Raw genomic sequence first — 56,142 nt, 5'->3', positions numbered from 1 at the left:
GCGCCGCACTGATCGAGCATCTGGAGCGCCACCAGGACATCCTCGACGAGGACGGCCGGCGCCGCATGTACAGCAACCCCTTGCGGGTGCTGGACACCAAGAACCCTGCCATGCAGGAAATGGCTGATAGCGCCCCGCGCCTGTTCGATTTCCTCGGAGAGGAATCGCGCAGCCATTTCGACGGCCTGTGCCAGCGCCTGGCCGACGCGGGTATCGAATACCGCCTCAATCCGCGCCTGGTGCGCGGGCTGGATTACTACAACCTGACCGTGTTCGAGTGGGTGACCGATCGCCTGGGCGCGCAAGGCACGGTCTGCGGGGGCGGGCGCTATGACGGCCTGGTCGAGCTGCTGGGCGGCAAGCCGGCGCCGGCGGTGGGCTTCGCCATCGGCATGGAGCGCCTGCTCGACCTCTGGGAGCAAAGCGTCGAGATCGAACAGCCGGCCGAGTGCGAGGTCTACATCGTGCACCAGGGCGAGGAAGGCCAGCGGCTGGCGGCCCGGGTGGGCGAACAGCTGCGCGACGCCGGCCTGGATGTCATCGTGCACGCGGGCGCGGCCGGCTTCAAGGCGCAATTCAAGCGCGCCGACGCCAGCGGCGCGCGTATTGCGGTTATTCTTGGCGGCGACGAAGTGGCCAGCCGCACCGCCAGCATCAAGCACTTGCGCGGGCAGGTCGGCGCCGACGCGGCGCAGCAGCAGGTGCCGCTGGCGCAGTTGGCCGATGTTTTGAAATCCAAGGGTTAGCATGGCATACGATCTCGAAGAACAGGAAAAACTCGACGCAATCCGGGCCTGGTGGGCGCGTTACGGCACGCTGATCCTGACGCTGGCCACGCTGGTGGTGCTGGCATGGGGCGGCTGGTCGGGCTGGAAGGCCTACCAGAACTACCGCGCCAACCAGGCCATGGGCTATTTCGAGGCGCTCGAGGACGCCGCCCGCCTGGGCGGCGCCGATGCCGCCACGCGCATCAAGGCCGCGGCCGCCACGCTGCGCACCGACTATCCGGCCACCGGCTACGCCGGCCGCGGCGCGTTGATCGCGGCCCAGGCGCTGCAGAGCCAGCAGGACGTCGACGGCGCGCGCGAGCAGCTCGAATGGCTGGCCGCGCAGGCCAAGCAGCCGGCCCTGCAGCCGGTGGCCCGCTTGCGCCTGGCCGGCATCCTGCTGGACCAGAAGCAATACGACGCTGCGCTTGCGCAGCTGAACAACCCGCCGGCTTCCTTCGCGGCCTTGTTCGCCGACCGGCGCGGCGACGTGCTGGCCGCGCAAGGCAAGCGCGATGAAGCGCGCGCGGCGTGGCAGAGCGCGATCGACGGGCTGGGAACCAGCAACCCGTTGACGCAGGTCGTGCAACTGAAACTCGATGCCTTGAGCGGAGCCTGATCTTGATGCGTAATTCCCGCCCCGGCCGCGCATGGCGCGGCGCCGTCGTGCTGACGGGCCTGCTGGCCCTGAGCGGCTGCTCGATGTTCTCCAGCGACGACGATCGCTACAAACCGGCCGAGCTCACGCAATATGCGCCCGGCATGTCGGTGCGCACCGCCTGGACCGCCTCGGTCGGCAGCGGCTCGGGCCTGGGCTTCGCGCCCACGGTGCTGGGCGAGTCGATCTACGCCGCCACGCCCGACGGGTCGGTCGGCAAGTTCGACCTGCTCAGCGGCCGGGCCATCTGGAAGTCCTCGGCCGACGCCAAGCTGTCGGCGGGCGCCGGCAGCGACGGCCAGACCACCGCGGTGGCCACGCCCGACGGCGAGGTCATTGCCTTCGACGATACGGGCAAGATCAAATGGCGCGCCCGCGCCACCAGCGACGTCGCCATCCCGCCGGTGGTCGGCTATGGAGTGGTCGTGGTGCGCAGCGGCGATTACCGCATCCAGGCCTTCAACGCCGAGAACGGCGAGCGCATGTGGAGCATGCAGCGGCCGGGTCCGGCGCTGGCGCTGCGCAGCGCCGCGCAGATGGTGCTGGCCGAAGGCCTGGTCATCAGCGGCCTGCCGGGCGGCAAGCTGCTGGCCATCAACAGCGCCACCGGCAACGTCCAATGGGAAGGCACGGTGGCCACGCCGCGCGGCGCCAGCGACCTGGAGCGCCTGACCGACGTGGTGGGCGCGCCGCGCATCGCCGGCCGCCTGATGTGCGCGGTCGCCTACCAGGGCCGTATCGTGTGCTTCGACGTATCGGCGGGCGGACGCCCCATCTGGGCCAAGGATTTCTCCAGCGCCAGCGGCATGGTCATCGACGACCGCTTCGCCTACGCGCCCGACCAGGGCAGCGTGGTCAGCGCCTTCGCGCTGGACAGCGGCAACAATGTCTGGAAACAGGCCGAGTTGAAGAATCGCCTGCTGACCGCGCCGGCCTTGCTCGGCGAGGCCGTGGCGGTGGGCGATTTCGAAGGCTATGTCCATTTCCTGTCGCGTAGCGACGGCCGCCTGCTGGCGCGGCTGTCGGTGGGTGGGGGCGCCATCGTCTCGCCGCCGCAGACCACCTCCCAGGGCGTGCTGGTGCAAACCGGCAATGGCAGCCTGGTGATGGTTCGCGCCAACTGAACTTTTCCTATAGCAAGCCTCATACCGTGTCTTTCAAGCCTGTCGTTGCCCTGGTCGGCCGTCCCAATGTGGGCAAGTCGACCCTCTTCAACCGCCTGACGCGCTCTCGCGCGGCGCTGGTGGCCGATTTCTCCGGCCTGACCCGCGACCGCCACTACGGCGAGGGCAGGGTGGGCGACACGCCCTTCCTGGTGATCGACACGGGCGGCTTCGAACCGGTCGCCAAGGACGGCATCCTGGCCGAGATGGCGCGCCAGACGCGCCAGGCCATCGCCGAAGCCGATGTGGTGGTGTTCCTGGTCGATGCGCGGGCGGGCGTCAATGCGCACGACCACGAGATCGCGCGCCTGCTGCGCAAATCCGGCCAGCAGCGCGTGCTGCTGGCGGTCAACAAGGCCGAAGGCATGGGCGTGGGCAATGCCACCGGCGATTTCCACGAGCTGGGCCTGGGCGAGCCGCATCCGATTTCGGCCGCGCACGGCGACGGCATCGTCGACCTGATCGAGATCGCCTTGAGCGGCCTGGTCGCGCCGCCGGCCGACACCGGCGAGCAGCTCGAGCAGGATGTCGTCGACCACCGCATCAAGCTGGCCATCGTCGGCCGGCCCAACGTGGGCAAGTCCACCCTGATCAATACGCTGCTGGGCGAAGAGCGCGTGATCGCCTTCGACATGCCCGGCACCACGCGCGACGCGATCGAGATCGACTTCGAGCGCGACGGCAGGAAGTACACCCTGATCGACACCGCCGGCCTGCGCAAGCGCGGCAAGGTGTTCGAGGCGATCGAGAAGTTCTCGGTCATCAAGACGCTGCAGGCCATCGAGGCCAGCAACGTGGTGCTGCTGATGATCGACGCGCAGGCCGAAGTGTCCGAGCAGGACGCCCACATCGCCGGCTTCGTGCTGGAGACCGGCCGCGCCGTGGTGGTGGCCATCAACAAATGGGACGGCCTGGACAGTGACCAGCGCGAGCGCATCGAGCGGGAGTTCCAGCGCAAGCTGCGCTTCCTCGGCTTTGCGCGCATGCACACCATTTCGGCGCTCAAGGGGCAGGGCGTCAAGCCCTTGCTGAAGTCCGTCAACGCCGCGCACGCGGCGGCTTTCGCCAAACTGTCCACGCCGCGGCTGACGCGCGAATTGCAGGCCGCCGTCGAGCAGCAGCCGCCGCCGCGCAAGGGTATTTTCCGGCCCAAGATGCGCTACGCGCACCAGGGCGGACAGAACCCGCCCCTGATCGTGATCCATGGCAACGCGCTGGACGCGGTGCCCGATTCGTACCGCCGCTATCTGGAGACGCGCTTTCGCAATGCCTTCGACCTGGCCGGTACGCCGCTGCGCATCGAGTTCAAGTCGTCGCGCAACCCCTACGTCCAGGAAAACTGATCCATGAGCCGCTACTGGAGTCCCGTGGTCGGGACGCTCAGTCCCTATGTTCCAGGCGAGCAGCCCAAGCTGCCGGACCTGATCAAGCTGAATACCAACGAGAACCCGTACGGGCCGTCGCCCAAGGCGCTGCAGGCCATTGCCGCGGCGGCCGGCGACACGCTCAGGCTGTATCCGGATCCGGCCTCGGACGACCTGCGCGGCGCGATTGCCGCGGCCGTCGGGGTGCAGGCCGACCAGGTATTCGTGGGCAATGGTTCGGACGAGGTGCTGGCGCACGTCTTCATGGCGCTGTTCAGGCACGGCCGGCCGGTGCGTTTCCCGGATATCAGCTACAGCTTTTATCCCGTCTACTGCGGCCTGTACGAGATTCCCTATCAGGTCGTGCCGCTGACCGATGACTTCCGCATCGATCCGGCCGACTACCAGCCCGGTGGCCAGGCCGCGGGCGGGATCATCTTTCCCAATCCCAATGCCCCGACCGGCCGCGCCCTGGCGCGCGACGAGGTCGAGCGCATCGTGACCGCCAACCCCGATACCGTCGTGGTGGTGGACGAGGCCTATGTCGACTTCGGCGCCGAGTCGGTCGCGCCGCTGGTCGATCGCCACGACAACCTGCTGGTGGTCCAGACCTTGTCCAAGTCGCGCTCGCTTGCCGGCCTGCGAGTCGGTTTCGCGCTGGGCAGCCGGGCGCTTATCGACGGCCTGGAGCGGGTCAAGAACAGCTTCAATTCCTACCCCATAGACCGGCTGGCGTCGGCGGGCGCGCAGGCCGCCATGCAGGACCAGGCGTATTTCGACCGGACGCGCCAGGCCGTGATGGCCACGCGCGAGCGCATGAGCGCCGATCTGCGGGCGCTGGGTTTCGACGTGCTGCCTTCGGCGGCCAATTTCGTGTTCGCGCGGCACCCGGAGCATGATGCGGCGCAGCTGGCCGCCCGGCTGCGCGAGCGCAGCATCCTGGTGCGCCACTTCCGGCAGGCCCGTATCGATCAATTCCTGCGTATCACGGTGGGTACGGACGCCCAATGCGAGGCATTGATCGGCGCGCTGAAGAAAATTTTTTCGTCGTGACGCGCACTGGGGAATTTCCTGAAAACTCTGGTGTCATATTTGCGTATATCGCAAGTGGCACCGCCCGGGAAAACCCTGTAGAGTACTGATTTCGGCGCACTGTGCCGTCACTTAAAACAAACAAATGGAGCCTGGCCAATGAGCAATAAAGGGCAAACTTTGCAAGATCCGTTTCTGAACACGCTGCGCAAGGAACACGTGCCCGTGTCCATCTACCTGGTAAACGGCATCAAGCTTCAGGGGCAGATCGAATCGTTCGACCAGTATGTCGTGCTGCTGCGCAATACCGTGACCCAGATGGTGTACAAGCATGCCATCTCCACCGTGGTGCCGGCGCGCGCCGTCAATTTCCAGGTGGAAGTTCCCGCTGAATAATCGCCTCGCTCCAGCATTACCCTTGATTGCCCGCCGCGCGGCCAGCGCCGGCGGGCATTTTCGCTTTGGCTCCAAAATGGTGCATGTATGCGCGCACTGATCATCAGCGTCGATCTCGGCAATCCTGACTACCCGGCCCACGCCGAGGAGTTCGCCATGCTGGCCAAGGGCGCCGGCGCCGAGATCGTCGGCACGCTGACGGCGCGGCGCGACCGGCCCGACGCCAAGTTCTTCATCGGTTCAGGCAAGGTCGAGGAGGGCGTGGCGATGGCCGGCGCGCTGCTGGCCGACATCATCCTGTTCGACCAGCCGCTGTCGCCGGCGCAGCAGCGCAACCTCGAGCGCGAATTCAACCTGCGCGTGGTCGATCGCGTGGCATTGATCCTGGATATCTTCGCGCTGCGCGCCAAGAGCCACGAAGGCAAGCTGCAGGTCGAGCTGGCCCAGCTGCAGCACCTGGCCACGCGCCTGACGCGCATGTGGAGCCACCTGGAGCGGCAGCGCGGCGGTATCGGCATGCGCGGCCCGGGCGAGGCGCAGCTCGAAATGGACCGCCGCATGATCGGCGCCAAGGTCAAGGTGCTGCGCGAGCGCCTGGATCGGGTCGAGCGCCAGCGGGTCACGCAGCGCCGGGCGCGGGCGCGCGGCGGCGCGCTGTCGGTCTCGCTGGTGGGCTATACCAACGCCGGCAAGTCCACGCTGTTCAACGCCATGACGCGCGCCGGCGCCTATGCCGCAGACCAGCTGTTCGCCACCCTCGATACCACCACGCGGCGCATCTGGATCGACGGCGCCGGGTCGGTGGTGCTGTCGGACACGGTCGGGTTCATCCGCGACCTGCCTCACAACCTGATCGCGGCATTCCGTGCCACGCTCGAGGAAACCGTGCATGCCGACCTGTTGCTGCACGTGGTCGACGCGGCCAGCGCGCAGCGCGACGAGCAGATCGCCGAGGTCGACAAAGTGCTGGCCGAGATCGGCGCGGCGCAGATTCCGACCATTCTGGTATACAACAAGATCGACCGCGCGGGCCTGGAGCCACGGGTCGACCGCGACGCCCATGGTACGATTGCGCGAGTATTCGTAAGCGCTACCGAGCGCGCCGGTCTGGATGCGTTGCGCGGGGCAATTGCAGAGATCGGCCAGATTGTGGGAAACAATGTCTCGAATCACCAAACTCTTCAATCTGAATGACCCCGGCTGGGGCCGTGGCAACAATAACGGCAACGGCTCCGAGCCGCCGCGACGTCCACAGGGCGGCGGCGACGGTCCACCCGATCTCGACGAGGTCTGGCGCGACTTCAACAATCGCATAGGCGCATTGTTCGGCCGCAAGGGCGGAGGGGGCAACAATCGCCCCAACAACCGCGGCGGCATGACGCCGCCTTCGCCGCGCGGCGCCCGCATCGGCCTGGGCATCATCGCCCTGGTGCTGGTGCTGCTGTGGCTGGCCAGCGGATTCTTCATCGTCCAGGAAGGCCAGGTCGCGGTCGTCACCCAGTTCGGCAAGTACAAGAGCACCGCGCCGGCGGGCTTCCAGTGGCGCATGCCTTACCCGATCCAGAACCACGAAATGGTCAACGTGTCGCAGCTGCGCACGTTCGAGGTGGGCTTTCGCGGCGGTTCGCGCAACAAGGTGCTGCCCGAGGCCTTGATGCTGACCACCGACGAGAACATCGTCGACATGCAATTCGTGGTGCAGTACCGCCTGCGCGCCGACGGCGCGCCCGACTACCTGTTCAAGATGCGCGACCCGGACGAATCCGTGCGCCAGGCGGCGGAGACCGCCATGCGCGAAATCGTCGGCAAGAAGCCGATGGACTTCGTGCTCTATGAAGGCCGTACCGAAGTCGCCGCCGAAGTGCAGAATCTCATGCAGCAGATCCTGGACCGCTACAGCGCCGGCATCCAGATCAGCACGGTCGCCATCCAGAACGTCCAGCCGCCCGAACAGGTGCAGGCCGCGTTCGACGACGCCGTCAAGGCGGGCCAGGACCGCGAGCGCCAGATCAACGAAGGCCAGGCGTACGCCAACCAGGTCGTGCCGCTGGCCAGCGGCCAGGCCTCGCGCATGATCGAGCAGGCCGAGGGCTACAAGGCCAAGGTGATCGGCGATGCGCAGGGTAATGCCTCGCGCTTCTCGTCCATCCTCAACGAGTACGAGAAGGCGCCCCAGGTCATGCGTGAACGCCTGTACCTGGAAACCATGCAGGAAGTCTTCACGCGCGCCAGCAAGGTCATGGTCGATACCAAGGGCGGCAACAACATGTTGTACCTGCCGCTGGACAAGATCATGCAGCAGGCCGCGCAAGACGCCGGCAAGCCGACCTCCTCCAGCCTGGGCCTGCCCGGCGCGAACCAGCCGGCGATTCCGCAGGCGCCGGCGCGCGGTTCGGCCAGCGGCCAGTCTTCATCCGGCAGCAGCACCAGCAACACGCTGCCTCGCGACCGCATGTCGCGCTAACCCGGAGGAGTCCCCAACATGCAACGTCTCATGCCCATCCTGGTCGGACTGCTCGTCGTCCTGGCCGTCCTGTCTTCATGCGTCTTCGTGGTCCGCGAGCGCGACTACGCCCTGGTGTTCTCGCTGGGCGAGGTGCGCCAGGTCATCAGCGAGCCGGGCCTGTATTTCAAGGCGCCGCCGCCGTTCCAGAACGTCGTCACGCTGGACAAGCGCATCCTCACCATCGAGTCCAGCGATGCCGAGCGCATCCAGACCTCCGAGAAGAAGAACCTGCTGATCGACTCGTACGTCAAGTGGCGCATCGCCGATCCGCGCCTGTACTACGTGACCTTCGGCGGCAACGAGCGCGCCGCCCAGGAGCGCCTGCAGGCGCAGATCCGCGACGCGCTGAACGCGGCGGTCAACGTGCGCACGGTCAAGGACGTGGTGTCGGCCGAGCGTGACAAGGTCATGGCCGAAATCCTCACCAACGTCGCCAAGCGCGCCGAGCCGCTGGGCGTGCAGGTGGTCGACGTGCGCCTGCGCCGCATCGAGTTCGCGCCCGAGATTTCCGAGTCGGTCTATCGCCGCATGGAAGCCGAGCGCACCCGCGTGGCCAACGAGCTGCGTTCGATCGGCGCGGCCGAAAGCGAGAAGATCCGCGCCGAGGCCGACCGCCAGCGCGAGGTCATCGTGGCCCAGGCCTATGCGCGCGCCCAGGGCATCATGGGCGAGGGCGACGCCCAGGCCGGCAGCATCTACGCCCAGGCCTTCGGCCGCAATACCGAGTTCTACACCTATTACAAGAGCCTGGAAGCCTATCGCGCCGCGTTCGGCAAAACCGGTGACGTATTGGTGGTCGATCCGACGTCGGAGTTCTTCCAGTTCTTCAAGAACCCCGGCAAGGGCGCGGCGGGCGCCCCGGCACCGGCGAATTGACGCCGGCGCGGTAAAGTAGGGCGGTTCGGGACAACCCCTAGGAACAGGGTGCCGATCCATGTACAATACCGCGTAAGCTAGAAAACATTCCGCATACGGCTGAGCGGGCTTACGCCCTCTCAGCCGTTTTTCGTTTGGGCAACGCCCGCGCATGTTCCGGGCGTGATTCAGGTATAGAAATCCATGGGTAACTGGTTGCTGCCCGAAGGCCTTGCCGACGTTCTACCGGCCGAGGCCCGGCGCATCGAGGAACTGCGTCGCGAATTGCTCGATCTCTACCGTACCTACGGTTTCGAGCTGGTCGCGCCGCCGCTGGTCGAATACATCGATTCGCTGCTGTCGAGTACCGGCAGCGATCTGAATCTGCGCACCTGCAAGCTGGTCGACCAGCTGTCCGGTCGCACCCTGGGCGTACGCGCGGATATGACCTCGCAGGTCACGCGCATCGACGCCCATCTGCTCAACCGTGCCGGCGTGACGCGCCTGTGCTACTGCGGCAGCGTCCTGCACGCGCGTCCGGCCGACCTGCTGTCGAGCCGCGAATTGCTGCAGATCGGCGCCGAAATCTACGGCCATGCCGGCTTCGAGGCCGACCTGGAAATCATCCAGCTGGTCATGGACACGCTGGCCACCGCCGGCGTGCGCAATGCCCGCCTGGACCTGTGCCATTCGGGCGTGATGCGCGCCATTTTCGACGCCGACCCGCAGGCCTCGCGCCATGCCGGCGACCTGTGCACGCTGCTGCGCGAGAAGGACGTGCCGGGGCTGGCCGAACTGGCGAGCCGTGTCGACGGGCTGGGCGAGGATACCGTGCGCGCGCTGCAGGCGCTGGCCACGCTGTATGGCGGGCCCGAGATCATCGCCCGGGCGCGGCGCGAGCTGCCGGCGGTGCCCGGCATGGCGCAGGCGCTGGACGCCCTGCAGGCCCTGGTCGATGCCATGCCTGGCGTCACGCTCAGCGTGGACCTGGCCGACGTCGGCGGATATGGCTATCACTCCGGCGTGACCTTCGCGGTGTACGGCGAAGACTGGCACGACGCGCTGGTGCGCGGCGGCCGCTACGACGATGTCAGCCGCGCTTTCGGCCGGGCCCGTCCGGCCACCGGTTTCAGTCTCGACCTGCGCAAGCTGGCGGCGGGCCTGACGCCTGCCGAGCCGGCGCGCGCCGTGCGCGCCCCTTGGGGACAAGACCCCGCCCTGACCGACGCGGTGCGTCGTTTGCGCCGGTCGGGCGAAATCGTCGTTCAGGTACTGCCCGGTCACGAGCAGGGCCTGGACGAATTCGTTTGCGATCGCGAGCTGGCGCTGCAGGATGGCGCCTGGACGGTCAGAACGCTGTGACTAACTCCCTCCCGGCAACGGGAGGGCCGCGGGGAGATTTCCGGATTTCCCGAGAAACTCGATATTGATTCGTAAAATGAGCAAGAACGTAGTTGTGATCGGCACCCAGTGGGGTGACGAGGGCAAAGGCAAGATCGTCGACTGGCTGGCCGAGTCCGTGCAGGGCGTGGTGCGCTTCCAGGGCGGCCACAATGCCGGCCACACGCTGTGGATCAACGGCAAGAAGACCATTCTGCGCCTGATCCCGTCGGGCATCATGCATGACGGCGTCACGTGCTTCATCGGCAATGGCGTGGTGCTGTCGCCCGAAGCGCTGCTCAGGGAAATCGAAGAGCTCGAGGCGGCCGGCCTGGACGTCCGTTCGCGCCTGCAGGTCTCCGAGATCTGCACGCTGATCCTGCCGTACCACGTGGCCGTCGACAAGGCGCGCGAGGCGCGCAAGGGCGAGGGCAAGATCGGCACCACCGGCCGCGGCATCGGCCCGGCCTACGAAGACAAGGTCGCGCGCCGCGCCCTGCGGGTGCAGGACCTCTTCAACCCGGCGCTGTTCGACGAGAAGCTGGCCGAGGTGCTCGATTACCACAACTTCGTGCTGACCCAGTACCTGGGCGCCGAGCCCGTGTCGGCCAACGAAGTGCGCGATCAGGCCATGGCCCTGGCGCCGGCCCTCGCGCCCATGGTGCGCGATGTCTCGAGCAACCTGTTCGCGCTCCAGCAGGAAGGCAAGAACCTGCTGTTCGAAGGCGCGCAGGGCGCGCTGCTCGACGTCGACCACGGCACCTACCCGTTCGTCACCAGCAGCAACTGTGTGGCGGGCGCGGCGTCGGCCGGCGCCGGCGTCGGTCCGCAAGCGTTGCAGTACGTGCTGGGCATCACCAAGGCCTACACGACCCGCGTCGGATCGGGGCCGTTCCCCACGGAGCTGGTCGACGAGATCGGCACGCGCCTGGCCACCATCGGCAAGGAGTTCGGTTCGGTCACCGGCCGTCCGCGCCGTTGCGGCTGGTTCGACGGCGCCGCGCTGAAGCGCTCGGTGCGCCTGAACGGCATTTCCGGCCTGTGCATCACCAAGCTGGACGTGCTCGACGGCCTGGAAACCATCCAGCTGGGCGTGGGTTATCGCGTCAACGGCGAATTCCGCGACGTGCTGCCGTACGGCGCGCACGCCGTGGCGCAGGCGCAGGCGGTGCTCGAAGAACTGCCGGGCTGGACCGAGTCCACCGTCGGCATCACCGAGTACAGCAAGCTGCCGGTCAACGCGCGCCGCTATCTCGAGCGCGTGGCCGAAGTGTGTGGCGTGCCGATCGACCTGGTGTCGACCGGGCCCGACCGCAACGAAACCATCGTGCTGCGCCACCCCTTCAAGGGGTAGGGCGCCGCGGGCCGCGCCCCGTTGTGGCGCGGCCTCGGTTATTATTCGCCAGGCCGCCGCGGGTCGTTCCGCAGGCGGCCTTGTCATTTTCTTTTGCAGGGAGATATCCGCCTATGAGCTCGCCGAGCAGTGACGATAGCCATTTGTGGGTGACCTGGGATGATTACCACCGCCTGATCGAGCGTCTGGCGCTGCAGGTGTACCAGTCCGGCTGGCAATTCGACCAGATCCTGTGCCTGGCGCGCGGCGGCGTGCGGGTCGGCGATGTGATGTCCCGGATTTTCGACGTGCCGCTGGGCATTCTGGCCACCAGCAGCTATCGCGAGGCGGCCGGCACCAAGCAGGGCGACCTGGATATCGCCCAGTTCATCACCATCACGCGCGGCACCTTGTCCGGGCGGGTGTTGCTGGTGGACGACATGGTCGATACCGGCCATACCTTCAACAAAGTGCATACCCATCTGAGCGAGCAGTTCCCCGCCATTTCCGAGTTGCGCAGCGCCGTGCTGTGGTGGAAGGGGCATTCGCAGGCCACGCCCGACTACTTTGTCGACAAATTGCCCACCAACCCGTGGATCCACCAGCCATTCGAGGACTACGACAGCCTGCGTCCGCACCAGCTTGAAGCCTGGATCCGGAAAGGCTACAAATAGAAGGCGGCCCGGCCGGGGCGCCCAGCCAGGGCCCCTCAGGGGCTGCCCCTGGGCAGAATGGCGTCAATCGTGCTAGAATCGCTGGTTATCGCTAAACCGAACCTGGCGTCTTGTTTCCTGGTAATACCAGGGGTGGCGGGAAACGCTGGTTGGGCTGTGCTACTGATGCGGCAAGTTGTCTTAGCTTGTCGCCATGGGCGCATAGCCGCGGCAGCCAAGCCAGGTTAGTGGTCAACCCGTTACCCACTTATTGCTATCCATAAAGGCCAACCACTTTATGCCTATCGTTCGACTGAAGGAAAACGAACCGTTTGAAGCCGCGCTGCGTCGCTTCAAGCGCACCATCGAGAAAACCGGCTTGCTCACCGAACTGCGTTCGCGCGAGTTCTACGAGAAGCCCACGGCCGAGCGCAAGCGCAAGCACGCCGCCGCGGTGAAGCGCCACTACAAGCGGATTCGTAGCCAGCAACTGCCCCCGCGCCTGTATTGATGCCTGATTCCCGAATCTATTGATTCCAGAATCATTCATCCAGGATTTGCTCGCCCGGGTCGACGTCGTTGACGTCGTCGGGCGATATGTGCAGCTGCGCAAGGGTGGGGCCAACCTGCTTGGCCTTTGCCCGTTTCACAACGAAAAAAGCCCGTCGTTCACTGTCAGTCCGACCAAGCAGTTCTATCACTGTTTCGGTTGCGGCGCCCACGGCAGTGCCATCACCTTCCTGATGGAGCATACGGGCGCGAGTTTCCCCGAGGCCGTACGCACGTTGGCGGCCGCCGTGGGGCTCACGGTTCCCGAAGAAAACCGCAGTCCTCGCCAGCAGGCCGAATCGGCCCGCCGCAAGGCCGAGGTGTCGCGCCATACGCAGGTGCTCGACGCCGCGCAGGCGCACTACCTGCGCCAGTTGCGCGGCTCGCCGCAAGCCATTGCCTACCTCAAGCAGCGCGGGCTGACCGGCGAGATCGCCGCCCATTTCGGGCTGGGCTGGTCGGGCACCGACCGCCATGGCCTGTCCCATGTGTTCGACAACTACGAGGATCCCGTGCTGGTGGAAGCCGGCCTGGTGATCGAGTCGGAGGACGGGCGACGCTACGACCGCTTCCGCGAACGCGTGATGTTTCCCATCCGCAATGCGCGCGGCAGCCTGATCGGCTTTGGCGGGCGCATCATCGGCAAGGGCGAGCCCAAATACCTCAACTCGCCCGAGACCCCGCTGTTTTCCAAGGGCCATGAACTCTATGGCCTGTGGGAGGCTCGCCTGGCCATACGCCAGGAGGGCCAGGTCGTGGTGGTCGAGGGCTACATGGACGTCGTGGGGCTGGCGCAGCAGGGCATCGCCAACGCGGTGGCCACGCTGGGCACGTCGACCACGCCCGACCATGTGAAGAAGCTGCTGCGCGCCAGCGACAAGGTGATTTTCAGCTTCGACGGCGACGCCGCCGGCCGGCGTGCCGCCTGGCGGGCCCTGCAGGCCTGCCTGCCGGTGCTGCGCGACGATATCGCCATCCGCTTCCTGTTCCTGCCTGCCGAGCACGATCCGGACTCGTATGTGCGAGAGCTGGGCGCCGAAGCGTTTCGTACCCGCCTGGGCGAAGCCGTGGCGCTGTCGCGCTTTCTGCTCGACGAGCTGGCCTCGCGCCATACCATGGGCGAGGCCGAGGGGCGGGCCAGTTGCCTGCACGAGGCCAAGCCGCTGCTGGCCGCCATCCCCGAGTGCGCGCTGCGCGTGCAGATCGAACGCGAGCTGGCGCGCCTGGTGCAGCTCACGCCCGAGGAAATGGCCCAGGTGCTGGCCCAGCAACCCGCCCGGCCGCTCGTTTCGGCCGCCGCGCCGGCCCAGGCGTCCGCGCCGGCTGCTGGCCGCGAGGGCGGGCCGGGGCATGCCGACGAGGCGCCGCCGGACTGGGCGTTCGAGCCGGTGCACGACTTCGAACCCGATGCCTATTCCGTTGGCGCCGTCGACGGGGAGCCGGGCATGCCGGCCGCGGGCGGCTGGCAGGAGCGCAAGGGCAGGCAGGGCGGCGACTGGAAGGGCAAGAAGGGCGACTGGAAAGGCAAGAAGGGCGACTGGAAGGGGCGCCGCGACAATGATACGGGTGGTTACGAAGGCCGCCGTACCATGCCGTCGCTGGCCAGGCGGCTGCTGTGCCTGCTGCTGGCCCACCCCGAGCTGGTCGATACCATGGGTGACCAGCAGCTTGAAGTTATCGACCATGGCCCCCATTTAGGACTGGTAAGGGACCTGATCCTGCTGGCGCAGACCAGTGGCGCGCGCCATGTGGGCGCGCTGATGGAGGCTGCCGACCCGGATTCCGATCTCTACGTGGTGCTCAAGGGCCTGCGCGCCGATGTCCTGGCCCAGGAAGACCTGCCGCACCCGCAGACCGAATGGGACGACGCGCTGCGGCGCATGGAGTTCGACGCGGCTCGCGCCGAAATGGCGAAACTGGCCGAAAGCGGCCTGGCGACCGACGAGGCGCGCCGGCGCTACCTGGAACTGTCGAGCAGAATCATGGTCTTAAAGAATGCCGGGGCACATTAATTGCGGTAAGATCGAGGGTTTTCGCTTAAAGGCGAAATTGCGGTTTTGAGTGTTGCCCTTCGGGTGCCGCGCCGGGTGTTTTTCTGACCCGCGGAATGCGGACGGAAGTGGCGGCATCGAATTGAATATGGCACTGGCGAGCGGGCGCTTGGCGTTTGCCGCGGGTGTGCAGGGATGGACGAGTACCGGCTGACGCGCGGTGCGCAGGGTCATGGCGGGTGGCGGCATTCATGTGCCGGGCCGGCGCATGGCCTTTTGCGGTTTGCGGCGCGGCAGCCCTGAGGTCCGTCCCTGATATGTTACAAACGTATTAGCAGGAGGCAGGTTCAGCAGTCTGGCGTGGACATTGTCCCGCGGCATTGCAGTCGGGTGTTGTGTTTGGAGAGCAGCGAAGGGCAGTGCCCATTGAGCTGACCAGGCCTGTAACAGGCGAGACAACCCCGCGCGTTGCCCGGCATGCCCGCCAGGTGGCATGGCGTACCGGCGCGTCTTTGGGCCCAAGGGCCAGAAAGGACGCGCCACGGCCCGCAGGCGGGCCGGGCTGCGACACCAGCGCAGCGCGTCGTGCCGGCGAACCGGCCTTGTTTTACCCGATGTCAACGTGTTTCGTGCGATGCTCGAAAACGCGTTCATGCGGTGCAATGACCCCAATGGGTTGCGACGACCACGGAAGCGACTATGACCAAATCCACAGGCAAATCCCCCTCTGCAATCGATGCGGCAACTGCCCAATCCACGACGGCCAAGCGTGCTGCAAGCATGGCGGCGGAAAAGGCCCCTGCCAAGACTGCGGTGAAGGTCGCCAAGCCCGCTGCCAAGACGGCCGCCAAGAAGACGGCCACCAAGACGGTCGCGGCCAAGACGGCTGCCGCCGACAAGCCGGCCAAGACCACCAAGGCGCGCGCCAAGAAGGCCGAAGACAAGCTGGCCGACCTGGTCGGCGCCGCGCGTCCGGCGCCCAGCGGCCGCCGTCCCGGCCGCCCCGCGAAGAACGCCAACAACGATAGCGATGCTTTCGACGACTCCATGGACGGCGAAGGCGAAGTGCTGCCCGACCTGAAGCCGCCCAAGCGCGGCGGCAAGCGCGGCAAGGCCGATCCCAAGGATCTGATCGCCCGTGGCCCCGTCTCGCCCGAAGAATACGAAGCGCGCCGCAATCGCCTCAAGCAGCTGATCAAGCTGGGCAAGGACCGCGGCTACCTGACCTACGGCGAAATCAACGACCACCTGCCCGACGACCTGGTCGACGCCGAAGCGATCGACGGCATCATCAGCACCTTCAGCGACATGGGGATCGCGGTCTATGACCAGGCCCCCGACGCCGAAACCCTGCTGATGAGCGAGAACGCGCCGGTTGCCTCCAACGACGACGATGTCGAGGACGAGGCCGAGGCCGCCCTCACCACCGTGGACTCCGACTTCGGCCGGACCACCGACCCCGTGCGCATGTACATGCGCGAAATGGGCTCGGTCGAGCTGCTCACGCGCGAAGGCGAAATCGAAATCGCCAAGCGGATCGAGGACGGCCTCAAGCACATGGTGATGGCCATCTCGGCTTGTCCCACCACCATCAACGAAATCCTCGCCCACATCACGCGCGTGCGTGAAGGCCAGGCCCAGATCGACGAAGTGGTCGATGGCCTGGTCGACCCCGAAGACGGCGAGGAATACGCCGGCGCCGGCGTGACCGCCGACGAGGACGAAGCCGATGACGGCCCGGCCGGCGGCATGTCCAGCAAGCAGCTGGAAGACCTGCGCGTCAAGGCCCTGGCCAAGTTCGACGAGGTGAGCAAGCAGTTCGAGAAGATGCGCCAGTCCTATGAGAAGGAAGGCTATAAGTCGGACGCCTATCTCAAGGCCCAGGACATCATCCAGACCGAACTCATGGGCATCCGCTTCACGGCCAAGATGGTCGAGAAGCTGGCCGATACCCTGCGCGCCCAGGTCGAGGAAGTACGCCAGCTCGAACGCGCGGTGCTGCATACCTGCGTCGACCGCGCCGGCATGCCCCGCTCGCACTTCCTCAAGGCCTTTCCCGGCAACGAGACCAACTTGCAGTGGGTGCTGGACGAAGTCGCCGCCGCCCATGCCTACAGCGAAACCCTCGAACGCCAGATCCCGGCCGTACAGGAACTGCAGCAGAAGCTGATCGACCTGCAGACGCGCGTCGTGCTGCCGCTGAAGGACCTCAAGGACGTCAACAAGCGCATGGCCACCGGCGAAGCCAAGGCCCGCAAGGCCAAGCGCGAAATGACCGAGGCCAACCTGCGCCTGGTGATCTCCATCGCCAAGAAGTACACCAACCGTGGCCTGCAGTTCCTGGACCTGATCCAGGAAGGCAACATCGGCCTGATGAAGGCGGTGGACAAGTTCGAATACCGGCGCGGCTACAAGTTCTCGACCTACGCCACGTGGTGGATTCGCCAGGCCATTACGCGCTCCATCGCCGACCAGGCGCGCACCATCCGGATTCCGGTCCACATGATCGAAACGATCAACAAGATGAACCGGATCAGCCGTCAGATCCTGCAGGAAACCGGCGCCGAGCCGGATCCCGCGACCCTGGCGCAGAAGATGGACATGCCCGAGGACAAGATCCGCAAGATCCTGAAGATCGCCAAGGAGCCGATCTCCATGGAAACGCCCATCGGTGACGACGACGACTCGCACCTGGGCGATTTCATCGAGGACACCGCTACCCTGGCGCCTTCCGACGCGGCGCTGCACGGCTCGATGCGCGATGTGGTCAAAGAAGTGTTAGACTCGCTCACCCCGCGCGAGGCCAAGGTGCTGCGCATGCGTTTCGGCATCGAAATGAGCACCGACCAGACGCTGGAAGAGGTGGGCAAGCAGTTTGACGTCACGCGCGAGCGCATCCGTCAAATAGAGGCCAAAGCGCTGCGCAAGCTGCGCCACCCCAGCCGCGCCGACAAGCTGAAGAGCTTCCTCGAAGGGCAGTAAACATTTCCTGGGCCTCTAGCTCATGCCTGGTTAGAGCAGCGGACTCATAATCCGTTGGTGCCGAGTTCGACTCTCGGGGGGCCTACCAAAAAGGCCTGAGTATTCAGGCATTTACAGCCGCCAGCAATGGCGGCTGTTTTCTTTTTCGCGTCCGTCCGGCTCGGTCCCTGGACGCCGGAAACCGGAAGTGGCTTGCGATAGTCCCAAATTGGGACTATGAATTCAATTCATGCGAGTCATAGCCCTCAGCACCCTCCGCCAGTTCTGGGAAAAGCACCCAGCGGCTGAGCAGCCCCTCAAGGCTTGGGTGGACGAGGCGAGCAAGGCCCGATGGGCCCCGCCCGCGGACATCAAGGCCCAATACCGGAGCGCCAGCGTTCTCAAGAACCGGCGCGTGGTATTCAACATCAAGGGCAATGACTACCGTCTGATTGTCGCTGTCGCCTTCAAGCTAGGCATCGTCTACGTGAAATTCGTCGGCACCCATGTGGAGTACGACAGGGTCGATGCCGAGACAGTCGAAATGGAGTGAACATGGAAATCCGCCCCGTACGCACCGAGGCCGATTACAAGTCGGCTCTGAAGGAAATTTCTCGGCTCATGGAGTCGGACCCTGAGCTGGGTACGCCCGATGGCGATCGGCTGGACGTGCTGGCCACGCTGGTGCAGGCCTATGAGGCGCGGCATTACCCGATCGACCTGCCGGATCCGGTCGAGGCGATCAAGTTCCGCATGGAGCAAGGTGGCCTGACTCCCAAGGACCTGGAGCCCATGATCGGGAAGCGCAACCGGGTCTACGAGGTCTTGAACCGCAAGCGCGGTCTTACCCTGCCCATGATCTGGCGCTTGCATACCGAACTGGGCATCCCGGCTGAAAGTTTGATCCGGCCGCCGGCGCACGCCTAGTCAGGCTCGCGTGGTGCCCTGGATTCTGCCGCAGGTGCAAGTCCTTCCGCAGCCGCCAGCAATGGCGGCTGTTTTCTCTTCCGGCGCCTGCGCGGCCCGAGAGTCTTGATCCTTGCTGATTGCCGCCCGCGGTTCTGATACATGGAACGCGAGCGTTGCCTGTTCCACTAATCGGGCGCGGATGACGGCACGGGCCATCGGGCACGCGCCGCCGTCCGGGTAGCCCGGCATCCCGCCGGTATCCAGAACGGTTCGAGGGCATATCGATGCCAGCGTTGATGTTTTTGCGTGGCTGTGTCCTACGGCATGGCCCAGGCGTGCCGCAAGGAGGGCGTTGACCATGGGGTTTCAGCTTTCCGCGCGCGATCGCCAGCGCCTGGCCGGGGTGTACCCGGACCTGGCGGCCGTGGTGGAGGCGGCGGCCGGTGCATACAACGGGCGGTTCACCGTCCTGGAGGGCGCGCGCTCGGCGCAGCGCCAGTCCAGGCTGCTCGCTCAAGGCGTCAGCCAGACGCTGCGCAGTCTGCACATACCCCAGCCGGACGGTTGGGCCCATGCCGTGGATCTGGCGCCGCTGGTGGAGGGAACGATTCCCTGGGAGGACTGGGCGTCGTTCAAGCGGTTGGCGGAGGTGATGAAGGAGAGCGCGGCCAGGCTGGAGATACCGCTGGAATGGGGCGGCGACTGGACGACGCTCAAGGATGGGCCGCATTTCCAGCTGCCGCGCGGTTGGCGCGGGAAAGCGTGAGCGCGTTGTTCAGGTTGGTCGCGCCGTATCTGATCGGCGCTGGCGCACGCCGCGGCCGGGACCGTGCCCGGTCAATTGCCATTTGTTCCGTCCGAGGTATCGGGGTAGCCGCCATGTGGCGGCGGATTTGCAAGGACTCTTGTAGCGGGTCGGTCTGGATACTGCTTTCGGCGGAGTTACCGTTTGTGCCGTTCTTGCTAGTCTGCTCCTTCGCACGACCAAGGAGGGTGGCAATGAAAACATTCCGGTATGCAGTCGGCCTGGCGGGCCTGCTGGTCGCCAGCCACGCGATGGCTCAGTATGGCGTCTGGACGAAGAAAAGCGCCAACGGATCATGGGTGGCACCGCGGACGGGCTTTACTTCGCTCGTCCTGTCTCAAGCCGAAATCAATGCGTTTCGCGAGTGCGTGCTGCCTGGCAGGTCGGGGGGCGATAACAGCGCGACCAGGATCGTGGAAACCGCCACGGGCAAGGAAGTGAAGCTGCTCGATTGCGAAGCGATGCGCGCCGAGCGCAAGGCCGAGCAGGACAGGTTGAATGCAAAGAAGTAGCTCAGTCCAGCATGGCTTCGGCCTCGATCTCGATCAGCCATTCGGGTAGCGACAGGCCGCTGACGATGATCCAGGAGGAGGGCGGCGGGTTGTCCGGAAAGCGGCGGCGCAGCGCGTCGGCGACGACTTCCTGATCGCCGCGCGCGTCTTCGCAGATGTAGATGCGCAGCATGATGATGTGCCGCATCGCGGCGCCGGCGGCCGCCAGCACGCGTTCGATGTTGTCCAGCGCGGCGTCGGTCTGCTCGTTCAGGCCGGGGCCCACGGTGCGTTCCTGGGCGTCGACGCCGACCTGGCCGGACAGCATGATGCGGCGCTGCCCTGTGACGATCAGCCCCTGGCTGAAGCCGTATTGCAGGGAGTCGAAGACGGTGTCGGGGTTGAGGGCGGTTCTGGGCATGCCGGCTCCTGTCTGTGCCTAGGGATGTGAGGGCATTCTATTGCGTCCCGGCGTCCCGGCGTCCCGGCGTAGCGGCCGGGCGGGCGACGCAACGCGGATATTGCAATCCGGCATGGCGTTCTTATAATAATCAGATCGGTCGATTAATTAATTACGGGAAACGCTATGGCCATGGACAGTATCGCAATCATTGGCGCCGGACAGGCGGGCGCGGCGTTGGCGGCCCGCCTGCGCCAGGCCGGTTTCCAGGGCGGAATCGACGTTTTTGGCGCCGAGAGCGCGCCGCCTTACCAGCGGCCGCCCCTGTCCAAGAAATACCTGGCGGGCGACTGGGAGCAGGAGCGTTTGTGGCTGCGTCCGGCGCAGTTCTGGCGCGAGCAGGGCATTGCGCTGCACCTGGGCGGCACGGTCGAGGCGCTGGACCTGGCCTCGCGCACGCTGCGCTGCGGCGGCCGGCGCCATGGCTGGCGCAAGCTGGCGTTGACCACGGGCGCCGCGCCGCGCCCTTTGCCGGCGGCGTTCGCGGGCCGCAGCAATGTGTTCGAGCTGCGCAATCTGGCCGACGTGCAGCGCTTGCAGCCGGCGTTCCTGGCCGGGCGCAGGTTGCTGGTGCTGGGGGGCGGCTATATCGGGCTGGAAACGGCCGCGGTCGCCGCGCAGGCGGGGTTGTCGGTGCAGGTGGTGGAGCGCGCGTCCCGGGTCCTGGAGCGGGTGGCGTGCCCGGCCACGGCCGCGGCCATCCGCGCCCTGCACCAGCGCCACGGGGTGCTCATCCATGAGGGGCGCACGGTGGTGGGTACCGAAGGCGACGAGGCTCTAACCGGCGTGGAGCTGGACAATGGGCTGCGTATTGCCTGCGACCTGGTGGTGGCCGGGGTGGGGGTGGCGCCGCAAACGGCGCTGGCCGAGGCGGCCGGGATCGATTGCGACGACGGGATCCTGGTCGATGCGTACGGACGTACCTCGGCGCCGGATGTCTGGGCGGCGGGGGATTGCGCGCGGTTCGTGCTGGGCGGCGAGCCGGCGCGGCTCGAGAGCGTGCAGAACGCCATCGACCAGGCCGAGGCGGTGGCCGACGATATGCTGGGGCAGGGGCGGCCGTATCAGCCCGTCCCGTGGTTCTGGTCGGATCAATACGACATGAAGCTGCAGATCGTCGGGCTGAACCGCGGCTACGACGCGGTGGTCAGCCATGCGTCGGCCAAGGGCGAGTCGCATTGGTACTTCCGCGCCGACCGCTTGATTTCGGTCGATGCGCTCAATGACGGGCGGGCGTATATGGTCGGCAAGAAGCTGCTGGAAGCCGGGCGCGCGGTCGGCCGTGGCGAGGTCGAGCGGCCCGGCTTCGAGCCGATGCAGTTGCTGCGCGATCAGGCCGAGGGCAGGTTGAGGTAGCCGTCCAGGAACAGTTGCACGGTGCGCTCGGCGAGCGCATCGGGCGAGACGCTGCCATCGGCCTTGTACCAGGTGTAGGTCCAGTTGATCATGCCGAAGAACAGCATGGTGTCGACGTGGGCCAGGGTGCGGTTGGCGGCCATGTCGGGGCGCAGTTGCAGAAGCGCGTCGCGCACATAGGCGATCAGTTCGCGCTGCTTGGCGATCAGCGCCTTGCGCTGGTCTTCGGGCAGGGCGTCCAGGCAGGTCAGCATCACGACGTGCCGGTCGCGCGAGGTGGCGTAGATCTCGAGAAACAGCTTTACGATCTGGAGAAAGCGCGTCTTCGGTTCGTTCGAGCCGTACAGGACCTGGCGGCAGCGTTCCAGCAGGGAGTCGACGTGCGTGGTGAGCATGTCGCGCAATACCGCTTCCTTGCTGTCGAAGTAATGGTACAGGCGCGATTTCGAGCACTCGCAGGCCCGGGCGATATCGCCAATGGATGTTTCCGAGTAGCCTTGGCGCGCAAACATTGCCGCCGCGCGCTCGATGATGGTGTCGCGGATATTCTCGTAATCCGCAGATCTCGTACGGGCCAAAACACCTCCGATGACGCGAGTGCCGCGATGGCTGTTCGTCGTGCCGCTGTTCGTCGTACACTCGCCGCCTGCAGTGGGCGGTGCCTGGCATAGGCAGGACGCGCCCGCTTAAGACGCTGCCCGATGCCAAGCAACGACAGCGCGTGAACTCATGACTGAGGCAACCTCTAATTGTAGGGCCACATGGCCCCGGGGGCAATGCGCGGGCCGGCCCGCGCCGCAGGGTTCACCGCATGGTTCATATCCCCAGGTAGGCGGCGCGTATGCGCGGGTCGGCGATCAAGGCGCTGGCCGCGCCTTGCATGGTGATGTTGCCGGTTTCCATGACGTAGCCCCGGTCGGCGATCTGCAGCGCGCCGTAGGCATTCTGTTCGATCAGCAGCACGGTGACGCCGAGCGCCTTCAGTCCGCGGATGACGTCGAAGATCTGCTGCACGATGATCGGCGCCAGGCCCATCGAGGGTTCGTCCAGCAGCAGGCAGGACGGCCTGCCCATCAGGGCGCGCGCCATCGCCAGCATCTGCTGCTGCCCGCCCGACAGGCCGCCTGCGGCCAGATGGCGTTTTTCGCGCAGGATGGGGAACATCTGGAAGGCGTCGTCCATGTCGCGTTCGACCCGGTCGTCGGCGTACAGGTAGGCGCCCAGCCGCAGGTTTTCCTCGACGCTGAGGTTGGTGAAGATCTGCCGGCCTTCGGGCGAGTGCGCCAGCCCGCGCGCCAGGCGGCGATGGGCGGGCACGGCGGCCAGGGCCTCGCCGCGAAAGGTAATGGCGCCGGCCGAGACGGGCTGCACGCCGGACAGGCAGCGCAGCAAGGTGGTCTTGCCCGCGCCATTGGCGCCGACGACGGTGACGATCTCGCCGCTGTCGACCTGCAGGTCGATGCCGTGCAGCACTTCGATGCGCCCGTAGCACGAGCGTAGTCCTTGCACGGTCAGCATGGGCGGTCTCCCGGCTGGCTGTCGGTGCCCAGGTAGGCGGCGATGACCGCCGGGTCGCGGCTGATGGCGTCCGGCGGGCCTTCGGCGATTTTCTCGCCGTGATCGAGCACGACGATGTGGCTGGAAATGCGCATGACCATTTTCATATCGTGTTCGACCAGCAGGATGGCGACGCCCGTGGCGGCGACCTCGGCGATCAGGTGGTCGATTTCCTCGGTTTCGACCGCATTGCAGCCGGCGGCCGGTTCGTCCAGCAGCAGCACCTTGGGCTGCAGGGCCAGCGCGCGGGCGATCTCCAGCCGCTTGAGCGAGCCGTAGGAGAGGCTGGCGGCCTCGCGTTCGGCCGCGCGTTCCAGGCCCACGCGCTGCAGGAGCGCGCGGGCGCCTTCTTCGGCGCGCCGGGCGCGGGCCTGCGAGGCGCGCAGGTTGAAGAGGTCGGACAGCAGCGCGCCTTGCTCCTGCAGGTGAAAGCCCGCGATGGCGTTCTCCAGCACGGTCATGTTCTGGAAGATCTGCAGGTTCTGGAAGGTGCGCGACATGCCGCGCCGCGCCAGGCGGAACGGCGCCATGCCGGTGACGTCGTCGCGGTCCAGCACGACGCGGCCGGCGCCGGGCCGGTAGATGCCCGAGATCATGTTGAACAGGGTGGTCTTGCCCGCGCCGTTGGGCCCGATGACGGACACGATCTCGCCCGGCTCGACGCTGAACGCGACGTCGTGCACGGCGCGCAGGCCGCCAAAGGTAATGCCCAGGCCGTGGATTTCCAGCAGGCTCATTTTTTCCTTCCTCGTATCGTGCGCATGATGGACGGAACCAGGCCTTCGGGCAGGAAGATCATGACCAGCATCATGGTCAGGCCCAGGATGAGGGGTTCGTAGTCGGCGAACACCGTCAGCACCTGCGGAAGCAGGGTCAGCAGGCTCGCGCCGAAGATTGCGCCGGCGACCGAGCCGACGCCGCCCAGCACCGCCATGGTCACCATTTCGATCGAGTGCATGAAGCCCGCGATGTCCGGCGTGATGAAGCGGTTCTGCAGCGCCAGCAGCGAGCCCGAGACCGAGGCGTACACGGCCGAGACGACAAACGCCTTGAGCTTGGCGCCCGCCACGTCGATGCCGACGGTGCCGGCGGCGATCTCCGAACCGTGCAGCGCGCGCAGCGCCCGCCCTGTCGGGCTGTGGTAGAGGTTGAGCGCGAGCCAGGCGCCGATCACCAGCGCGATGCCCGTCATGGCGTACCAGAACTGGCCATTGGACAGGTCCAGGCCCCAGCCCTTCAACAGGCTGCGCAGACCGGGGTCGGGCACGGCGATGCCGTCCGGCCCTTTGGTGAGCTGGCGTTCATTGTTCAGCACCATGGCCACCAGGATGCCGAAGCCCAGCGAGGCCACGCCCAGGTAGTAGCCCTTCAGGCGCAGGATGGGGCGGCCGACCAGCCACGCCAGCGCGCCCGAGACGGCCGCGCCCAGCACGACCGACAGCGCCGAGGGCAGCCCGAGGTGCACGGGCGCCAGCGCGCAGGCATAGCCGCCGATGCCGGCGAATCCCGCGTGTCCCAGGCTGATCTGGCCGGCGTAGCCGGTCAGGATGACGATGCCGGTGACCGCCAGCGCGTTGACGAAAATTGTCGAGCCCACGCGGAAGTAATAGCCGGAGGGGAAGAACAGCGGGGCGATGGCGATCAGCGCGGCCAGGACGATCAGCGTCCAGTGTTTCGATGATATCCGCATGGCTTATACGCGATCCGTGGACTTGTGTCCGAACAGTCCCTGCGGCATGAAGAACAGCACCGCGAGAATGGTGAGGAAGGCCGCCGCGTCCTTGTACTGCGACGACAGGTAGCCGGCGGTCAGGGATTCCAGCAGGCCGAGCAGAATGCCGCCGGCCAGCGCGCCCTTGGGGCTGCCCATGCCGCCCAGCATGGCGGCGGCAAAGCCCTTGAGCGCCAGGGTCAGGCCCACGTCGTACGAAGTCAGCGTGATCGGCGTGATCAGCACGCCGGCCAGGGCGCCGATGGCCGCCGACAGCGCGAACGACAGGGTCATGATGAATCGGGTGTTGATCCCGACCAGGCGGGCCGCCAGGCGGTTGTTCGAGGTGGCCAGCACCGCGCGGCCTATCAGTGTCCTGGTGAAGAACAGCCACAGGACGATGAATACCGCCACCGCGCCGCCGATCATCCACAGGCTTTGCGACAGGATGGTGGCGCCCAGCACGTGTATCGGGTCGTCGCCCGAGAACGCGGGCAGGCTGTGGATCTGCTTGCCGAACAGGCTTTGCACCGCGCCCCGGATGAAGATCGAGGCGCCGATGGTGATGATGATGAGCGAGACGACGGGGGCGCCGCGCGCCGGCTCGATCGCCAGGCGGTTCAACGCCACGCCTGTCGCGGCGGTCACGGCGATGGCGAGCAGCGCGGCCAGCGGCAGCGCCAGGCCCGCGCCGTGCGCGAAGACAGTGATCATGCCGCCCAGCATGACGAACTCGCCCTGGGCAAAGTTCACCACGCCGGTCGCGTTGAAGATGATCGCGAACCCGAGGGCGACGAGCGCGTAGACCGCGCCCACTGTCACTCCCGAGAAAATGAACTGCATGAATTCCGACATGGGCACTCCGGCGTTTGTCTGGACTGGGATGGCGGGCCCGTGCTCGGTGCGCCGGCGACGGGCCGCCGTTCAGGCGCTCAGTCGACGACTTTCCACTTGCCGCCGCGGATCTCGAGCACGCGGAAGGCCGAGAGGTCCAGGCCCAGGTGATCGGTCGGCGAGAAGGTGTAGACGCCGGTGGTGCCGGCCAGCTTGCTGGTTTTCTCGATCGCGTCGCGGATCGCGGTGGGCTTGGTCGAGTCGGCGCGGTTCAGCGCATCGACCAGGATCAGGAAGGCGTCGTGCGCATAGCCGCCGAACGTGCCCACGGGGGCGCCGGTCTTGGCTTCGAAGGCCTTCTTGTAGGCGATGGACGGCGCGGCCTGGGGATCGCTGGCGGGCAGCAGGTCCGCCACCAGCAGCGCGGTTCCCGGCAGGCGGAAGCCTTCGACGACGTCGGCGCCGGCCAGGTCGATATAGCCCTGCGATGCGACGCCGTGCGAGGCGTAGAACGGCAGGCTCATGCCGAGCTGGCGGTAGTTGCGCGCCAGCACCGCCGCGCTTTGGCCGAACCCCGGGTTCAGGACTGCCTGCACGCCGGGGATGCTCCGGATCTTGGTCAGCTGCGCCGTCATGTCGGCGTCCTTGGGCTCGTAGGTTTCGCTGCCCACCAGTTCGATGCCGTACTGGCCGGCCACGGCCTTGCACTGCGCCTGCATGGAAGCGCCGAAGCCGTCCGTGGAGCCGATCAGCGCCACCTTGGTCCAGCCGTTCTTGCGCATGTCGGCAAACACCTTCTGGCATGCCATGCGGTCGGTATGCGGCGTCTTGAAGGTATAGGGCTTGACCGGGTCGATGATGTCGATGGCGCCGGCCAGCGAGATGAACGGCACCTTGGCGTCTTCGGCGACCGACAGGATGGACATCGAGGTGCCGGTGGTGGTGCCGCCGATGATGGCCTGCACTTCGTCGTCCTCGACCAGCCGGGTGGCGAAGGTGCGCGCCTTGTTGGCGTCGCCGCCGTCGTCGTACAGCACCAGCTTGATCTGCTCGCCCTTGATGCCGCCGCGCGCGTTCAGTTCCTGCACGAGCAGTTCCAGGGTGCGGGCTTCGGGGTCGCCCAGGATGCCGGCCGGGCCGGTGGCCGAGACCGAGGCGCCGAGCCGGATCTCGGCCGCGGCGGGCAGGGCGCAGCCCAGTGCGAGCAAGCCCGCGACGATTGCCTTGCTTGTGTTCATGACTCCTCCTGTATGGCGGCTCGATATGTGGTGTGAGCCTATTATTGAACAACCGTTCGTGTAATTTATCAGGGCTTGAGAGGCTTGGCTATAGTCGGTTCCGCGCTTTTCCGACACGCTGCGGGTAGCCTGGTGTTTTGTAAAAACGCTTATAAATCAAATAGATATGTTTTCTTTTAAGGTGTTTTTAAGAAATCTCCCTAATGGTTTCCCCTGATTCGATTCCCGGAAGTTGTTGTAAAAACCGAATGGTCGGTTGGTTATAAAAATCTGTACTTGACATGCCATCGCCTCCTCATTTATAAATCGAACGACCATTCGGATTATTAAATAATTCACAAACCATCGGAGGTGAGGGCGATGTCTTCCATCAGGAACGAGATCGACTACCGGGCGCTGATCGAGCCCACGCGGATCAATAGCCGCCTGTACGTCGATCCGGAGATCTTCCAGGAGGAGCTGGACAAGATCTGGCACAGGACCTGGGTATACGTGGGTCACGTCAGCGAAGTGCCCAACAAGAACGACTACGTGACCAAGAGCATCGGCACGACGCCGGTGCTGTTGCTGCGGGACCGCGACGGCGAGATCCGCCTGTTGCTGAACAAGTGTCCGCACCGGGGCAACCAGCTGTGCGCCTACAAGGAAGGCAACCGCAGCACCTTCACGTGCCCGTACCACTCGTGGACCTTCTCGAACACCGGCGACCTGATGGGGTACGCGCTGGCCGACGGCTACGAGGGCGCCTCCAAGGCTGGCGTCGGGCTCGGCAAGGTGGCGAGGATCGGCATCTATCGCGGCTTCGTGTTCGGATCGTTCGCCGAAACCGGCCCGAGCCTGGACGAGCACCTGGGCGGGGCCAAGGCCGCCATCGACCAGTTGTGCGACAACTCGCCCAACGGCGAGCTGGACCTGCGCGCCGGGTTCCTGCAGCACCGGGCCAAGGCCAACTGGAAGTTCATGCTGGAGAACGAGACCGACGGCTACCACCCCGGCTTCGTGCATGGTTCCATCTTCCAGGTCACCAACAGTCCGATCGCCAATCTCTACGGCAAGGATTCGACCGCGCTGACGCGCGACTACGGCAACGGCCATACCGAGTTCGATCTGCGGCCGGAGTGGCGGCGCATCGACAAGCCGCTGTACTGGTTCGGCTCGTCGGTCGAGCGGATGGCGGACTACGCCGTCGCGATGGACCAGGCCTACGGCGCCGAGCGGGCGCGCCAGATCATGATCGACGGCTCGCCGCACACGATGATCTTCCCCAATCTGTTCATCGCGGAGATCCAGATCTTCGTGCTGCAGCCGGTATCGGTGGAGGAAACCATCCAGCACGTGACGGCGGTGCAGTTCAAGGACGCGCCCGACATCAACCGCCGGCTGCGCCAGCAGACCATGGGTTCGGTCGGGCCGGCCGGCCTGCTGCTGGCCGACGATACGGAGATGTACGAGCGCAACCACCGCGGCGCGAAGATCCGCGACCCCGAATGGCTGATGCTGACCCGCGGCCTGCATCGCGAGCGCAAGGACGAGAACGGCTACACCGTCGGGCATTCGACCGACGAGGTCCCGCAGCGCGGGATCTGGCGCCACTATTTCAAGCTGATGCAGGAGTAATCCGGATGACCGCACGCCCCGAAACCCGTCCGGCCGCTGACGATCTGCAGGCGCTGGACGAACTGACGCTGCACCATCGGGTGTCGCAGTTTCTCTATCACGAGGCCCGGCTGCAGGACACGCACGACTACCAGGGCTGGGAGTCGCTCTGGGAGGATGACGCCATCTACTGGATTCCGGCCAATGGCGACGATATCGATCCCGAGCAGAAGATGTCGGTGATCTACGACAACCGGTCGCGCATCCGTGTCCGCATCGAACAGTTGCTGACCGGCCGCCGCCATACGCAGACGCCGCGCTCGGCGCTGGCGCGCCTGATTTCCAACATCGAGATCGTCGATGTCGCGGGGCAGGAAGTGACGGCGCTGGCCAATGTGCTGATCTACGAGGACAACCTGCGCGGCGAAACGCATTGGGCCGCCCGCAACGAGTACCGGCTCCGGCTGGTCGATGGCGCCTTCCGCCTGGTGCGCAAGAAGATTGCCCTGGTCAATGGCGCCAAACCGATTTTCACCCTGTCCTTCCTGGTATGAGGAGATGACGATGACGACTGCAAACCCCGAGACCTGGATTGGCGAGGGTCCTGTGCTGCTGGACTATGCGGACCATGTGGCCCGCATCACGTTGAACCGGCCCGATGCGGCCAACGGCATGAATATCGAATTCATGAAGGCGTTGCACGAAGCGGTGATGCGCTGCCACCGCGAGCCCGATGTGCGCGTGGTGCTGTTGCGCGGCGCGGGCAAGCATTTCTGCGCCGGCGGCGATGTGCGCGAGTTCGCCAGCAAGGGCGAGGGCCTGGGCGACTTCCTGCGCGAAGTGACCGCCTGGCTGCAAATGGCCATCGGCGCGCTGATCAGGCTGGACGCCGTCGTGGTGGCGCAGGTGCAGGGCTACGCGGCCGGCGGCGGCGGCCTGGGCCTGGTATGCGCGGCCGACATCGTCGTCGCCGCGCAGGGCGCCAGGTTCCTGGCCGGCGCCACGCGCGTGGGCATGGCGCCGGACGCGGGCAGCTCGGTCATCCTGCCGCATCTGATCGGTTTTCGCCGCGCCATGGAAATGATGCTGTCGAACCGCACGGTGGGCGCCGACGAGGCGCTCGAGATGGGCCTGGTCAACCAGGTGGTCGCCGACGCCGAGCTGGACGAGAGCGCGGCCCGCCTGGCCGCGACCTACGCCGCCGGAGCGCCGCTGGCGCAGGCGGCGACCAAGCGCCTGTTGTGGAACACGCTGCAGGTCGAACGGGCGCTGCCCGAGGAGGCCCGTACCGTATCGACCCTGTCGGCCACGGCCGACAGCCGGGAAGGGCTGGCGGCGGTGATCGGGAAGCGCCAGCCGGTTTTCCGGAGGCACTGATGCCGCGGCACGCGCTCGTTACCGGCGGCGCCAACGGCATCGGCGCGGCCACCGTCGCGCAGCTATGCCGCGACGGCCTGCGCGTCACGTTCTGCGACCGCGACGCGCAGGCGGGCGCCAGCGTGGCCCAGGCCACCGGCGCCCGCTTTGTCGCGCTCGACGCCACGGACGCCGAGGCGGTGGCCGGATTCTGCGCCGGCGCCGCGCCGTTCGACATCCTGGTCAACAACGTCGGCGCCGACCAGCACGCGTTCTTTTCCCGGACGACCCCGCAGGACTGGCGCGCGCTGCTGGCCGTCAACCTGGAGAGCGCGTTCGCCTTCACGCTGGGCGTGTTGCCCGGCATGCAGGCGGCGCGCTTCGGCCGCATCGTCAATGTGTCGTCCGAGGCGGGCCGCCTGGGTTCGCGCGGCGGGGCGGTCTACGCCGCCGCCAAGGCGGGCCTGCTCGGATTCACCCGCTCGATTGCGCGCGAGAACGCGCGCTACGGCGTAACCGCCAATGCCGTGCTGCCCGGGCCGGTCGACACGCCGATGCTGGCGCGCGCCGTCGACGTCGCGGGCGCGCAGATGCGCGCCGACCTGGAGGCGTTGACGCTGCTGCGCCGCCTGGGCCGGCCCGAGGAAGTCGCCGCGGCGATTGCGTTTTTATGCTCCGAAGCCGCCGGCTTCATCACCGGCGAGGCGCTGGGCGTCTCCGGCGGGATGGGCTGCGGCGCTTGATACACGACGGGAACGCCTCGTATGACAACGATTATTTTCATCGCCTCCAATGAGGCTCGCCACGTCGTCCAGGCGGACGACGGATTGAGCCTGATGGAGTGCGCCCGGCGCGCCAATGTGCCGGGCATCGCGGCCGAGTGCGGCGGCGCGTGCACCTGCGCCACCTGCCATGTGCATGTGGGACAGGAGTGGATGCAGGCCGTGGGCGAACCCGGCGACATGGAGCGCGACATGCTGGACTTCGCCAACGATGTCCGCGCCGAGTCGCGTCTTTCCTGCCAGATTACGGTCGCGCCGGCGCTGGAAGGGCTGACCGTCAGGGTCGCGCCGCAGTGATGGCGCAAGGAGAGGGCATGGCGCCTGCCTTGCAGGGTTTGCGCATCATCGAAATGGTGGGACTGGGGCCGGCGCCGTTCGCGGCCATGATGCTGGCCGATCACGGGGCCGACGTGGTGCGCGTCCATGCGGCGCACAGGAAGGGGGACTTCCCCTTGCTGGACAGCCGCTTCGACGTGCTGGCGCGCGGCCGCCGCTCGCTGGCGCTGGATCTGCGCGCGTCCGGCGCCAGCGATCTGCTGCTGGAACTGGTCGGCGCCGCCGATGGGCTGATCGAAGGTTTCCGGCCCGGCGTGATGGAGCGCATGGGCCTGGCGCCCGAGGCATGCCTGCGGCGCCAGCCGCGGCTGGTGTACGGGCGCATGACGGGCTGGGGCCAGCAGGGACCGCTGGCCCGCCAGGCCGGACATGATCTGAACTACCTGGGCCTGACCGGGGCGCTGCACGCCATCGGGCCGGCCGACCGTCCGCCGCCGGTGCCGCTGAACTACGTGGCGGATTTCGGCGGCGGCGGCATGCTGCTGGCGTTCGGCATGCTGGCCGCCTTGCTGGCGGTGCGTGGCGGGGCGCCGGGCCAGGTCGTCGACGCCGCCATGGTGGATGGGGCGGGCCTGCTGGCTTCGATGTTCTGGGGCTTTCGCGCCGGTGGCGGCTGGTCCGACCGGCGCGAGGGCAACCTGCTGGACGGCGGCGCCTATTTCTACGCCACCTATGCCTGCGCCGACGGGCGCTTTCTGGCCGTGGCCTGCGTCGAACGGCGCTTTCATGATCTGCTGGTCGAACGGCTGGGCCTGGACCCGGCCGTGTATACCCACGATCGCGACCCTGCCCAATGGCCGGCCTTGCGCGCGCGGCTGGCGGCGCTGTTCGCCACCCGGCCGCGCGACCATTGGGCGGCGCTGTTCGAGGACAGCGACGCCTGCGTGACGCCTGTCCTGGATTGGCGCGAAGCCGCCCATCATCCGCATGCGGCGGCCCGCGCGGGCTATATCGACGTCGAGGGGGTGACGCAGCCGGCGCCGGCGCCGCGCCTGAGCGCCACGCCGGCGCGCCAGCCCGCCGCCGCGCCCGCAGTGGGCGCGCATTCGGTCGAGGTGCTGCACGAATGGGGCCTGGCGCCCGAGCGCGTGGCCAGCGCGCTGGACAGCGGGCTGATCGTCCAGGCATGAGGGGCGGCGCGCCTTGCGCGCCGCCTGGCGCTAGTCTTGCCGCAGATGGCGGCCCAGCGCGTCGATCGACTCCCGCGCTTCGGCCAGCGCTTCGTAGATCTGGAAGTGATGGCACATGCCGGGAAAGACCTGCAGTTGCACCTGCCCGCCGGCGGCGCGCACGCGTGCGGCCAGCGTATGCGAGTCGTCCAGCGTGATGTCGTGCGCGCCGGCGTGCACGACGATGGGCGGCAAGCCTGACAGATCGTCCCAGAGCGGCGAGGCCGGCGGCGCATCCGGCGGCGGGCCGAGGCGTCCCAGATAGCTGCGCGCCATCGCGCGCAGCTGTGCCGGCTTGGAGAAAATGTCCTGTTCGGCCAGCTCCACGTAGCTGCGGCCTTGCATGGACAGATCGAGCCAGGGGGAGAGCAGCACGAGGGAGCGCGGCAGCGGCAGGCCGGCATCGCGCGCGCGCTGCGCGGTCTGCAACGCCAGGGCGCCGCCCGCGGAGTCGCCGATGATGGCCGCTGGCGCGCCGCCGTTGGCCAGCAGCCACTGGTAGGCCGCGAAGGCGTCGTCGATCGCCGCCGGATAGCGATGTTCGGGCGCGAGCCGGTACTCGACGGCCAGGATGCGGGCCTGGCCGGCCTCGGCCAGCCGGGCGATCAGGCTGGCGTGCGAGGCGATGCCGCCAATCTGGAAACCGCCGCCATGGCAGTACAGCGCGCGCCGCGCACCCTGGCCGATCCAGGCGCCGGCCAGCGCCGGCGCCAGGGGTTGGGGCCGGGGGCGGGCCATCGCCGCGCCGCGCGGCCCCACCTCGGCCAGGTAGTCGGCGAAGCTGGCGCGGATCTGCGCCAGCGACTCGGCCGCCTGCCAGGAGGCCGTGACCTCGGCCAGGCGGGCGCGGATGGCGGCCAGCGGATCGCGCGCGGTCATGCTTCGGGACGATGCAGTACGCGCACGGCCTTGGCTTCGTAGCGCGGCAGCGTGCCTTCGGGATGGCATTCGACGCAGACCTTCATGCCCAGGCGCGCGTGGATTTCCCGGCCCACTTCATGGCTGAGCTGTTCGGCCGGACGGCCGGCCTGGGCGGACGCCTCGATCGCCACGGTCATGGTGCCGATGGTCATGCATTCCTTGTCGATATAGATCTGCCAGGCTTCCTTGACCACGCCGGCGACGCCGGTGATGACGTCCTCGATCTGCGACGGGAAAACGATCACGCCCTTGAACTTGATCATGTCGTCGGAGCGCCCGATGATGCGTCCGATCTTGCGCATGCCGCGCCGTCCCGACGGGCAGTCGTAGGGGTGCGACGACAGCCTGACCAGGTCATGCGTGCGCCAGCGGATCACGGGCGAGGCTTCCTTGGTCAGGGTGGTGATGACGATCTCGCCCACTTCCCCTTCTGAGACCGGCTTGAGCGTGACCGGATCCAGGATCTCGGTCAGCACCGTGTCTTCATTGATGAGATGCAGTTCGTCGTCGGCGTGCGTGTACGGCGTCGAGATGGCCAGGATCGGGCCGCCCGCCTCGGTGGTGCCGTAGATGTTGTGCGACACGAATCCTTCGGGCATTTCCGCTTCCAGCTGGGCGCGGAATTCGGCCGAGACCGACTGGCCGCCCAGGATGGCTGTGCGCAGCGCCCAGTCGGTCTTGGGGTTGATGCCCTGGGCGCGCGCGGCCTGCGCCAGGCTCATCAGCCACAGCGGCGACATCGAGGCCACTTCGTAGGCATGGTCGCGCATCCAGCGCGCCGCCAGGTCGCCGCGGCCCGGGCCCAGCGGGAAGTTGACGCAGTCCATTTCCTTGAAGCCCTGGTCCAGCGCCAGGCCGCCGATCCACAGGCCGTAGCCGTAGCCCTGGTAGGCGCGCGCGCCGCGGCGCACGCCCGCCGCGGCCAGCAGGCGCGCGGTCTGGCTGGGCAGCAGCTCGTGCAGGTCGCGCCGCGTCAGGCCGAACATCACCGGCAGGCCGGTGGTGCCCGAGGTGGCGACGAACCGCTCCACGTCTTCGAGGGGAACGGTCAGGAACGGGTAGGGATACTGCTGGCGCAGGTCGGCCTTCTGCAGGAAGGGCAGGTGTTCGAAGGCGTCCGGCGAGGCAAGGTCGCCGGGCGTCATGCCGACGCTGGCGAAATGCTCGCGCCATTGCGGGCTGTGCTGCAGGCGCTGGCCCAATCGCGCCAGCCGCTCGCGCTGGATCTTGAGGATGCCGTCTCGGTCCAGCAGTTCTATCTCAGGGTGAAGCATGTCAGTCTCCTCCTGTGGGCAGGATGGTGTTGATAATTGTGCGCGGCCCCCGCGGGCCGGCGCGGCCCGGTGTCAGGCCGCGCCGAGTATTGTGATCGAACACACGTTCTGCGCGGGCGCGCCGCCCAGATTGTGGGTCAGGGCCAGCGAGGGCGCGGGCAGCTGGCGCGCGCCGGCGCGGCCGCTCAGTTGCAGCCAGGCCTCGTAGAGCATGCGCAGCCCCGAGGCCCCCACGGGATGGCCGAAGCATTTCAGGCCGCCGTCTATCTGGCAGGGCAGCGCCCCGTCGGCGTCGAAGCGGCCGTCGAGCATGCCGCGCCAGGCCGTGCCGGGCTCGGCCAGGCCAATGTCCTCCAGCGTCACCAGTTCGGTGATCGAGAAGCAGTCGTGCAATTCGGTCAGGCTGAGCTGCGCGCGCGGATCGTCGATGCCCGCTTCGGCGTACGCCTTGCGCGCCGCCACGCGGGTGGTGTGCACGTACGAGCCGTCCCAGTCCGATTGCTGCAGCTCCCAGCCGTTGGACGTGGCCAGCTGGATGGCCTTGACCAGGACCAGCGGGCCGCGGTTCAGGCTGCGGGCGATCTCGGGGGTGGTGACGATGGCGCAGGCGGCGCCGTCCGACACCGGACAGCAATCGAACAGTCCGATGGGGTCGGCCACCAGCGGCGCGCCGGCGGCCTGTTCGCGGCTGATGGCCTTGCGCAGGTGCGCCTTGGGATTGTGCAAGGCGTTGGCATGGCTTTTCACCGAGGTATGGGCCATGGCCGCCTTGAGGTCTTCGCGGGAGACGCCGTGGCGGGCCTGGTAGGCGCGCGCCAGCTGCGCGAAGTTGCCCGGGTTGCTGTGCGTGGGCAGGTACATGGGCGCCAGCGTGCCGCGCGAGGCCAGCGGCAGGCCGGCGAAGCCGGTGTCTTTCAGCTTTTCCACCCCGAGCGCCAGCGCGATGTCCGCGGCGCCGGAGGCGACCGCGTAGACGGCGCCGCGAAATGCCTCGGTGCCGCCGGCGCAGAAGTTCTCCACGCGCGTCACGCCGATGTCGGGCAGGCGCAGGGCCATGGCCATGGGCGTGCCGGCCTTGCCCGCGCCGATGTCGTCATAATGCGACGAGTACCAGGCCGCCTCGATGGCGCGCGGCTCGATGCCGGCGCTGGCGAGCGCCTCGGCGTAGGCCTCGACCATCAATTCTTCCTGGCCCACGTCCCAGCGTTCGCCGAAACGGGAACAGCCCATCGCCAGAATGGCGACGCGATCCTTGATTCCTGTAGCCATCAGTCTGTCCTCAATCGGCCGTCGGCGCGGCCAGCGCTTTCCAGAAATAGCGGCGGTAGCCGGTTTGCGGGTCGAGATCCTTGATGCGCAAGGCGAACGCCACGGCCGCGCCGGCCTCGAGCTGGCTGGCCTGCGGGTCGGTGAACTCCATCAGCACCCGCCCGCCGCCATCGATGTCGACCAGCCCGTAGCAATTCGGCGGGCATGGCGAAAATGCCAGCAGGTCGGCGGTGAAGGTGGCGATGCGTCCGCCCCGGTCCGCCAGCGGCCAGGGTTCCTGGGTATCGAGATGGAAGCCGCCCGTGGCGGCCAGGCGCGTGGGCGGGAACTGGACCTGGCCCGTTTCGCGGCAGCGTCCCGCCACGAAGCCGAGCAAGGCATCGGCGTTGCGCCAGGCCGTGCTCAAGGCTTCGTTGACCAGGAAACGGCCGCGCAGGCCGCGGTCCCAGGCGATGCGGCCGCGAAAGGCCAGCAGCTTCATGTAGTTGTCCTCGGCCAGCCCGCCCTGCAGGGCGGGCGAGACCGGCGCGGCCAGGCCGGCCACGGCCTCGTCGGCCTCGAACAGCAGCGCGGTCGCGCCCTGGCCGAACTGGGCGACCAGCACCTTCTGGCCGGGGGCGGCATCTTCGAGCGCGCGGCCCAGCATGACGAAGGCATGCGCCGCGCCGGTGTCGCCGCAGTTCTCGGCCAGGGTGCTGGCCAGGCGCGCCTGGCCCAGGCCGGCCTTGGCGGCGACGGCCGCCGCCACGCCGGGCACCGGGCACGGCAGTACGAAATGGTCGACCTGTTCGGGCCGCAGCGACGCCGCCTGCAGCGCACGGCCGATGGCGTCATGGACCAGCTCCAGGTAGCCGGCTTCGCGCAGCCAGCGCTCCTCCCATTCCTGCGGGTAGTCGTGGCCGGCGGCGCGGTAGCGGTCGGTGAACGGCGCGCTCAGGCTGGCGCCGCCCAGGTAGCGCAACAGCCCCGGTTCGTCGCCGGTCAGCACCGCGGCGCCGCCATCGCCGGCGCGCGCCTCGGCCGTGCTGCCCGGCAGCGCCGTGGGCAGGTCCGCCGCCGCGACCAGGGTCCGCGTGCCGCTCTCCAGGGCCATGTGCAAGGCAAGCAGGCCGGCGCGCGGCGTGCCGTGGACATCCTGGGTCAGGGTGGTCGCCGGCAGGCGCAAGGCGGCGCGCACGAAGGCCGCGTTCTGCGGTTCGGCGAACGGCGGCGTGGTGCTGGCGAACTGCAAGGCGTCGATGGCGGGGGCGGCCTGGCGGGCCAGGGCATGGCGCGCCGCGGCCACGGCCATGGTGACGCTGTCTTCGTCCCAGTAGGCCAGGGTGCGGCTGCCCTTGCCGGCGCCGGCGCCGCCGCTCAGCCAGCCCAGCGCGTTTGCCATGGCCCTGCGGGACAGGCGCAGCCGCGGGAGATGGACCCCGATAGCCAGAATGTTGGACACGCGATTGTCTCCTGCGTCGGCGCAGCCGGGCGCGAGGGCGGCCTGGCAGCACATCTATTTAAATAATAGTCAGAATGACCGGTCAATTAATAATACAGGAAACGGAATCGGGAAGAAAGAAATTTGAATGAGGGGTGTCGGGCCCGGATCCGGCGCGTGCGGCGGCCGGCGGGCGCGCCGATGGCCGCCTGGAAATCCCGTGCCGGCCAGGCGCGGAAACGATGCCGTGGCGCCGCGCCGGTCGGCGCGGATGCGCGGCAATGCCGCGGCCGCCGGGGCGGCGGCCGGGCGGGGCGGCGTTACGCCTTTCGTTCTATATAGATCGGGCTGGAGTAGATGAAGAACCCGTCTTCCGTCGTGGCGCGCAGGTACAGGGCGTTGTCCTGTTCCGTATGCAAGGGGACCTGCACGCGCGCCTTCAGGTGGCAGGCGGGGTTCTCGTCCGGCAGGCGGAACACTTGCAGGCGCCGGCGTATGCCGCCGTTCTCGAAGACCAGCGGCTCCAGGCCGATGTCGGCCACCGGGATGCGCGCCTGGATCAGGTCGGTGTCGATGCACAGCGTGCCGCGCCCGGCGTCTTCGAGCATCACGTCCACGCCGCTGAAGCCGCCCGTGGTCAGCGACTGCCAGCACAGGTGGTTGGGCTGCGGCTGTTGCAGCGTCTTGTCGAGGTTCCAGAAATTGATGGGCTTGGGGTCGACAAAGGCGTTGTCTTGCAGCGTGGCGCTGCCGTCCCATACGGTCTGCCGGCCGCGGCCGCGGTACTCCGAGCCTTCCCAGACGATGCGGATGCGGCGGCCCAGGTCGGCTGGCTTGAAGGGACGCAGGGTCTGGACCACGTCCATGCGGTTGCGCACTTCCACCGATTCGATCGGCGCCTCGGTGGCGAGGTCGAATTCGAACTCGACCATGTCGGTGTCGCAGGCCAGGATGGCGCCCATGTCCGCGCTGCGCACCTGCGTGCTCGCGGCATCGGGGGCGAGCCTGGGATCTTCGGCGTAGCGGCGCGCCGGCGCATCGAAGTGCGCCGCCACGTCCAGGTAGGCGCGGCAGCCGGTGGTGGCGTAGTGGCGGCGCTGGCGCAGGCACTCGGCCAGCGATTGGCGGCTCAGCGTGTCGGCGATCAGGCAGCTCAGTCCGCCGTAGGCGCCGAACAGCGAGGCGCCGGGATGGCTGGCGCCGTGGCGTCCCTTGTGGCCGTCGCTGTTGGCGAGGATGCCGACACGGTAGCCCTGCTTGAAGGCGTCCTCGAGCAGCCATTCGAACGTGCCCCAGTCGGAGTGGATTTCGATGGAACGTTCGATGCGCGGGTCGTGCGACAGCGTGATGTCGGCGTAGCGGCCGCCGATGTGCGCGAAGACGACGGCGTCCTCGTCCTTGATGGCCTGGAACAGCGCATCGGCGCTGTTGGCGTCGGAGTCCAGGTCGGACAGGTCGTCCACCAGGGCGTGGGACGAACGGTGCAGCGGACGGCCTTCGTGCAGGTACAGCACGTTGCGGTCGCCGCCCAGGCCGGTATTGCCCGACCATTCGTAGCCGGGGAAGATCACGAAGCGGCCGGGCTCGTCGTAGCGGGCGGTCAGGGTGTTCAGGTGCTCCCAGAATTCCTGGGTGATCTGGAAATCGTTGCCCTGGTGGCTCATCGCGTCCAGGAAGGCGCGGTCGCGCGCGAACAGGATGAGCTCCTCGGCGGAGTTGGTGCCGATGGTCTCTTCCGACTGGCCGTGCAGGTCGGCCCAGTAGTGGTTGCGCGCCGCCTGCGCGGCGACGCGGCACGGGTTGCTGCGCGCCACGACCCGGTCGCCGTGCAGGACTTCCAGGCGCAGGTCGCCGGTCTCGGCGGCGACGATGCCTTCGATCGCGTGGGCATAGGCGCCGGCTGCCATCTCGAAGGACTCGGGCATCCGCGCCATGCGCAGGTTGCTGCGCAGGGTGTAGCGGCCCTGCGCCTGGTCGGAAGGGTTGCCCCATTTGTCCTCGCCCTTGAAGCCCAGGCGCAGCGGCTGGCCGGCCAGCGACAGGCTGGGCAGCACGGCCTTGTACCGGACAGGGGGGCCGGCCACCACGGAGATCGTCGGCGAGGCCTCGATCTCGACATAGTTGTACGTGGCGAACGCGTCCACCAGCACCTTGAATTCGAAGGTCGGCTCGTGGAAGGTCTGCACGCGCATGCCGGGCGAGCCTTGGCGGGTGTCGCCGAAGCGCACGATGATCTGTTCGCCTTCCTCGAGATAGCCGCGCACGACGCGGATGAACAGGGTCTTGTCCCACGGGCGGATATTGCGCTTGCCGTCGTACTCGACGTGCAGCACCGCGCCATTGCCGGCTTCGACGGTGGTGTAGTTCCAGCCCTGCGGATCGGTGAACTGCGGCTTGCCCATGTCGCTGGCGAAGCGGTGCACGATCTTGATCGAGCCGGTGTCGTCGATGCCGAAGTAGCCGGCGGTGTAGGTGAGGGTGAAGCTGGCGAAGCTGCCCGCCTCGAAGGCGCCGGTGGGATCTATGGTGGCGGAGCCCATGAGGTGGCGGGCGTAGTCGGAGTGCGGCATGGCGGTCTCGGTGTACAGGAGGGGTTTTTGCCATGCTATGGAGGCCACGCCCATATTGCTATAGTATTCGAGCTATTCCTGCATGATGCGACGTTATGATGGATGCTATCGAATCGGTTTCCCTGCGTCAGTTGCGCGCCCTGGTCTCCATCGGGGATACGGCCAGCTTCACCGGCGCGGCCGAGCAGCTCGGCATGTCGCAGCCGTCCGTCAGCCATCTCATCCGGCGCCTCGAGGCCGAGGTGGGGCAAACGCTGGTGGTGCGCGGCCGCGAGGTGACGCTGACGCGCCAGGGCCAGGCATTGGCCGACATCGCGCGCCGGGCGATCCTCTCCATCGACGGCGCGGTGCGCGAATCGCGCGACCAGTCGGCGCTCAAGTCCGGCTCGGTCAGCGTCGCCGTCGGCCACGTCAGCGCCGCCACCCTGCTGCCGCGCATCCTGGTGGCCTTCAATCAGCGGCACCCCAATATCGAATTGATCGTGGTCGATTGCGTGGTCGAACAGATCCGCAACAAGCTGCTGTCCCACGAGGCCGACGTCGGCCTGGGCGCCGTGGTCGGCAGCGACGATTCGCGCCTGTCGACCGAGCTGCTGTGGGACGGCGGGGTGTCGCTGTTCATGCGCGACGACCATTATCTGGCTGACCGCGAAGCGATCGACGCGGCGATACTGGCCGAGCTGCCCTGCATCCAGCTCAACCCCAACGCGCCGCCCTGGCTGGTGATCAGCCGCCTGCTGGTGGCCAACGGCATCCACCCGCGCGTGGACCAGCGCGTCGTGCTGGTGTCGACCGCGGTGGGCATGATCCAGGCGGGCATGGGCGTGGCCATGTTGCCGCATGCGGCGGCGGCGCAGGCGCCGCGCGGCGTGCGGGCGGTGCCGATCCGCAATCCGTTCCTGAGTTGGCCGATTTCGCTGGTGCGGCTGTCGAACCATCCGCTTTCCCCGGCGGCGCAGGCCTTTGCCGCGATCGCGCGTGACGTGCTGCGCCGGTTTTGACGCAGCCGGGCCATTACATGACGACATGACGCTATAGCGCTTCACGCCTATTTCACGCACAGACCTTCGGATAACCTGCCTTGCAGGCGTGCCACCCGACACGGCGATGGCGCCCGACGACAAACAAGGGGAAGTGCATGAAGAACGTGTTATGGATGGCGCTGCTGGCCAGCGTCCTGTCTGAAGGCGCGCTGGCCGCGGAGTTTCCCACCCACCCGGTGACGCTGGTCGTGCCGCTGGCGGCGGGCAGTACGGCCGATATCCTGGCGCGGGCCATACAGCCGGGCCTGAGCAAGGCGCTGGGCCAGACCGTGGTGGTGGAAAACCGTCCGGGCGCGGGCGGCCAGCTCGCCATGAGCTATGTCGCCAAGCAGGCCGCCGATGGCTATACCATCGTCATGGGGTCCAATGGCACATGGGCGATCAACCTGGGCCTGTACGAGAAGCTGCCTTATCGGCCGGTCGAGGATTTCGCCCCGGTCGCGTATCTGGCGGGCGGCTCGAACATCCTGATCGTCAAGCCGAGCAGCCCGTACACCTCGGTCGCCGCGCTGATTGCCGCGATGAAGGCGGCGCCCGGGAAACTGACGTATTCCTCGGGCGGCAACGGCACCACCCATCACCTGTCCTCGGAATTGCTGAAGTCCCTGACGGATACGCAGGCCATGCACATCCCGTATGGCGGCGCGCCCCAGGGGGTCAGCGCGGTCATGGCGGGCGAAACCGACTTCGGGTTCTACAACACGCCCAGCGTGTCCAGCCTGGTCAAGGAGCGCAAGCTGCGCGCGCTGGCGGCGACCGGAACGATACGCACGCCGATGCTGCCGGAGGTCCCGACCATGATGGAGGCGGGGGTGGCCGGCTATGTGATGTCGGTGGATTTCGGCCTGCTGGCGCCAGCGGGCACGCCGGATGACGTCGTTCTCAAGCTGAACCGGGCCGCCAACGCCGCCATGGCGCAGCCGAAGCTGCAAGAGACCCTGAAGAACTATGGATTCGAGGTCTTCGAACAGGGCACGCCCGGCGATATGGCAAAGCGGGTCAACGCGGATATCGACAAATGGGTGCCCATCGTCAGGCAGGCGAAAGCCAAGGTCGACTAGCCGCCCGGCGCGGCTTTCCTTTCCCGCCGGGCGGCTGATCCGTCCGCCCGAGCAGGCGTAGCAGGGCGATACCGCTTCGCACGCGCATCCCGACGCCCGGCCGAGAGCCGGGCGCGCCTATTGCGGCGCCTTGCCGCCCCGGCATCCCATCCCGCGCGGCCCCATCCACCTTTTCGATACGTTCCGGCAAGCACCGATGCGCCGGGATTGTCGTGCGTCTGCCTTCCTAAAAATTCTTGTGAAGGAATAAATATTCAATGGCAGGAATTATTCATGGTATAGTTTTTCGACCCCGCGCCCAGGCGCCATAGAGCGGCCGCGCGGGCGGCGGTACGGCGCACGACACATTCAGGAGACAACATGAAGATCCGGTTCAAGACGCTGGTGGCGGCAGGTTGGCTGGGCGCGCTCGCGTTCGGCACGGCGGTGGCGCAGGGCGGCTATCCCAACCAGCCGATACGGTTGATGGTGGGTTATTCGCCCGGCGGTTCGGTGGATATCGTGGCGCGCGAGTACGCGCAGCACCTGGGACGCCTGCTCGACCAGTCCGTGGTGGTGGAAAACCGCGGGGGCGCCAGCGGCACGATCGCGGCGCAGGCCGTGGCCAGGGCGCCGGCCGATGGGTACACGCTGTTCTTCACGGCCAGCCCGACCGTCACCATTACCCCGGCCCTGCAGAAGACGCCGTTCGACCCGGTGAAGGACTTCCAGCCGGTGGCCTCCGTGGTGAGCTACACCAATGTGCTGCTGGTCAACGCGCAGGCGCCGTATCAGGACATCCAGGCCCTGGTGGCGGCGGCCAAGGCCGACCCCGGCAAGCTGACCTACGGATCGGCGGGCGTGGGCGCGTCGAACCACCTGTCCGGCAAGCTGTTCGAGGACAACGCGGACATCAAGCTCAGCCATGTTCCGTACAAGGGCAATGCGCCGGCCCAGAGCGACCTGATCGCCGACCGGATCACCATGCTGTTCGACCTGAACACCACGGCCAAGTCGCTGGTCGAAAGCGGGCGGGTCAAGGCGCTGGCGGTGACCTCCGGCCAGCGCAACCCGATGTTCAAGGACGTGCCGACGATGGCCGAGGCCGGCTATCCGAACTTCATTTTCGACGGATGGCTGGGCATCCTGGCGCCGGCGGGTACGCCCGAGGCCGTCGTCAAGACGCTGGCCGACGCGACCCGGAAGATACTGGCCGACAAGGCGTTCAGCGAGCGGATGCAGGCGTCGGGCTACACGATCACGGCCAGCTCACCGCAGGAACTGGGCGCAATCGTGGCGCGCGAGGGCAAGCAGTTCCAGGACCTGGCCGAGCGCGCCAATCTTCGCCAATTCTGAGGGAGCAGTTTGATGTCGAAATACCTGGCAGGGCATCTGGTCGCGGACTTTCTTGCCCATAACGGGGTGGAGACCGTTTTCGGCATTATTTCCGTCCACAACATCCCCATGATGGACGGCATCACGCTGAACAAGCGTATCCGCATGGTGATGACGCGTGGCGAGACCGGGGCCGCGCACATGGCCGACGGGCTGGCGCGCGCCACCGGCGCGATGGGCGTGGTGATCAGCAGCACCGGGCCGGGCGCCTCCAATACCGTGCCGGGCCTGGTCGAGGCGCGCTTTGCCGGCACGCCCTTGCTGCACATCACCGGACAGAGCGCCACGGCCCATCTCGGCCGCGATACCGGGGCGGTGCATGACGTGCCGGACCAGCTCGGCATGCTCAGCGCCGTCAGCAAGCAGGCGTACCGGGTGCGGTCGGCCGAGGAGACGCTGGATGTCCTGAAGCAGGCCTGGACGCAGGCCATGAGCGCGCCGGCCGGCCCGGTCAGCGTCGAGATCCCCATCGACATCCAACGCACGCCGGTGGCCCGGCCGGCCGACAGCCAGGCGTACCGGGTGGCCGCGCCGCGGGCGCTGGCGCCGTCGCCGGCGGCGCTGGACCAGCTGGCGCAAAAGGTGCGGGCCGCCAGGCGGCCGCTCGTCTGGGCGGGCGGCGGCGCGCGGGCCGCCGGCAAGGAACTTGCCGCCCTGGTGGAGCTGGGCTTCGGCATGGTGACCAGCTGGAACGGGCACGGGGTGGTCAGCGACGATCATCCTGCCAATCTGGGGGCGCTCAATGGGCCGGGCAGTCCGGCGGTCCAGGCCCTGTACGAACAGGCGGATCTGTTGCTGGTGGTCGGTTCGCGCCTGCGCGGACACGAGACGCTGGAGCACAAGCTGGCGTTGCCGCAGAACCTGGTGAGGATCGATGTCGATCCCGCCGCGCAGGCGCGCGGCTATGCCAGCACGCTGCTGGTCTGCGGCGACGCGGCCGTCACGTTGCAAGGGCTGCTGGAGCGCTTGCGCGAGCAGGGGCCGGACATCGACGCGGCCTTCACGCAGGCGGTGCGCGAGGCCAAGCCCAAGGCCGCCGAGCACTTCCGGCAAACGCTGGGCCCCTACAAGGATTTCGCGTCGCAGCTGCGCGCGGTGATGCCCGCCAGCGCCGTGTTCGCGCGCGACATCACCCTGAGCAACAGCACCTGGGGCCATCGCCTGTTCCCGCTGCACGCGCAAAGCCAGAACATCTATCCGGTGGGCGCGGGGATAGGGCAGGGGCTGCAACTGGGGATCGGCGCGGCGATAGGCAGCAAGGACCGCAAGGTGGTGCTGCTGACGGGCGACGGTGGCTTCTTCTTCAACATGACCGAGATGTGGACGGCCGTGCAGGAAGCCGCGGATATCGTGATGATCGTCATGAACGACGGCGGCTATGGCGTCATCAAGCACATGCAGGACGCGATGTGCGAAGGACGCTATGCGCACAGCAGCCTGCTGGCGCCGGACTTGCTGAAGCTGGCCGAGCTGGCGGGCATTCCTGCATGGCGGGTCGAGCGCGCCGCCGATTTCGGCGCGACGGTGGCCCAGGCCCTGGCCACGCGGGGCCCGACGCTGGTCGAGGTGGACATGAACGCCATCGGGCCGTTCCCGCCGTACTACCCCTATTCGGCCATGATCAGCGCCGCGCGCGAGCAGGCCGGCGCGCGTTGAAGGAGACGAGATGCGAACCATCACCAGCCTGATCGACGGCCAATGGGCGGGCGGCGCCGGCGACAGCGAGAACATCAATCCGTCCGACCTGTCGGCGCCGGTATGCCTGGTGGCCCAGGCCAGCGCGCAGCAGGCGGCGCAGGCCGTCGAGGCGGCGCGGCGGGCCCAGCCGGGCTGGGCCGCCACGGGCCTGGCGGCGCGGGCGCAGATCCTCAAGGACATCGGCCGCGGCATCGTGGCCAACAGCCAGCAGCTTGCGCATACCCTGGCCAGCGAGCAGGGCAAGACCCTGCCCGAGGCGCGCGGCGAGGTGCAGCGCGCCGCGGACATCTTCGACTACTACGCCGGCGAGGTGTTCCGGCTGGGCGGCGAGATGTTCCCGTCGATACGCGCCGGCGTCGAGGTGGAGATCTCGCGTGAGCCGCTGGGCGTCGTGGCCCTGATCACGCCGTGGAACTTCCCCATCGCCATTCCCGCCTGGAAGACGGCGCCGGCCTTGGCCTGCGGCAATGCGGTCGTGCTCAAGCCGTCGGAGTTCACGCCCGCCACGGCGGTCATGCTGGCCGAGATCATCCGGGCCGCCGGCGTGCCGGACGGCGTGTTCAACCTGGTCCTGGGTACGGGGGCGGACGTCGGGCAGGTATTGACCGGCCATCCGGCGGTCGCGGGCGTCAGTTTCACCGGGTCGAGCGCCACCGGGCGCAAGATCGCCGCATCGGCGGTTGCCGGGCACAAGAAACTGCAGATGGAAATGGGCGGGAAGAACCCGCTGGTGGTGTTGGACGATGCGGACCTCGAGATCGCGCTGGCCTGCGCGCTCGACGGCGCCTTTCATGCCACGGGCCAGCGCTGCACCGCCTCCAGCCGGCTCATCGTCACGCCGGGCATCTACAACCGTTTCGTGCAGGAGCTGGCGCAACGGGTCATGGCCCTGAACGTGGGCCATGCGCTGGACGAGCGGAGCCAGATCGGTCCGGTGTCCAACGGCGCCCAGTTCGACAAGGATCTGTCGTACATCGCGCTGGCGCGCGACGAGGCGCAGCGCGTTGTCGGCGGCGCAGCCTTGCAGCGGGCGCAGCGCGGCTATTACCTGCAGCCCTGCCTGGCCCTGGATGTGAGCCTGGACGCGCGGATCGCCCGCGAGGAGGTTTTCGGCCCGCTGGCCTGCGTGCTGCGCGCGCAGGACTACGAGCACGCGCTGGCCATCGCCAACGACACGGAGTACGGCTTGTCGGCCGGCATCTGCACGCAGTCGCTCAAGCATGCCACGCATTTCCGGCGCCACGTCCAAAGCGGCCTGGCCATGGTGAACATGCCGACCTCGGGCGTCGATTTCCACGTTCCGTTCGGCGGGCGCGGGGCGTCCAGCTACGGCAGCAGCGAGCAGGGCCATTATGCGCGCGAGTTCTTCACCAGCCTCAAGACCTCGTACATCCGCCCATGAGAAACGCCGCAGACACGCCCGCGGCCATGGCGGCGGGCAGCGCATTGGACGGCATACGCGTCGTGGACCTGTCGCGGGTGCTGAGCGGGCCTTATTGCACCCAGATACTGGCCGACCACGGCGCGGACGTGGTCAAGATCGAACCGCCGGGCGGCGACGAGACGCGCGCCTGGGGGCCGCCGTTCGCCGGCGAGGTTGCCGCCTATTACCAGGGCATCAATCGCAACAAGCGCGGCGCCTGGCTGGATCTGTCGTCCGAGGCCGGGCGCGCCGCGCTGCTGGCGCAGCTCGACGGCGCCGATGTGCTGGTGGAGAACTTCAAGTGCGGCACCATGGAGCGCTGGGGGTTGGGCTTCGAGGTGTTGAGCGGGCGGTTTCCGCGCCTGATCCATTGCCGGGTATCGGGCTTCGGCGCCGACGGCCCCATGGGGGGCATGCCCGGCTACGACGCAGCGATCCAGGCCATGTCCGGCATCATGAGCGTCAACGGCGATCCCGGCGGCGAGCCTACCCGCGTGGGGGTGCCCATCGTGGACATGGTGACCGGCATGAACGCGGCCATCGGGGTGCTGCTGGCGTTGCAGGAGCGCCAGCGCAGCGGCCGCGGGCAGTTCGTCGATATCGCGCTGTTCGATTGCGCGCTATCCATCCTGCATCCGCATACGGCCAGCCATTTTGCCGCCGGCGTCACGCCCGGCCGCACCGGCAATGCCCATCCCAACATCACCCCTTACGACATTTTCCCCACGGCGACCGATCCGCTGTTCCTGGCGGTCGGCAATGACCGGCAATTCCGGATCCTGTGCGAGGCGCTGGGCGCGGCGGCGCTGGCCGACGATCCGCGCTACGCCTCCAACGGCCAGCGTTGCGCCAACCGGCAGGCGCTGACCCGGTCATTGGCCGCGCTGCTGAGCCGGCACGCGGCGCAGGGACTGGCCGAGCGCCTCATCCGCGCAGGCGTGCCTTGCTCCAGCGTCCTGGACATTCCCCAGGCGTTGCGGCATCCGCAGGCCGTGCATCGGGAAATGGTCGTGCAACGCGACGGCTATGCCGGCGTGGCTTCGCCCGTCAAGCTGGGCCGCACGCCGGCGCGCTACCGCATGCCGCCGCCGCGCTTCGGCCAGCACCAGCTCGAGCTCGACTTCCCCGCCGCCTCGGGCCGCTGAACCGCGTTTTCGACCTTCAACCTGGCAGGACAAGACATGGACTTCCGTCTGAGCGACGAACAAGAGCAAATCAAATCGGCGATCGAACGCTTGTGCGAGCCGTTCGACGACGAGTACTGGTTCAACCGGGACCGGGAAGGGGGCTTCCCGCACGAATTCCACCAGGCGCTGGCGCAGGCCGGCTGGCTGGGCATCGCCATGCCGCAAGCCTACGGCGGCGCGGGGCTGGGAATCAGCGACGCGGCGCTGATGATGCACACGATCGCGGCGACCGGCGCGGGACTGTCGGGCGCCTCGGCCGTGCACATGAACATCTTCGGCCTGCATCCGGTCGTCGTGTTCGGCACGGCGCAGCAGAAGCAGCGCTGGCTGCCGCCGCTGATCGCCGGGCAGGACAAGGCCTGCTTCGGCGTGACCGAGCCCAACACCGGGCTGAATACGCTGAAACTGAAAACCCGCGCCGTGCGCCAGGGCGACCACTACGTGGTGACCGGCCAGAAAGTGTGGATTTCCACCGCGCAGGTGGCCAACAAGATCCTGCTGCTGGCGCGCACCACCCCGATCGAAGCGTGCACGGGCAGCGAAGGCCTCAGCCTGTTCTATACGGACCTGGAGCGCGCCGCCATCGAAGTGCACGAAATCGAGAAGATGGGCCGCAAGTGCGTGGACTCGAACCAGCTGTTCATCGATAACCTGCGCATCCCGGTCGAAGACCGGATCGGGGAGGAGGGCAAGGGGTTCAGCTATATCCTGCATGGCCTCAATCCGGAGCGGATCCTGATCGCCGCGGAGGCTGTCGGCCTGGGGCGGGCCGCGCTGCGCAAGGCCGCCGGCTACGCCAGGGAGCGCGAGGTCTTTGATCGGCCTATCGGCAAGAACCAGGGCGTCCAGCATCCGCTGGCGCGTTCCTGGATGGAACTGGAGGCCGCGCACCTGATGGTGCAGAAGGCGGCCTGGCTCTACGACCAGCAGCAGCCGTGCGGCGCGGAAGCCAACAGCGCCAAGTTCCTGGGGGCCGAAGCCTGCTATGCGGCGTGCGAGAACGCCATCTTCACCCACGGCGGGATGGGGTACGCGAAGGAGTACCACGTGGAGCGCTATCTGCGCGAGGCGTGGATACCGCGCCTGGCGCCCGTGAGTCCGCAGATGATCCTCAGCTTCATCGCCGAGAAGGTGCTCGGGCTGCCCAAGTCCTATTGAGGCCCGGCGCGGGCGCCAGCCCGTACGCCTGTACGTTCGCGGCGGTTCAGTTGCCGGCGCTGCGCCGCAGCCGCGCCATTTCGGCCTGGTTCAGGCGCCTGGCCTCGGCCTCGGCATAGTCGCGTTCGTCCGCCTCGTACGAGCCCTCGTAGATACAGCCGCTGCGGTTCCACCTGCACTCGTCGCTGACACGGCTGGCTGTGGATTTGCGATCCGAATCCCCCAGCCCGACCCAGGAACACCCGGAAACCAGCGCCACGAGGGACAGCGAAGCGGCCCAGCGACTCCATATTTGAACGTACATCTCTTCCAGCCCGGCAAAGACAACACAGCCCCGTTTATAACAAGCCCGCAGGGGCGTTCCAAGTGGCGTGGCCCTTCAGCGCCGGGAAATGGGCCCGCGGGGCTTGCCCGCGGCGTCACGAGCCGCGGGCAAGCAGCCACTCCACCAGCTCGACGGTGCAGACCATGATCACCAGCGCGATGCCGGCGACATGCAGGTAAGAGCTCCAGCTGACGCGTTCGTCGGCGTCCTCCTTTCTTCTTCTTTTCACGATTCTCTCCAGGTGCGTACGGTTCCAAGGCAACCATAGAGAAAGCGCGGGCGCGGTTGTATCGGCCGGTGTCAGTAGGCCTTTCGCGCGAACGGGTGTGTCATGCGTTTGGTCGAAGCAGGGAGGCTGGCGCGCCTGCCATGAGCCGGAAAACCGCCGTCGCGCCGCCGGGCTGGCGAATATCGGCAAAAGGTCGAATGCTGCAAAATTTTGACATTTGGCGCAATTCTTGGATGCGTTTTGTCAAACAAACTGCTAGCATCCGATCCAGCGGCGTAGGACGCCGTTGATTCGAGTGCGATGTTGCCAGATCCGCATTGCGCGCAGGATGGGCCTGGTAGTGAGTGGCCGGCGATCCCGGCCGGTTGTCTGACGCCCCGCCGGCAGGCGAAATGGGCATGACGCAGGGCCACGTCATGTCCGGGCGGGAAGCCAACAACATGACGATCAGATATCTTCCGGTCCGGCACAGACTGCTTTTCTTCGTTGTGCCTGTCCTGGCCTGCGGGCTGGTGGCGGCAGCGATCGGCTATGCCTGGAAAGGCATGCACGCGACCAGCATGGTCGAGCACGACAACGCCCATTTCCTGGCGCGCTCGCTGGATATCGCGCGCGAGCAGCTCGATATCGTGCTCGAGGCGCGCGTGGCCCCCGCGGCCTGTTCGGAGGGGGATCTCGCCGCCTTGCGGCAACGGGTCTTTCGTTCGAAGTACGTCGCCGACATCGCGCGCATTGACAATGGCGCCTTGCGCTGCTCCGCCGTATGGGGCGTATGGCGCCATCCGCACGTGCTGCCGCGCGGGGGCAGGACGGTGCGTGACGGGGTCTTCCTGTGGCAGAACATGGAGAACCCCATCCAGCCGGAGCTGTCGGGCGACGTGCTGGCCAGCGAGCGGCTGGCGGTTTTCACGATTCCGGGCATCTTCGACGACATCGTGCGCCGCGCGGGCGGGCAGAAGACCACGCTGTATTCGCGCAAGCAAGGCCATGTGTACAAGGTGTTCGACGCGTCCGCGGCCGAGGACTGGCAGGGATGGGGCGCTGGGTTTCAGCTCGTGCGCACGGCCGCGGCCTGCGCGCCAGTGGGGGGGCCGGATATCTGTGTCGAAACCACGGCGCGCGTGGACGCGCGCGGCGCGGTGGCCGTAGCCGGTCTGGGCGGCATGGCGCTGGGCGCCGGGGTCGGGCTTATCGTATTCCTCTGGTGGCGCAGGTCGTTCGGGCTGCGCGCCAGCCTGGTCGACGCGCTGCGCAAGGGCAAGATACAGGTGGCTTATCAACCGCTGCGCGTGCTGGATTCGGGGCGCATGGCGGGCGTGGAGGCGCTGGCGCGCTGGACGCATGACGAGGTCGGGCCGATCTCCCCGGTCACGTTCCTCGGGTGGGTGGAGGCGATGGGCCTGCGCCAGCCTTTCACGCGCTACATCGTCCAGGCCGCGCTGGACGGCATGAAGACGCGGATGGCGGGCGATGCGCCGTTCTACCTGAGCATCAACGTCTTTCCGGAAGATCTCGAGGACGAGTCGTTCCTGGATTTCCTTACGCAAAGCGTGCGCGAGCGCGGGCTGAGCCCGGGCAGTGTCGTGCTGGAGGTCACCGAATCCGCGGTGTTTTCGACCGCCTCGCCGTCGGTGCTGTTTCGCCGTTTCCGGGCCGCGGGCTTTCGGATCTTCCTGGACGATTTCGGCGTGGGCTATTCGAACCTGGGGAACATCATCCGCTGGGAGGTCGATGGCATCAAGCTGGACCGGATCTTCATGCAATCCCTCGGCGATTTCGACAGCGCGGCGCCGGTGCTGGACCAGGTCATAGAAATGGCCCGCCAGCTCGACCTGCACCTGGTCATCGAAGGGATAGAAGTGCGCAGCCAGGCCGACTACATCTTCAAGCGGGCGCCGCACGCCGTCGGCCAGGGCTGGCTGTTCGGACGCCCCGGGCCGGCCTGCGCGCTGCCGGCGGCCTGAGGGCGGGCCTGCGCCGCGTCACCGGCTCGCCAGTTTGAGGGCAATGCCGATCGCGATGCCGATGCCTATGCCGGCGGCAATGTTGTCCATCGCCACGCCGATGGCCACACCGATCGCCACGCCGATTGCCAGCCATGCGCCCGAGTTCATCGGGCCACGATAGCACGGCGGGCCAGGCGGGCGCCGGCTCAGGCGCCGGGCGGATGGCGGATCAGCTCGAACACGCCGTCGATGATGAATTGCACGCCCATGCAGATGAGCAGAAAGCCCATGACGCGCGAGATGGCGTCGATGCCGGACTGGCCCAGCATGCGCATGACCCGCTCGGCGCTGCGCAGGCAGGCCCAGAACAGCAGCGCCAGCAGGAGCGTGACGGTGATGACGGCGAAATGGTGGATGAGGGTGATGCCGCCATGGCTGTGCAGGGTCGAGGCGGAGCTGATGATCAGGGCGATCGTGCCGGGGCCGGCGGTGCCCGGCAGCGCCAGCGGCACGAACGAGATGTCGCGCGGGCGCGGGCCGGTGTGCGCGGCGCCCGGGACCTGGATGTGCGGGTCGTCCGGCGCCATCTCGACTTGCGCCTGCGCCTCGTTCTGCGAGGTGGCCGGGAACAGCATGGTGAAGCCGATGTAGGCGACGATCAGTCCGCCGGCGATGCGCAGGCCGGGAATGGAAATGCCGAAGCTGCTGATGATGGCGTTGCCGGCATAGAACGAGGCCAGGATGATGGCGGCCACATATACGGTGGCGCGGCCGATCTGGCGGTTGCGCTCGTCGCGCGTGAAGCCGCTGCCCAGCGCCAGCAGCAGCGTGGTGCTGGTCAGCGGGTTGGCCACGGGCAGCATGGTGACCAGGCCGAGGCCGACCAGTTGCAGGTATTCGATGATCACGCGCGTGTCTCCTGCCGATGCGGTGGCGCGCCGCCATGGCGCGCCGGGTTGGAAGGCCGGCCGGCGGCGATGCGCCGTACCGGCCCGGGTCCGACCCTGGCAGTGTACAGGCAGGGGGGCGGCTCAAGTCGCGCGCGCGCCATCGTCGGCGGCGTCGATCTGCCTGAGCCAGCGCCACAGCGTCGAGCGGCTCACGCCCAGCTGCGCGGCGGCCTGTGCGCGATTGCCATCGGCCTGGCGCAGGGCCTGTGCGATGCGCTCCGGACGCGGCGCGTCCATGGCGGCGGGGTGCTCGAACAGCTCGGGGCATTCGTGGCGCAAGGCGTCATGGCGGATCGCCTCGGCGTCGTCGAACTGCAGCAGGAACACCGCGATCCGCTCGCACAGGTTCTCCAGCTCGCGCACGTTGCCCGGCCAGGGATAGGCGGCCAGCCGCGGCAGCAGGGCGGCGAGCGCGGCCTCGGCGTCCAGGGGCGAGCCCAGCCGGTCCAGGCAGCGCGCAACCAGGCGGGTCGCCAGCAAGGCGATGTCGGCGCCGCGCTCGCGCAAGGGCGGCAGCGGCAGCCGCAGGGCGTTGATGCGGTAGTACAGATCCTGGCGGAAGCGTCGCTGGGCCACCAGCTCCTGCAGCGGCTGATGGGTGGCGGCCAGCACGCGCACGTCCACCGGCACCGGCGTGGTGGCGCCCAGGCGCGTGATTTCGCCTTCCTGCAGCACGCGCAGCAGGCGCGTCTGCAGCGACAGCGGCATGTCGCCGATCTCATCGAGAAACAGCGTGCCCGTATGCGCGGCCTCGATCAGGCCGCGCTTGCCGTCGCGGCGCGACCCGGTGAAGGCGCCGTCCTCGTAGCCGAACAGTTCGCTCTCGAGCAGGGTTTCGGGCAGCGACGCGCAATTGATGGCGACGAAGGGGCGGTGGGCGCGCGCGCTGGCGTTGTGGATCGACTGGGCGAACAGCTCCTTGCCGACGCCGCTTTCGCCCTGGATCAGCACGCGCAGGTCGGTGCCGGCGTAGCGGCGCGCGGTGTCGACGGCGCGCATGAACGCGGGGCTTTGCCCGAGCAGGGTGTCGAAGCGGTGGCGGGCCGCGCTCTGGCGACGGCGTTGCTGCATGCGCAAGCTGCTGTCGGCCTCCTGGATGCGGTGCGCGTCATACAGGGTCAGGGCGGCGCCGACCAGCTTGCCGTACTCGAGAATGGGCGTGCGATTGGCGATCCAGTCGCGCCTGGCGTAGCGCTGCACGGCGGCGCGCTCGGCCCGGCCCGAGTCCAGCGTGGGCTGCAGCGACAGCTCGGGTTCGACGGCATCCAGGCGCTGCCCCAGCAGCGTGCGGTTGGGCATGCCCAGCAGCTCGCGCATGGGCGGATTGACGGCGATGATGCGGTGGTCGCGGTCGACCGCCAGCACCGCCTCCTGCAGGTTGTGCAGCACGCCATTGAGCTGCTCGTAGCGGCCGGCCTCCAGGCGCGCCACGCGCGCCAGCTCGATGGCGTCCTCGAACCCCTGGCGTATGCTCGCCAGCGAATAGGCGAGGATGCCGCGCAGGCCCGCTTCCTCGGCCAGCTCGACCACCAGGCTGGAGCCCACGATCACCTGGAAGCCGTCGCGCCGCAGCTGTTCGAAGCCCTGGCGGGCGTGATATGGCGTCTGGTAGGCGTACTGGGTGATCTCGATATTGAGCAGCTCCTTGACGGCATCGAGCTCGGGCAGCGTCTGGCCGTACATGACCACCCCGACCCGGCTGGCGATGCGCCGCGCCCGGATGAGGGCCTGCAGCAGATCGAAGCCGCCCAGCTGGATGGTGGCCACCGGGGCCTGCAGGTTGGCGCGCAGGATGCTGGCGTTGGCGCCCGCGCTGATGAAGGCGTCGACCGCATTGCGCTCGATGCGGTCGCGCGCGACCGCCAGGGCATCGGCGAAGGTGCCGTCCACTACGTCGATGGCGGCCCGGTTGCGGTATTCGGCGATCACCGGGGCGGCGAATTCGCGGATCTGGCGGTAGCTGACGAAGCACAGGCGCGGCAGGGGCTGCGCGGCGGAAAGCGCGGGCATGGCGTGTTTCACTGGAACAGATAAAGGTTTCACGAGTGTTGCATGAAACGTCTCGATGCGTGCGGCATGGCAGTAAGCGCATAGGAATCAATGACTTGCCGTCGTGGCGCAAGCTGGCACGGCATTTGCGTATGGGTAGGTATCGCATTGCACATGATGGAGACTGAAACCTTGGCGCTGCAACACATTACCGTGCTGGACCTGACCCACATGCTTTCCGGCCCCTACGGCACGATGCTGCTTGCCGACCTGGGCGCGCGCACCATCAAGGTGGAGCCGCCCGGCGCCGGCGAGGGCACCCGCCGCCTGCTCGAGCACGATCCCGATTATTCGCGCGACGGCATGGGCGCCTACTACCTGACGCTGAACCGCAACAAGCAAAGCGTCTGCGTGGACCTCAAGAGCGAGGCCGGCAAGGCGGTCTTCCTGGACCTGGTGCGCCAGGCCGACGTGGTGTTCGACAACTTCGGCGTGGGCGTGACGCAGCGCCTGGGCATCGATCATGCGTCGCTGGCGCGGGTCAACCCGCGCATCATCACCTGTTCGGTGACCGGCTTCGGGCAGACCGGACCGCAGACGCAGCGTCCCGCGTTCGACCAGGTGGTCCAGGGCATGGGCGGCGGCATGTCCATCACCGGAACGCCCGAGACGGGACCGATGCGCAGCGGCATCCCCATCGGCGACCTGGGCGGCGGCCTGTTCGGCGCCATGGGCGTGCTGGCGGCGCTGGCCGAGCGCGAGCGCACCGGGCGCGGACAGCATGTGGATGTCTCGATGCTGGACGCGCAGATCTCGATGCTCAACTACATGGCGACCATGTACCTCATGTCGGGACAGGTGCCGGCGGGCATCGGCAACGGCCACTTCGTGCACGTGCCGTACAACACCTATCCCACCTCCGATGGGCACATCATCATCGCCTGCATCGGCGACGCCTTCTTCGAGCGCTTCGTCGAGTGCATCGACCTGCCCGAACTGCGCGATCCCGCCTACCGCCAGCAGCCGGCGCGCTTCGCGGCCAAGGCGCGGATCGACGCCATCGTCGGCGCGGCGCTGCAGGCCAGGCCGACGGCGTACTGGCTGGAGCGGCTGGGCGCGGCGCGCATTCCGTGCGGCCCGGTCAACGATTTTGCGCAGGCGCTCAACGACGCGCAGGTGCGCGCGCGCGACATGGTGGTCGAGGTGCCGCTCAAGAGCGGCGAGCGGCTCGGCATGCCGGGCAACCCGGTCAAGCTGTCGGCGGCCGCGCCGCGCGCCTTTACCTGCCCGCCCGCGCTGGGCGAGCATACCGAAGCCGTGCTGGCCGAGCTGGCCGGCTATGGTCCCGCGCAACTGGAGCGCCTGCGTGCCGCCGGCGCGATCGGGTGAGGCCATGCAGGAGCGCATCCACATCACCGACGTCTCGCCTCGCGACGGGCTGCAGAATCAACCGGCACAGGTGCCCACGCAGGAGAAACTGCGCCTGATCCGTCTGCTGGCCGAGGCGGGCGTGCGCAGCGTCGAGGCAACCAGTTTCGTGTCGCCGCGCGCCGTGCCGCAAATGGCCGATGCGGCCGAACTGGTGGCACAGGTCCACGCGGCGCTGCCGGACCTGCGCACCTCGGTGCTGGTGCCCAATCTCAAGGGCCTGGAGCGTGCGCTGGCCGCCGGGGCGCGCGAGATCGCCGTGGTGCTGTCGGCCACCGAAACCATGAATCGCAAGAACATCAACATGGGCCTGGCGCAGGCAGTCAGCGTGAGCGAGCAGACGCTGGCCGCGGCGCGCGGCGCCGGCTTGCGCACGCGCGCCTATGTGGCGGTGGCGTTCGACTGCCCGTTCGAGGGCGCGACGCCGCTGGCCGATGTGCTGCGCCTGGCCGCCGCCATGTACGCGGCCGGCGCCGACGAGATCGTGATCGCCGACACCATCGGGTCGGCTGCGCCGGGCGAGGTCAAGACGCGCCTGCGCGCCCTGCGCGACGTGGCGCCGCTGGAGCGGCTGGCGGTGCATTTTCACGACACCCGCGGCATGGGCGTGGCCAATGCGTGGGCGGCCCTGGAGGCGGGCGTACGCCGTTTCGACGCCAGCGTGGGCGG

The 56,142-nt window shown here is 67.6% G+C and carries 53 protein-coding genes and 1 tRNA gene (2 of these 54 only partly in view); 37 read left to right on the top strand and 17 right to left on the bottom strand.

Annotated features, from left to right (window positions below; genetic code table 11):
* From hisS to EL288_RS13870, 20 genes are all read left to right on the top strand, one after another.
* Positions 1–746 carry the 3' portion of a histidine--tRNA ligase gene (hisS, locus tag EL288_RS13965; RefSeq protein ID WP_003810698.1) on the top strand. The gene continues 541 nt to the left of window position 1, outside the view, so 746 of the gene's 1,287 nt are visible here — the last part of the coding sequence; the start codon falls outside the window, past its left edge; it ends in the stop codon at positions 744–746.
* Position 747: 1 nt separating this feature from the next.
* Entirely contained in the window at positions 748–1,386 is a 639-nt protein-coding gene (locus EL288_RS13960) for a YfgM family protein (RefSeq protein WP_003810700.1), read from the top strand.
* A 2-nt stretch (positions 1,387–1,388) separates the two neighbouring features.
* The gene (gene bamB, locus EL288_RS13955; protein ID WP_003810701.1) at positions 1,389–2,549 is read left to right on the top strand and encodes an outer membrane protein assembly factor BamB; all 1,161 of its coding nucleotides are present in this window, start codon (positions 1,389–1,391) and stop codon (positions 2,547–2,549) included.
* A 26-nt stretch (positions 2,550–2,575) separates the two neighbouring features.
* Positions 2,576–3,931, top strand: coding sequence for a ribosome biogenesis GTPase Der (gene der, locus EL288_RS13950; protein ID WP_003810703.1), 1,356 nt, complete (start codon positions 2,576–2,578; stop codon positions 3,929–3,931).
* A 3-nt stretch (positions 3,932–3,934) separates the two neighbouring features.
* Entirely contained in the window at positions 3,935–5,005 is a 1,071-nt protein-coding gene (gene hisC, locus EL288_RS13945; RefSeq protein ID WP_003810705.1) for a histidinol-phosphate transaminase, read from the top strand.
* A gap of 138 nt (positions 5,006–5,143) precedes the next feature.
* Complete coding sequence (gene hfq, locus EL288_RS13940; RefSeq protein ID WP_003810707.1) at positions 5,144–5,380, top strand: RNA chaperone Hfq; 237 nt, start codon at positions 5,144–5,146, stop codon at positions 5,378–5,380.
* Positions 5,381–5,467: 87 nt separating this feature from the next.
* On the top strand, positions 5,468–6,574 hold the full coding sequence (gene hflX / locus EL288_RS13935; RefSeq protein WP_033447752.1) for a GTPase HflX: 1,107 nt from the start codon (positions 5,468–5,470) through the stop codon (positions 6,572–6,574).
* Positions 6,540–7,844, top strand: coding sequence for an FtsH protease activity modulator HflK (gene hflK / locus EL288_RS13930; RefSeq protein WP_010928767.1), 1,305 nt, complete (start codon positions 6,540–6,542; stop codon positions 7,842–7,844). The genes hflX and hflK overlap by 35 nt, the downstream gene beginning before the upstream one ends.
* Positions 7,845–7,862: 18 nt before the next feature.
* Positions 7,863–8,762 (top strand): protease modulator HflC, encoded by a 900-nt coding sequence (gene hflC / locus EL288_RS13925; RefSeq protein WP_003810713.1) that lies wholly within the window; start codon positions 7,863–7,865, stop codon positions 8,760–8,762.
* A 183-nt stretch (positions 8,763–8,945) separates the two neighbouring features.
* The gene (locus EL288_RS13920; RefSeq protein WP_003810715.1) at positions 8,946–10,103 is read left to right on the top strand and encodes an ATP phosphoribosyltransferase regulatory subunit; all 1,158 of its coding nucleotides are present in this window, start codon (positions 8,946–8,948) and stop codon (positions 10,101–10,103) included.
* A gap of 76 nt (positions 10,104–10,179) precedes the next feature.
* On the top strand, positions 10,180–11,475 hold the full coding sequence (locus EL288_RS13915) for an adenylosuccinate synthase (RefSeq protein ID WP_033448210.1): 1,296 nt from the start codon (positions 10,180–10,182) through the stop codon (positions 11,473–11,475).
* Between the two features lie 113 nt (positions 11,476–11,588).
* Entirely contained in the window at positions 11,589–12,128 is a 540-nt protein-coding gene (locus tag EL288_RS13910; RefSeq protein WP_003810720.1) for a phosphoribosyltransferase, read from the top strand.
* Between the two features lie 277 nt (positions 12,129–12,405).
* Entirely contained in the window at positions 12,406–12,618 is a 213-nt protein-coding gene (gene rpsU, locus EL288_RS13905; protein WP_006218592.1) for a 30S ribosomal protein S21, read from the top strand.
* Between the two features lie 19 nt (positions 12,619–12,637).
* A complete protein-coding gene (gene dnaG, locus EL288_RS13900) occupies positions 12,638–14,668 on the top strand; it encodes a DNA primase (protein ID WP_010926748.1) in 2,031 nt (676 codons plus the stop codon).
* Positions 14,669–15,346: 678 nt separating this feature from the next.
* Complete coding sequence (rpoD, locus tag EL288_RS13895) at positions 15,347–17,629, top strand: RNA polymerase sigma factor RpoD (RefSeq protein WP_033448209.1); 2,283 nt, start codon at positions 15,347–15,349, stop codon at positions 17,627–17,629.
* A gap of 9 nt (positions 17,630–17,638) precedes the next feature.
* Positions 17,639–17,717: transfer RNA gene (locus EL288_RS13890), tRNA-Ile, on the top strand.
* Between the two features lie 141 nt (positions 17,718–17,858).
* Positions 17,859–18,161, top strand: coding sequence for a type II toxin-antitoxin system HigB family toxin (locus EL288_RS13885; protein ID WP_010926747.1), 303 nt, complete (start codon positions 17,859–17,861; stop codon positions 18,159–18,161).
* Positions 18,158–18,535 carry a helix-turn-helix domain-containing protein gene (locus EL288_RS13880; RefSeq protein ID WP_003810732.1) on the top strand — a complete coding sequence of 126 codons (378 nt, stop codon included), beginning with the start codon at positions 18,158–18,160 and terminating at the stop codon, positions 18,533–18,535. The genes EL288_RS13885 and EL288_RS13880 overlap by 4 nt, the downstream gene beginning before the upstream one ends.
* A 340-nt stretch (positions 18,536–18,875) precedes the next feature.
* The gene (locus EL288_RS13875; RefSeq protein WP_003810733.1) at positions 18,876–19,283 is read left to right on the top strand and encodes a M15 family metallopeptidase; all 408 of its coding nucleotides are present in this window, start codon (positions 18,876–18,878) and stop codon (positions 19,281–19,283) included.
* A 233-nt stretch (positions 19,284–19,516) separates the two neighbouring features.
* Positions 19,517–19,834, top strand: coding sequence for a hypothetical protein (locus tag EL288_RS13870; RefSeq protein ID WP_003810735.1), 318 nt, complete (start codon positions 19,517–19,519; stop codon positions 19,832–19,834).
* A gap of 1 nt (position 19,835) precedes the next feature.
* Here EL288_RS13870 and EL288_RS13865 read toward each other — a convergent pair whose 3' ends face one another.
* Positions 19,836–20,234 (bottom strand): RidA family protein, encoded by a 399-nt coding sequence (locus EL288_RS13865; protein ID WP_003810737.1) that lies wholly within the window; start codon positions 20,232–20,234, stop codon positions 19,836–19,838.
* A gap of 171 nt (positions 20,235–20,405) precedes the next feature.
* Between EL288_RS13865 and EL288_RS13860 the strand changes: the two genes are divergently transcribed.
* On the top strand, positions 20,406–21,629 hold the full coding sequence (locus EL288_RS13860) for an NAD(P)/FAD-dependent oxidoreductase (RefSeq protein WP_225665783.1): 1,224 nt from the start codon (positions 20,406–20,408) through the stop codon (positions 21,627–21,629).
* Here the strand turns inward: EL288_RS13860 and EL288_RS13855 are convergent.
* The 6 genes from EL288_RS13855 to EL288_RS13830 all read right to left on the bottom strand — a co-directional run bounded on the left by EL288_RS13855 (position 21,605) and on the right by EL288_RS13830 (position 26,969).
* Entirely contained in the window at positions 21,605–22,207 is a 603-nt protein-coding gene (locus EL288_RS13855) for a TetR/AcrR family transcriptional regulator (RefSeq protein ID WP_003810741.1), read from the bottom strand. The two genes, EL288_RS13860 and EL288_RS13855, sit on opposite strands and share 25 nt — an antisense overlap.
* Before the next feature lie 238 nt (positions 22,208–22,445).
* A complete protein-coding gene (locus EL288_RS13850) occupies positions 22,446–23,147 on the bottom strand; it encodes an ABC transporter ATP-binding protein (protein ID WP_003810743.1) in 702 nt (233 codons plus the stop codon).
* Positions 23,141–23,923: an ABC transporter ATP-binding protein gene (locus EL288_RS13845; protein ID WP_003810746.1), complete on the bottom strand. Its 783-nt coding sequence runs from the start codon at positions 23,921–23,923 to the stop codon at positions 23,141–23,143. The genes EL288_RS13850 and EL288_RS13845 overlap by 7 nt, the downstream gene beginning before the upstream one ends.
* Entirely contained in the window at positions 23,920–24,876 is a 957-nt protein-coding gene (locus EL288_RS13840) for a branched-chain amino acid ABC transporter permease (RefSeq protein WP_003810748.1), read from the bottom strand. The genes EL288_RS13845 and EL288_RS13840 overlap by 4 nt, the downstream gene beginning before the upstream one ends.
* A gap of 3 nt (positions 24,877–24,879) precedes the next feature.
* Positions 24,880–25,752, bottom strand: coding sequence for a branched-chain amino acid ABC transporter permease (locus EL288_RS13835; RefSeq protein ID WP_003810750.1), 873 nt, complete (start codon positions 25,750–25,752; stop codon positions 24,880–24,882).
* A gap of 77 nt (positions 25,753–25,829) precedes the next feature.
* Positions 25,830–26,969 (bottom strand): ABC transporter substrate-binding protein, encoded by a 1,140-nt coding sequence (locus EL288_RS13830; RefSeq protein WP_003810752.1) that lies wholly within the window; start codon positions 26,967–26,969, stop codon positions 25,830–25,832.
* A gap of 360 nt (positions 26,970–27,329) precedes the next feature.
* Here EL288_RS13830 and EL288_RS13825 point away from each other — a divergent pair, with 360 nt between their 5' ends.
* The 6 genes from EL288_RS13825 to EL288_RS13800 are packed head-to-tail and all read left to right on the top strand — an operon-like array spanning position 27,330 to position 32,169.
* Entirely contained in the window at positions 27,330–28,586 is a 1,257-nt protein-coding gene (locus tag EL288_RS13825; RefSeq protein ID WP_033448208.1) for an aromatic ring-hydroxylating oxygenase subunit alpha, read from the top strand.
* Positions 28,587–28,591: 5 nt separating this feature from the next.
* Positions 28,592–29,119 (top strand): aromatic-ring-hydroxylating dioxygenase subunit beta, encoded by a 528-nt coding sequence (locus EL288_RS13820; protein WP_003810756.1) that lies wholly within the window; start codon positions 28,592–28,594, stop codon positions 29,117–29,119.
* A gap of 4 nt (positions 29,120–29,123) precedes the next feature.
* Positions 29,124–29,942, top strand: a complete 819-nt coding sequence (locus EL288_RS13815) for an enoyl-CoA hydratase/isomerase family protein (protein ID WP_003810758.1) — start codon at positions 29,124–29,126, stop codon at positions 29,940–29,942.
* Positions 29,942–30,664 (top strand): SDR family NAD(P)-dependent oxidoreductase, encoded by a 723-nt coding sequence (locus EL288_RS13810; protein ID WP_003810761.1) that lies wholly within the window; start codon positions 29,942–29,944, stop codon positions 30,662–30,664. The genes EL288_RS13815 and EL288_RS13810 overlap by 1 nt, the downstream gene beginning before the upstream one ends.
* Before the next feature lie 21 nt (positions 30,665–30,685).
* The gene (locus EL288_RS13805; RefSeq protein ID WP_003810763.1) at positions 30,686–31,000 is read left to right on the top strand and encodes a 2Fe-2S iron-sulfur cluster-binding protein; all 315 of its coding nucleotides are present in this window, start codon (positions 30,686–30,688) and stop codon (positions 30,998–31,000) included.
* 17 nt (positions 31,001–31,017) lie between these two features.
* Positions 31,018–32,169: a CaiB/BaiF CoA transferase family protein gene (locus EL288_RS13800; RefSeq protein ID WP_050485284.1), complete on the top strand. Its 1,152-nt coding sequence runs from the start codon at positions 31,018–31,020 to the stop codon at positions 32,167–32,169.
* 30 nt (positions 32,170–32,199) lie between these two features.
* Here the strand turns inward: EL288_RS13800 and EL288_RS13795 are convergent, their stop codons facing one another.
* The 5 genes from EL288_RS13795 to EL288_RS13775 form a co-directional block, all read right to left on the bottom strand.
* Complete coding sequence (locus EL288_RS13795) at positions 32,200–33,087, bottom strand: alpha/beta hydrolase (RefSeq protein ID WP_015040048.1); 888 nt, start codon at positions 33,085–33,087, stop codon at positions 32,200–32,202.
* The gene (locus EL288_RS13790; RefSeq protein WP_003810767.1) at positions 33,084–34,403 is read right to left on the bottom strand and encodes a phenylacetate--CoA ligase family protein; all 1,320 of its coding nucleotides are present in this window, start codon (positions 34,401–34,403) and stop codon (positions 33,084–33,086) included. Before EL288_RS13790 ends, EL288_RS13795 begins: the two co-directional genes overlap by 4 nt.
* Before the next feature lie 72 nt (positions 34,404–34,475).
* A complete protein-coding gene (locus EL288_RS13785; RefSeq protein ID WP_003810768.1) occupies positions 34,476–35,672 on the bottom strand; it encodes an acetyl-CoA acetyltransferase in 1,197 nt (398 codons plus the stop codon).
* 10 nt (positions 35,673–35,682) lie between these two features.
* The gene (locus tag EL288_RS13780; protein WP_232018690.1) at positions 35,683–37,053 is read right to left on the bottom strand and encodes a 3-oxoacyl-[acyl-carrier-protein] synthase III C-terminal domain-containing protein; all 1,371 of its coding nucleotides are present in this window, start codon (positions 37,051–37,053) and stop codon (positions 35,683–35,685) included.
* 359 nt (positions 37,054–37,412) lie between these two features.
* The gene (locus EL288_RS13775; RefSeq protein WP_003810772.1) at positions 37,413–39,662 is read right to left on the bottom strand and encodes a DUF3604 domain-containing protein; all 2,250 of its coding nucleotides are present in this window, start codon (positions 39,660–39,662) and stop codon (positions 37,413–37,415) included.
* A gap of 95 nt (positions 39,663–39,757) precedes the next feature.
* Between EL288_RS13775 and EL288_RS13770 the strand changes: the two genes are divergently transcribed.
* From EL288_RS13770 to EL288_RS13740, 7 genes are all read left to right on the top strand, one after another.
* Complete coding sequence (locus EL288_RS13770) at positions 39,758–40,663, top strand: LysR family transcriptional regulator (protein ID WP_003810776.1); 906 nt, start codon at positions 39,758–39,760, stop codon at positions 40,661–40,663.
* 137 nt (positions 40,664–40,800) lie between these two features.
* A complete protein-coding gene (locus EL288_RS13765) occupies positions 40,801–41,766 on the top strand; it encodes a Bug family tripartite tricarboxylate transporter substrate binding protein (RefSeq protein ID WP_003810778.1) in 966 nt (321 codons plus the stop codon).
* Positions 41,767–42,126: 360 nt separating this feature from the next.
* Positions 42,127–43,101, top strand: a complete 975-nt coding sequence (locus EL288_RS13760; protein WP_003810779.1) for a Bug family tripartite tricarboxylate transporter substrate binding protein — start codon at positions 42,127–42,129, stop codon at positions 43,099–43,101.
* Between the two features lie 12 nt (positions 43,102–43,113).
* On the top strand, positions 43,114–44,796 hold the full coding sequence (locus EL288_RS13755) for a thiamine pyrophosphate-binding protein (RefSeq protein WP_003810780.1): 1,683 nt from the start codon (positions 43,114–43,116) through the stop codon (positions 44,794–44,796).
* 10 nt (positions 44,797–44,806) lie between these two features.
* Positions 44,807–46,240 (top strand): aldehyde dehydrogenase family protein, encoded by a 1,434-nt coding sequence (locus EL288_RS13750; protein ID WP_003810782.1) that lies wholly within the window; start codon positions 44,807–44,809, stop codon positions 46,238–46,240.
* Positions 46,237–47,406, top strand: coding sequence for a CaiB/BaiF CoA transferase family protein (locus EL288_RS13745; RefSeq protein WP_003810786.1), 1,170 nt, complete (start codon positions 46,237–46,239; stop codon positions 47,404–47,406). The genes EL288_RS13750 and EL288_RS13745 overlap by 4 nt, the downstream gene beginning before the upstream one ends.
* A gap of 36 nt (positions 47,407–47,442) precedes the next feature.
* The gene (locus EL288_RS13740; RefSeq protein ID WP_015063903.1) at positions 47,443–48,606 is read left to right on the top strand and encodes an acyl-CoA dehydrogenase family protein; all 1,164 of its coding nucleotides are present in this window, start codon (positions 47,443–47,445) and stop codon (positions 48,604–48,606) included.
* 46 nt (positions 48,607–48,652) lie between these two features.
* Here the strand turns inward: EL288_RS13740 and EL288_RS13735 are convergent, their stop codons facing one another.
* On the bottom strand, positions 48,653–48,865 hold the full coding sequence (locus tag EL288_RS13735) for a hypothetical protein (protein WP_003810790.1): 213 nt from the start codon (positions 48,863–48,865) through the stop codon (positions 48,653–48,655).
* A 160-nt stretch (positions 48,866–49,025) separates the two neighbouring features.
* The gene (locus tag EL288_RS24545) at positions 49,026–49,160 is read right to left on the bottom strand and encodes a hypothetical protein (protein ID WP_003810792.1); all 135 of its coding nucleotides are present in this window, start codon (positions 49,158–49,160) and stop codon (positions 49,026–49,028) included.
* Positions 49,161–49,600: 440 nt separating this feature from the next.
* Between EL288_RS24545 and EL288_RS13725 the strand changes: the two genes are divergently transcribed.
* Complete coding sequence (locus tag EL288_RS13725) at positions 49,601–51,124, top strand: EAL domain-containing protein (RefSeq protein WP_225665779.1); 1,524 nt, start codon at positions 49,601–49,603, stop codon at positions 51,122–51,124.
* Between the two features lie 18 nt (positions 51,125–51,142).
* Here EL288_RS13725 and EL288_RS24540 read toward each other — a convergent pair whose 3' ends face one another.
* The 3 genes from EL288_RS24540 to prpR form a co-directional block, all read right to left on the bottom strand.
* Complete coding sequence (locus EL288_RS24540; RefSeq protein ID WP_255288037.1) at positions 51,143–51,274, bottom strand: hypothetical protein; 132 nt, start codon at positions 51,272–51,274, stop codon at positions 51,143–51,145.
* Positions 51,275–51,312: 38 nt separating this feature from the next.
* Positions 51,313–52,014 carry a MarC family NAAT transporter gene (locus EL288_RS13720; protein ID WP_003810795.1) on the bottom strand — a complete coding sequence of 234 codons (702 nt, stop codon included), beginning with the start codon at positions 52,012–52,014 and terminating at the stop codon, positions 51,313–51,315.
* A 123-nt stretch (positions 52,015–52,137) separates the two neighbouring features.
* Positions 52,138–54,066: a propionate catabolism operon regulatory protein PrpR gene (prpR, locus tag EL288_RS13715; RefSeq protein WP_003810797.1), complete on the bottom strand. Its 1,929-nt coding sequence runs from the start codon at positions 54,064–54,066 to the stop codon at positions 52,138–52,140.
* Between the two features lie 171 nt (positions 54,067–54,237).
* Here prpR and EL288_RS13710 point away from each other — a divergent pair, with 171 nt between their 5' ends.
* Both EL288_RS13710 and EL288_RS13705 read left to right on the top strand, forming a co-directional pair.
* A complete protein-coding gene (locus EL288_RS13710; protein WP_003810799.1) occupies positions 54,238–55,434 on the top strand; it encodes a CaiB/BaiF CoA transferase family protein in 1,197 nt (398 codons plus the stop codon).
* A 4-nt stretch (positions 55,435–55,438) separates the two neighbouring features.
* Positions 55,439–56,142 carry the 5' portion of a hydroxymethylglutaryl-CoA lyase gene (locus tag EL288_RS13705; protein ID WP_003810801.1) on the top strand. Its footprint extends 223 nt past the window's final position, so 704 of the gene's 927 nt are visible here — the first part of the coding sequence; its start codon is at positions 55,439–55,441; its stop codon lies beyond the right edge, outside the window.

The sequence above is a fragment of the Bordetella bronchiseptica genome (genome assembly GCF_900636925.1).
GTDB classification, from domain to species: Bacteria; Pseudomonadota; Gammaproteobacteria; order Burkholderiales; family Burkholderiaceae_B; genus Bordetella; species Bordetella pertussis.
Note: the sequence above shows the minus strand (reverse complement) of the source record. Positions and strands in the feature narration are given on the sequence as shown.

Excerpts from the sequence above, each read along its gene's own strand:
- EL288_RS13960 (WP_003810700.1), top strand. The coding sequence starts at position 748 with ATGGCATACGATCTCGAAGAACAGGAAAAACTCGACGCAATCCGGGCC.
- hisC (WP_003810705.1), top strand. The coding sequence starts at position 3,935 with ATGAGCCGCTACTGGAGTCCCGTGGTCGGGACGCTCAGTCCCTATGTT.
- hfq (WP_003810707.1), top strand. The coding sequence starts at position 5,144 with ATGAGCAATAAAGGGCAAACTTTGCAAGATCCGTTTCTGAACACGCTG.
- hflX (WP_033447752.1), top strand. The coding sequence starts at position 5,468 with ATGCGCGCACTGATCATCAGCGTCGATCTCGGCAATCCTGACTACCCG.
- hflK (WP_010928767.1), top strand. The coding sequence starts at position 6,540 with ATGTCTCGAATCACCAAACTCTTCAATCTGAATGACCCCGGCTGGGGC.
- hflC (WP_003810713.1), top strand. The coding sequence starts at position 7,863 with ATGCAACGTCTCATGCCCATCCTGGTCGGACTGCTCGTCGTCCTGGCC.
- EL288_RS13920 (WP_003810715.1), top strand. The coding sequence starts at position 8,946 with ATGGGTAACTGGTTGCTGCCCGAAGGCCTTGCCGACGTTCTACCGGCC.
- EL288_RS13915 (WP_033448210.1), top strand. The coding sequence starts at position 10,180 with ATGAGCAAGAACGTAGTTGTGATCGGCACCCAGTGGGGTGACGAGGGC.
- EL288_RS13910 (WP_003810720.1), top strand. The coding sequence starts at position 11,589 with ATGAGCTCGCCGAGCAGTGACGATAGCCATTTGTGGGTGACCTGGGAT.
- rpsU (WP_006218592.1), top strand. The coding sequence starts at position 12,406 with ATGCCTATCGTTCGACTGAAGGAAAACGAACCGTTTGAAGCCGCGCTG.
- rpoD (WP_033448209.1), top strand. The coding sequence starts at position 15,347 with ATGACCAAATCCACAGGCAAATCCCCCTCTGCAATCGATGCGGCAACT.
- EL288_RS13885 (WP_010926747.1), top strand. The coding sequence starts at position 17,859 with ATGCGAGTCATAGCCCTCAGCACCCTCCGCCAGTTCTGGGAAAAGCAC.
- EL288_RS13875 (WP_003810733.1), top strand. The coding sequence starts at position 18,876 with ATGGGGTTTCAGCTTTCCGCGCGCGATCGCCAGCGCCTGGCCGGGGTG.
- EL288_RS13870 (WP_003810735.1), top strand. The coding sequence starts at position 19,517 with ATGAAAACATTCCGGTATGCAGTCGGCCTGGCGGGCCTGCTGGTCGCC.
- EL288_RS13865 (WP_003810737.1), bottom strand. The coding sequence starts at position 20,234 with ATGCCCAGAACCGCCCTCAACCCCGACACCGTCTTCGACTCCCTGCAA.
- EL288_RS13860 (WP_225665783.1), top strand. The coding sequence starts at position 20,406 with ATGGACAGTATCGCAATCATTGGCGCCGGACAGGCGGGCGCGGCGTTG.
- EL288_RS13850 (WP_003810743.1), bottom strand. The coding sequence starts at position 23,147 with ATGCTGACCGTGCAAGGACTACGCTCGTGCTACGGGCGCATCGAAGTG.
- EL288_RS13845 (WP_003810746.1), bottom strand. The coding sequence starts at position 23,923 with ATGAGCCTGCTGGAAATCCACGGCCTGGGCATTACCTTTGGCGGCCTG.
- EL288_RS13840 (WP_003810748.1), bottom strand. The coding sequence starts at position 24,876 with ATGCGGATATCATCGAAACACTGGACGCTGATCGTCCTGGCCGCGCTG.
- EL288_RS13835 (WP_003810750.1), bottom strand. The coding sequence starts at position 25,752 with ATGTCGGAATTCATGCAGTTCATTTTCTCGGGAGTGACAGTGGGCGCG.
- EL288_RS13830 (WP_003810752.1), bottom strand. The coding sequence starts at position 26,969 with ATGAACACAAGCAAGGCAATCGTCGCGGGCTTGCTCGCACTGGGCTGC.
- EL288_RS13825 (WP_033448208.1), top strand. The coding sequence starts at position 27,330 with ATGTCTTCCATCAGGAACGAGATCGACTACCGGGCGCTGATCGAGCCC.
- EL288_RS13820 (WP_003810756.1), top strand. The coding sequence starts at position 28,592 with ATGACCGCACGCCCCGAAACCCGTCCGGCCGCTGACGATCTGCAGGCG.
- EL288_RS13815 (WP_003810758.1), top strand. The coding sequence starts at position 29,124 with ATGACGATGACGACTGCAAACCCCGAGACCTGGATTGGCGAGGGTCCT.
- EL288_RS13810 (WP_003810761.1), top strand. The coding sequence starts at position 29,942 with ATGCCGCGGCACGCGCTCGTTACCGGCGGCGCCAACGGCATCGGCGCG.
- EL288_RS13805 (WP_003810763.1), top strand. The coding sequence starts at position 30,686 with ATGACAACGATTATTTTCATCGCCTCCAATGAGGCTCGCCACGTCGTC.
- EL288_RS13800 (WP_050485284.1), top strand. The coding sequence starts at position 31,018 with ATGGCGCCTGCCTTGCAGGGTTTGCGCATCATCGAAATGGTGGGACTG.
- EL288_RS13795 (WP_015040048.1), bottom strand. The coding sequence starts at position 33,087 with ATGACCGCGCGCGATCCGCTGGCCGCCATCCGCGCCCGCCTGGCCGAG.
- EL288_RS13790 (WP_003810767.1), bottom strand. The coding sequence starts at position 34,403 with ATGCTTCACCCTGAGATAGAACTGCTGGACCGAGACGGCATCCTCAAG.
- EL288_RS13785 (WP_003810768.1), bottom strand. The coding sequence starts at position 35,672 with ATGGCTACAGGAATCAAGGATCGCGTCGCCATTCTGGCGATGGGCTGT.
- EL288_RS13780 (WP_232018690.1), bottom strand. The coding sequence starts at position 37,053 with ATGGCAAACGCGCTGGGCTGGCTGAGCGGCGGCGCCGGCGCCGGCAAG.
- EL288_RS13775 (WP_003810772.1), bottom strand. The coding sequence starts at position 39,662 with ATGCCGCACTCCGACTACGCCCGCCACCTCATGGGCTCCGCCACCATA.
- EL288_RS13770 (WP_003810776.1), top strand. The coding sequence starts at position 39,758 with ATGATGGATGCTATCGAATCGGTTTCCCTGCGTCAGTTGCGCGCCCTG.
- EL288_RS13765 (WP_003810778.1), top strand. The coding sequence starts at position 40,801 with ATGAAGAACGTGTTATGGATGGCGCTGCTGGCCAGCGTCCTGTCTGAA.
- EL288_RS13760 (WP_003810779.1), top strand. The coding sequence starts at position 42,127 with ATGAAGATCCGGTTCAAGACGCTGGTGGCGGCAGGTTGGCTGGGCGCG.
- EL288_RS13755 (WP_003810780.1), top strand. The coding sequence starts at position 43,114 with ATGTCGAAATACCTGGCAGGGCATCTGGTCGCGGACTTTCTTGCCCAT.
- EL288_RS13750 (WP_003810782.1), top strand. The coding sequence starts at position 44,807 with ATGCGAACCATCACCAGCCTGATCGACGGCCAATGGGCGGGCGGCGCC.
- EL288_RS13745 (WP_003810786.1), top strand. The coding sequence starts at position 46,237 with ATGAGAAACGCCGCAGACACGCCCGCGGCCATGGCGGCGGGCAGCGCA.
- EL288_RS13740 (WP_015063903.1), top strand. The coding sequence starts at position 47,443 with ATGGACTTCCGTCTGAGCGACGAACAAGAGCAAATCAAATCGGCGATC.
- EL288_RS13725 (WP_225665779.1), top strand. The coding sequence starts at position 49,601 with ATGACGATCAGATATCTTCCGGTCCGGCACAGACTGCTTTTCTTCGTT.
- EL288_RS24540 (WP_255288037.1), bottom strand. The coding sequence starts at position 51,274 with ATGAACTCGGGCGCATGGCTGGCAATCGGCGTGGCGATCGGTGTGGCC.
- prpR (WP_003810797.1), bottom strand. The coding sequence starts at position 54,066 with ATGCCCGCGCTTTCCGCCGCGCAGCCCCTGCCGCGCCTGTGCTTCGTC.